Raw genomic sequence first — 55,372 nt, forward strand, 5'->3', positions numbered from 1 at the left:
CCGCGCCACCACCCCCACCCCGGCTTCGCTCACGTTCGAATCCAGCGCCACCCCCCGACAACGACGCCCCACCCGCACGACCACCCAGCAAAGAATCATGAAGAACTTCTTGGCGGAGGCCGCCGGCGACCACCCACCAGCGACGACGAGACCACGACGAGGCCATGTCCGTCTCGATGCGATCTTGACACTACGTCACCTCGGTCCCGGTACGGTCCGGCCCCTTGAACGCGCCGTGGGAACCGCCGCGCAGCCCCCGTCCGGGACGACCGGGTGCCGGGGGACCGGGTAACCGCGTCCATGGCCAAGGGCGCGAAGGACTACGAGCAGGACTACACGGACCCCGAGCTGAGGGAACGGCTCAAGGAGGAGATCAAACAGTCCGACAAGGGCGGCGCGTCGGGCAAGTGGTCGGCGCGCAAGAGCCAGCTGCTCACGCAGCAGTACGAGAAGCAGGGCGGGGGCTACCGCTACCCCGACCAGCCCACCGAGGGCCAGAAGAGCCTCGAGCAGTGGACCGAGGAGGACTGGCAGACCGCCGACGGGTCCGCGCAGGCCCGCGGCGACGGAGACACCGACCGGTACCTGCCGAAGAAGGCGTGGGAGGAGCTCTCGGACGCCGAGAAGGAGGAGACCCGGAAGCGCAAGCGCGAGGCCTCGAAGAAGGGGGAGGGCGACGTCGCGAACACCGACGCCGCCATGACCGCCCGCAAGGAGGCGCACCTCGACGCGATGAAGGCCGACGACGCGGTCAAGGCGGCCCGCGGCATGGAACCCGACACCGCCCGGCAGGCGCTCCAGCACGAGCGCGAGCACCATGACCGCACGACGGTCGAGCGCCAGCTGCAGAAGGTGGCGGACGAGGACTGAGCTCAGCGCACGTCGGTGCCGTCGTGGACCCGGCTGGCCGGAGGAGTGCCGGCGGGACGCGCGGCGTCGAGCAGGCGGATCGCGACGGCGGGCACCAGCAGCCGCTCGGTCTCGTGCAGGTCGAACCAGCCGGCGTCCGCGCTCTCCTCCGTCGGACCGGGCGTCCCGTCGAGAAGGCGGCAGCGGAAGACCAGCGCGACCACGCCCCGCACGAGGTTCTCGTAGACCCCGGTGAGCCGCTCGACCTCGACGTGGACGCCCGTCTCCTCGTGGACCTCGCTGACGACGCCGACTCGAAGCTCTCGTCCAGCTCCAGGACCCCGCCGGGTTCCTGCCACCGGCCCGGGTGGAGCGCGGGTGCCACCACCTCACTCTTCCTGCTCGAGCAGCCGGGCGCCCTCCGCCATGAGGTCGGGATGGAGGTCCATGAGCAGTCGGGCGTGCGTGGCGGCGGCATCGGTACCCGCGGCGAGCATCGATGCGCGGGAGAAGGCCGTGGAGGCGTCGCCGCAGGCGATGGCGATCTGTGCGAGCCGCAGCTCGGCGAGTCGTCCCCGATCACCCGGGGCGTGGCGGGCCCGCCAGAAGCGGTCTTCCGCCACCTCCAGATCGCCGCGCCGGAACGCGATCTCCCCGCACACGCCGTCCCCCCAGGCCTGGAGGTCGAGCGTGCCCGGGACGAACGGCGGCGGGCGGAAACGGGCCAGCTCCTCCTGGGCGCCGTCGGGGTCCTCGGCGCGGAGGCGGATCTCGGCGAGGCGCAGCATGCCCTCGGGGGTGCCGGACCGGCGGAACAGCGCCGCTGCGGGCTCGTCGTCGCCGTGCTCCTCGATGATTCGCCCGAGGGCGAGCGCCGCCCCCGCGATGCCCGCGGCCGCGGCCTGCTCCAGCAGCGGCAGCGCGTCGTCCACCCGCCGGCCCCGCAGGTCGGCCCGGGCGGCGCGCCACGCGCCGAGGGCCGCGAGCTCCGGGTCGGGACCGGCCGCGGCCTGCACCCACCAGCCGCGCGCAATGCGGCCGTGGCGCAGCCAGGTGTCGATGTCGCCGAGCGCGATCAGGGCGCGCTGGTCGGGCACGGCCGCCGCGAACACGGGGCGGAGCACGTCGCGGACCTCCGCGTCGGCGGACCAGCCGCGCAGCAGCACCGTGCCGATCCGCACCCGGGACTCCGAGGTGCACGGGGACCCGGCCGCGAGGAGTGCGGCCACCGCCAGGGCGTCCCGGCGCGCCAGCTCCTGGTCGAGGTCCCGCGAGGTCACGGGCTCAGGGTCGTCGGCGGCGCGGCCGGCCACCACGGGTTTTCGGTGCCGCCAGCGGGTCGGGGTGCAGGAGCGCCGCTCCGCCGGCATGGCCCGCGAGCAGCTTGACGTAGTAGACGGTGCCGAACCAGGGCGCCGCGTCCGTAGTACCCCACCAGCGGTCGAGCGCCAGCCCGCCCGCCGTCGTCAGCAGCGCCAGCACGCGTTGCGCCGGGCGTCCGACCTGACCCAGCACGGCCGTCGCGGCCAGCAGGTAGGCGTACTGGGCGAGCGCCCGGTCCCACCGGGGCTGCGCGTCCAACCGCGCGACGACGAACGGGTGCACGTGCGCGGCGGCGAAGGCGAGGTGGTGCCGTGCCCGCGGCTCCTGCCCGTACCAGCGGGCGGCGGCGGGGGTGTTGTTGCACCAGGCCCCGCCCCACAGGTCCGCGGCGAGCACACGCAGGACCAGGCGGGCGCCGGGACCGGGCCGGGACGGGCCGCGCGCCAGCCGCGGGGCCAGCACCGTGCCCGCGACCCCGAGCGTCACCGTGCCCGCGTTCTCCACCGGCCCGGCGCCCGGGCCGACGATCGCGTCCCACCAGCCGACGCGGGGCCGCGGCGAGCGGCGGGTCACCACGGTCGCTCCCGGACGCCGCGGGGGACGACACCGACCGCCACGCCGACGAGCGTGAGGACCAGCGTGGCGACGAGCGCGAGGTCGTCCTGGTCGAGGGGCGGCGCCGTGGGTGCGCCGTGGCGGTCGATCCAGATGCGCCGGGTCTCGCCCACGTCCGGGCGCTCGGGCAGGTAAAGGTCCCCGACGTGCGACCGGCCCTCGCCGTCGGTCCACTGCGCGCGCACCACGCCGTTGTACGGCACGAGCGCGTTCTCGTCCGGATACGTGACCGGCCCGTGGGCCAGCACGGTCGCGACGGCCCGGTGGGCGCGCGGGTCGTCCGACCGGGCGGCGAGCGCACCGAGCGCGTTCCCGACGACCGGCGCGAGCACCACCACCAGGGCCGCCAGGGCGGGGACGAGCCGGCGCGCCGGCACGCTCACCGCCCGCTCCCCCGGCGTTCCAGGAACCGTGCGAGTCCCTCGCGCACACCGTCGGTCCCGACGGTGCCGGCGAACCACGCGGCCTCGACCGCGAGCCCCTCGTCGATGGGCAGGTTGATCCCGCGGGTCACCGCGCGCAGGCAGGCGGTGACCGCGGTGGGCGCGTGACGGGTGATGCGGTGGGCGAGCGCGTGGGCGGCGTCGAGCAGCTCGGCGGCCGGCACGACCGTGTTCACCAGCCCGAGCTCGGCGGCGCGGTGGGCGTCGACCGGGTCGCCGGTCAGGATCATCTCCAGGCCGCGCTTGCGTCCCACGTGCCGGGGCAGGCGTTGGGAGCCGCCGAACGGGGGCGGGAACCCGAGGCTGATCTCGGGCTTGGCGAAGGTGGCGTGCTCGGCCGCGATGGCCAGCGGAGCGGCCTCGGTGATCTCGCAGCCGCCGCCGAACGCGAGGCCGTTGACCGCGACGATGAGCGGCTTCGGGTACTCCTCGATCCGCCGCGTCAGCCCCTGCCCGCGGCGCACGATCTCGCGCAGGGCCTGCTCGCGCCCGCCGGCGATGCTTCCCGCGAGCGACGGGACGTCGGCGCCGGCGCTGAAGGCGCGGTCGCCGGCGCCCGTCAGCACCACGGCGCGCACCGTCTCGTCGTCCTCGGCCTCGTCGAGCACGGCCACCAGACGGCCGATCGTCGCGTGGTCGAGGGCGTTGAGCTTCGCCTCGCGACGGATGGTGACGGTGGCGACGTCCCAGTGGTGTTCGACGTCCACGGTCATGCGGGCTCCTCGGTGCCGAAGGGGTGCGACGGCGGTCCGCCGCCGATGGTCGGGTGCGGCGTGGCGACCAGGGCCCGGTACTCGACGGTGCCGTGGTCCAGGCGCCGGACCACGGGGCGTCCGGCCACCTCGGTCAGCACGGCACGGGCGGCGCGGAGCGCGCGGGTGTTGCCCACCGCGACGTGGACGACGACGTCCTGCCCGTGCCACCGCGGATCGGCGAGCGCCTGCCGCAGCAGCTGCCGCCCCAGGCCGCAGCCCTGCCACGGGTCCGCGACGAGGACCGCCGCCTCGGCATGCCGTGGCCCGGCCGGCACGAGCCCGCCGCAGCCGACGAGCTCGCCGGCGACGACGACGCCGAGCTGGGTCCCCGGGGCCAGATGGGCGGCCAGGGCCGCGACCACACGGTCGGGGTCCGGGCGGACGCCGGTGAGGAAGCGCGCCGCGAGGGTGCCGGGCGAGCACCGCGCCACCAGGTGGGCCAGGAGACCGACGTCCCCGGGCCCCAGGGGCCGGAGCGCCGGTGCGCCCGCTGTCGTCGTGGTCGTCGCGGATCGACGCCTCCGGGTCGCGTGGCGCCGGAGGCGGTCGCGGAGCTCGGTGTACGGGGGCAGCTCGACCGGGTCGTCCTCCATGCTCACCGCCTCGTCCACCGGGCTCGGTCGCCGGTGATGAGACGCGGGCCGGCGAGACCGCGGCAACGACCGCGCCGCGCCGCGTCAGCGGGCCGTCAGCGACCGCCCGGTGGGCTGACGCAGCGCTGACGCCGGGCCACGGGCGGGTTGTGGAGCGACCGGCCACGGCTCTAGAAGGATCACCGTGGAGGCGCGATGACGGTGCGGCCCCGGTTCCTGGTCCTCGGGCCGATGGCGCTGCGTCGGGACGACGGGAGCACCGTCGTGCTGTCCGGGCGGCGGGACCGCCTCCTGCTCGCCGTGCTGCTGGCCGCCGGGGACCGCAGCGTCCCCGTCGAGACGATCACCGAGGCCGTGTGGGGCCGGCCGCCCGGGCACAACGCGCTCCAGGCCCGGGTCTCGCACCTGCGCCGCCTCGTCGGCCCGTGGCGCCTGCGCCACGACCACGGCTCCTATCGCCTCGTCGCCGCGCCGTGCGACCGCGACGACGGCGTGCTCGAGCAGGCCGTCGAGGACGCCCAGCGCCTGCTCGTCCGCGGCGAGGCCGGGGCGGCCCTGGCGACCGTCCGCGGTGCGCTGGGCCTCGTGCGCGGTGAGCCCTACGGGTCCGCGAGCGGCGTTCCGTCCGTCGACGCCGCCGCGACCCGGGCGCGCGACCTCGTCGCCCGCGCCCGGGACGTGGAGATCCGTGCGCTGCTCGAGAGCGGGGACGTCGAGGGGGCCCTCTCGGCGAGCCGCGCCCGCACGATCGAGCACCCCACGCGGGAGGCCGGGTGGATCCTCCTCGTCGCGTCGCTGGAGCGCTGTGGGCGCCGCGCGGAGGCGCTGGCCGCGTACGACCGCGCCGTCCGGATCCTCGCCGAGCGCACCGGTGCCGGGCCCGGCGACGAGCTGCGGTCGCTGCGCCTGCGCATCCTCGCCGCCGAGGACGGTGAGCGACGGCCGACGACCGCGGGGCCGGGCGTCCTCGAACCGACCGAGATGATCCGCTGGCTCGACACGCACGGGCACCGCGCCGCCGCCCTCGACCTCGCGGTGCGGTGCGCCTGGGGCTGGTGGCTCGCCGGCGACCGGGCGCGGGGCCGGCTCGTCCTCCTCGACCTGTACGGCGAGGCGCCGCGGTCGCTCGCCGGTCGGCTCTGGGCCTGCGCGCTCGCGGCACACGACCGCGACGAGCCGATCGCGCTGGCCGAGGCGCAGCGGCTCGTCGCGGCCCGGACCCGCGCGGACAAGCCGTTCACCGGGTCGCACGAAGGGCTCGCCCTGCTCCTGCTGGCCGACCGGCGTGCGGAGCGCGGCGAGCCCGAGAAGGCGCGCGCGTTCCTCGAGGCGGCGGCCCCGGCGGTCGAGACCACCGGTCACCGGTGGGGCCACGCCCTGGCCGACCTGGTGCGGGGCCGGCTGCTCCTCGCGACGGGCGAGCCGCGGCGGGCGCGCGAGGAGGCGCAGCGGGCCGAGCAGGTGTTCCGGGACCAGGCCGACGCCGCCGGCCGGATGCGAGCCCTGGAGCTGCTCGCGGCGCTCGACGAGGCCGGCGCCGACCTGCCGAACGCGGTGGCCCGGTACACCGAGGCGCTGCGGATCGCGACGGAGTGCGGCTGGGTGTACGGGCGCTGCCAGCTCTCGGTCCACCTCGGCAGCGCGGTGCACCTCACCGGGGACCACGCGACCGGCACCGCCAGGCTCGCCGAGGCGGTCGCGCTCGCCGAGCACCTCGGGTCGCCGTCGATGTTCGCCTGGTCGCGCAACAACCTGGCGCTGGCCCAGGCGCGGGCCGGGGACACCGTCGGTGCCGAGCGCGGCCACCGGCTGGCGCTCGACTGGTACCGCTACGCCGGGTCGACAGCCGGCATCGCGCTCACCGCCGCAGCGCTCGCCCGGGTCACGTCCGCCGCCGACGCACCGGCGCTGCTCGACCTGGCCGACCGGGCGGCCGCGGCCACCGGCGACCCGCGGGCGCTGGCGTACGCGGCCGAGACCCAGGCGGTCCTGGCCGGCGACGACGACCTCGCGCGCCGGCACCTCACCCGGGCCCGTCAGCTCCGCGTCGACCGGTGCGGGCAGCCGCGGCCGGCCGGTGAGCAGCCCGACGTGGACGCCCTCGAGGCGCGCCTGGCCGGCTCCCGGTCCGCGGGATGACACCGGGAGCCGCACGGCCGAGCGGTGGGACCCGCGCGCCACCCTGCTCCTGCTCGGCGCGGGCTACGTCGTCGTCAGCGGGGGCGCGGCCCTGGTGCTCCTGCGCGCCCCGTGGCGCCGTCCGGTGAGACACGGGGCCGAGCAGGCCGACCACGTCGCCGAGATCGTCGGGAGCCGGGCGTTCCGCCGCAGCCGCCTCGCGCTCGCCGTCGCCGCCCTCGGCCTCTACGCGGTGACGCTGAACCTGGTGCCGCTGCTGACCGAGCTCGGCTTCGGCTATCAGGACGCCGCGCTCGCGTTCGGGCTGGTGGGCGCGGGCCAGGTGCTCGGTCGCCTGGTGTTCGTGCCCCTGAGCGGCCTCGGGACCCCGCGCTCGCGCACGGTGACGCAGGTGTCGCTGAGCGCCGGGTCGATCGGGCTCCTCGCCGCCGTACCGGGCCCTCCGCAGCTCGTGACGGCCAGCGCGGTGCTGTGCGGCGCGGTTCGGGGCGCGCACACGCTGTCGGTGGCCAAGGTCGTCTCCGACCGGTGGGGGACGGAGTCCTACGGCACGCTGCTGGGCCGCTTCCACGGCGTCGTGGCGGTGGCGATGGCGATCGGCCCGGTCGTCGGCACGGCCGCCGCGCTCGCCCTCGACTCCTACCGTCTCGCGGCGCTGGCGCTGGCCGCGCTCGGCGTGTCCGCGATCGCCGTCGCGTCCCGGAGCTGAGGCGCCGGTCAGGGCGCGTCGAGCACCACCCGCGTCGTCCCGAAGCGCAACCCGTGCTGGCGGCGCAGCCACGCCCGCCGGGCCCACCCGTAGCGGCCGAGGGCCCGGGCGCCCTGCTTGGCCAGGGTGAACCGCCACGTCCCCGCCCGGGCGTCGCCCTGTCCCCTCGCCTCGCGGCGCTGCAGGCGCTGCGCGCGGAGGATCTCGGGCTCGCGCTCGGCCTGGATCGCCGCGCACGCCCCGTCGACCGCACCGGGCTCCGGGCGGCCCGCCGCCAGCACCCGGAGGTGGTTGGCGGCCACGACGGCGTCGCGCAGCGCGAGGTTGATGCCCTGGGCCCGCACCGGCGACATCGGGTGGGCGGCGTCGCCCAGCAGCAGCACGCCCGGCGCGCTCCACGACGGGGCGCGCCCGACCATCACGTTGAGCCGGACCGGGCCGGACACCCCGTCCCGGTGGTCCAGCACGTGCTGCGCGTACGCGACCGGTGCCGCCCGGAGCGCCGGGGGCAGCCAGTCGCCCGTGCGGAACTCCGCCAGCCCGCCCTTCGGCATGATCACCCCGCACTGCCACCGGTCGTCCCACGAGGTGTAGGCGACCAGCGGGTGCTGCCCCGCGCGGACCATGATGTGGAAGTCGCAGACGTCGGGCTCCTCCACCGGGGGCGGGGCCTTGAACCACAGCACGTCGTAGGCCTCGCGGGCCGGTGTGAGGGCCAGCCCGGCGTGGGTGCGGACCGGGGAACCACGCCCGTCGCACCCGACGAGCAGGTCGCACGGCAGCTCCCGGTGCCGGCCGTCGCGGACCACCCGGACGCCGACGACCCGGCCCGTCGGGTCGCGCGCCACCCCGGTGAACCGCGTGCCGCGGTCCTGGACGAGATCGGGGTTGCGTGACGCCTCGCGGAGGATTCCCTCGAGCAGCGCCGTCGGCGAGACCACCCGGAAGGACCGCTCAGCGAGTTCCCCGACCTCCTCCGGGACCCGCAGGACCTCCTCGCCGTCGATCCAGATCCGCCAGCTGCGCACGACCCGGTGGGGCGCCGACGAGACCACCTCACCCAGCCCCATCTGGCGGAGGGCGTCGAGCCCGAGCGGCATGAGGCCCTCGCCGCGGAACACCCCGCCCGGCGACGTCTCGCGTTCGATCACCCGCACCTGCGCGCCGGCGCGGGCCAGCAGCAGCGCCAGCGCCGCTCCCGCCGGGCCCGCACCCACGATCGCCACCCGCACGCCGCCGCCCCCGTCGTCCGGGTCATCGGGTACGGGAGGCGACGCTACGAACGGTCGCCCTCCGCGTCGAGTCCCGCCCGATCGTGGGCACGGACCGGTCACGGGCCGGAGCGATCTCGTGACGAAGCGTCCGCGATCTGCCAGCATGTCCCGTCGGACGACGACAGGGGGTCACCGTGGACAACCTCGGCGTACTCAGCCTGCTCGCCCTGGCCCCCATCCTGGTGGTCGGGGTGCTGCTGGTCGGGCTGCGGTGGCCGGCGAAGTGGGCGATGCCGGTCGGCTTCGTCACCGCCGCACTGGTCGGCGCGTTCGCGTGGGGCATGCCCGGGGTGACGATCCTCGCCGCCTCGATCGAGGGCCTGATCATCGCCCTCGGCCTGCTCTTCATCATCTTCGGCGCGCTGCTGCTGTTGCAGACCCTCACACAGAGCGGCGCGCTGGCCACCATCCGCGCGGGGTTCACGAGCATCAGCCCCGACCGCCGCGTGCAGGCGATCATCATCGGGTGGCTGTTCGGGTCGTTCATCGAGGGCGCCTCGGGCTTCGGGACGCCGGCCGCGGTGGTCGCACCCCTGCTGCTCGCGCTGGGCTTCCCGGCGCTGGGCGCGGTCCTGGTCGGCATGGTCATCCAGTCGACCCCGGTGAGCTTCGGTGCGGCCGGGACGCCGGTGCTCACCGGCGTGGGCGAGGGCCTGGCCGGGGCGCCGCAGACCGCGGCGCGCACCGCGGAGCTCGGGCTGACCAGCGAGGGCTACCTCGCCCAGATCGGGCTGGAGATCGCCGCGCTGCACGCGGTGGCCGGGACCTTGATCCCGCTCTTCATGGTCTGCCTGCTCACCCGGTTCTTCGGCGAGAACCGCAGCTTCGCCGACGGTCTCGCGGTGGCGCCGTTCGCCCTGTACTCGGCCTTCGCGATGACGATCCCCTACGTCGCCGTGGCCGCCCTGCTCGGCCCGGAGTTCCCCGCGCTGCTCGGCGGCCTGATCGGCCTGGCGCTGGTGATGTTCACGTCCAGCCGCGGCTTCCTCATGCCGAAGCAGGTCTGGGACTTCCCGCCGCGTGAGCGCTGGCTCGACCGATGGATCGGCAACATCGAGCCGGACACGACGGTCGCGAGCGCGCGGATGACGTACGTGCGGGCCTGGGCGCCCTACGTGCTCGTCGCGGTGCTCCTGGTGCTCTCCCGCGTCATCGAGCCGGTCAAGGACGGCCTGCAGAGCGTCGCGGTGGGCCCGTCGGACATCCTCGGCACCGGCATCGACGAGCAGCTCGAGGTCCTGTACTCGCCGGGCGCGGTGTTCCTCGTCGTCTGCCTCGTGACGTACGCACTGCACCGCATGAGCGGCCGGCAGATCGCCACGTCCTGGTCGGTGTCGGGCCGGCAGCTCGCCGGTGCGGCGATCGCGCTGCTGTTCGCGCTGCCGCTGGTGCGCATCCTGATCAACTCGGGGCCCGAGTACAACACCTCGGGCCTCGAGAGCATGCCGCTGACCCTCGCGGCGGGCGCGGCGGCCGTCGCGGGCGGGACGTGGCCGCTGTTCGCGCCCTGGATCGGCGCGCTCGGCGCGTTCATCGCCGGCAGCAACACGGTGTCCAACCTGACCTTCTCGCTCTTCCAGTTCGCCACCGCGCAGAACATCGGGGTCGACCCCGAGACGGTCGTGGCGGCCCAGGCGGTCGGCGGCGCCGCCGGCAACATGATCACGGTCCACAACGTCGTCGCCGCGTCCGCGACCGTCGGCCTGCTCGGTCGCGAGGGCGACGTCATCCGCATGACGATCATCCCGATGACGTACTACTGCCTGGTCGCGGGCGGGTTGGCCTTCGTCGTGATCTACGGCGTCGGGTTCAACCTCGGCACCCTGGTGCTGCTTCTCGTGATCGCCTCGCTCGCCGTGGCGGTCGTGAGGGGCCGACGACGGCGCCCGTCCGAGCAGGAGACCTTCGTCCGCTGATCGACCGTGCCCGGCGCCTTCAGCCCTTCGCCCCCGGGACGTCGGCGAGCGCCGACGCGTCCCCCAGCGAGGAGGCCGTCACCACGCTGAGGGTGCCGTCGCTCTCGAGCACCACGGCGCCCACCTGCGAGAGGTCGCCGCTGCCGCTCGCCCGCACCGCCTGACGCAGCTCGCCCCGGGACACACGATGCGCACGCAGCGCGTCGTCGAGCACCTCGCCGCGGTGCAGCAGGAGCGTCGGTGCGGCGGTCACCGCCGAGCGGCTGCTCGGCCACCGGGTCGTCGCCCACGCCACCACGAACTGGAGCCCCACGAGCAGCGCGAGCGCGACCGCCCCCTCCGCCCACGCGACGTCCGTGCTGAGCAGGATGGTCGCGAGCGTCGACCCGAGCGCGACGGTGACGACGAGGTCGAAAGCGTTCAGCTTGGCCAGGGTCCGCTTGCCCGACACGCGCAGCAGGACGACGAGGAACGCGTACGCCGCCGTCCCCACCAGCAGGACTCGCACCAGGTCACTCCACGCGTCGAACCACATGGGCGCGGGGCTACCCCCCGATCCCGGTTCGCTCCACCGGACAGGTGCTCACGCCCGCCTCTCCAGGGAGGAACGCACCCTCCGCGGTCACTCGTCACCGAAGTTGGGCCGGCCGGACGAGGGTGACACCCTGACGGGGCTTCTACCATCCAGGGATGTCACGGCGTGTGCACCTCGTGGGGAGCTGGCCGGCCGCCACGGCCGACGACGCCATGCGGGAGATGGCGCGTCGTTGTGGCGCCTTCCTGAACTCGATGCCCGATGGAGAGACCGGCGAGCGAGGGCGATGGCTCGCGAACATCGCCGAGAGCCTCCGTTCGCACCCCGACCTCGACGTCCGGCACGACGGCCACTGGACGTCCTACGACGACGTGCTCGACTTCCGGGTACGCCGAGGGCACCGCCTCCACGACCTCGACCTCGGACACGTCGAGCCCCAACGGGCCGGCCGGCTCGTCCTCGACGAGCTCCGTCGGGAGGCGGCCGTCCCCGCGGACGTCGCGTTCCAGGTGGGGCTGCCCGGCGACCTGGACCTCGCGACGTTCCTCATCGGCCGGAGAGGAGCACTCCGGCATCGCCGGGCGTTCACGGACGCCCTGCTCGACGAGATCCGGGAGATCCACGCCGCCGACGGCTCCGAGGTCGTCTTCCAGCTCGAGATCCCCCTCGAGCTGGTGCTCGTCGCCACGACTCCCGGCCCTCTGCGACCCGCCGTCGCACGGTGGCTCGCCGCCGGCGTCGCCTCCCTCGCCCGCCGGGCCCCGACCGGCGCCCGCTTCGGCCTGCACCTCTGCCTCGGGGACCTGCAGCACCGCGCTCTCGCCCACCCCGCCGACGCCGGACCGGCGACGATCCTGGCCAACGCGATCGCCGCCCGCTGGCCGCGCGGACGTCCTCTGGACTACATCCACGTCCCGCTCGCGGCCGGCGAGGAACCCCCGTCGCTCGACCCCCGGGCCTACGAGCCGCTCGGCCGACTGCGGTTGCCCGTCGGGACCCACCTGGTGGCGGGCTTCCTCCACGAGCGGCGGTCGTCCGAGGAGCACCGGTCGATCCTGGCCGCGGTCGAGTCGGCCGTGGGCCACGACGTGGACGTCGCGGCCTCGTGCGGCCTGGGACGCCGCGGCCACGACGCGGCCACCGCCACGGTGGACCGCGGGGTGGAGCTCTGCGTTGTCTCCGCCGTCACCGTTCCGCGCGCTCGTGCCGCCGACGCCGGCTCCGTGGCCTCGTCGTGACCTCCTCGACGCCCGGGACCGACAGCGTCGGGCCGCGACGGCTCCGCCGTCGGCAGCTCCCGTCTCACGCGATCAGGTCGTCGAACTCCCCGGACTTGATCGCGTCGACCAACTCGGCGATCTCCGCCGCCGCGTACGTCAGCACCGGACCGCTCGGGTCCTTCGAGTCACGGACGGCGATCCGCCCGTCGGGCCGGCGGGCCATCTCGACGCACGCGCCGTTGGGGTTGCTGCGGCGGCTCTTGCGCCAGATCAGCGACGGCTGGCCGGCCTCCGAGGCCCCGCCCACCTCTCGTTCTTCGTGCGCCATCTCGCTCCCTCGGAGCTGCCCCGGCTCGTCGACCGTGCAGCTGTAATTTCGTCTGCGATTGCATCCGCACGGTAGATGCCGGGCGCTCCCGCCGGTCAACCCGCCTGCGACGGGCTGTCCCGTGACGGCGCCGGATGGTCGCTGGACGCCCGCCGCCCGGGCGCCGAGCAGCTGACGGATGCGGGCGGGCGGCGGCGTCCCACTGCTGAGGCCCGTGTCGGCCCGGCGGGGGGCTCGATAGGGTCACTGTCGGTACTGATGAGCAGGAGGGCGGAGCCGATGACCAACCCCAGCCAGGCTGTGACCGGAGGAGCTGGCCCCGCCGGCGGGGGGATCGACACCTCCGTCCCGTCCATCGCCCGGGTGTACGACTACCTGTTGGGCGGCAAGCACTACTACGAGGTCGACCGGGTGGCCAGCGAGGCCATGATCGACGCGGTGCCCGAGACGACGTTGCTGGCCGCCGCCAACCGCAGCTTCATCCGCCGGGCCGTGCGGTTCATCGTGGGCGAGTCCGGCATCGACCAGATCCTGGACATCGGTTCCGGCCTGCCGACCGCCGGCAACGTCCACGAGATCGCCCAGGAGATCAACCCGAGGACCCGGGTCGTGTACGTGGACAAGGACCCGATCGTCCTCGCGAACGGCCGGGCTCTGCTCAGCGCCAACGAGAACACCATCGTGATCACCGCCGATCTGCGGGACCCGGAAGCCATCTTCGACGATCCGGAGACCCAGCGGCTCCTGGACTTCGATCGACCGCTCGCGGTGATGCTGGGCGGCATCCTGATGCACATCGAGGACGAGGAGGACCCGCAAGGGATCGTGGCGACGATCCGCGACCGCCTGCCGTCCGGGAGCTACCTGGTGCACTCCGGGTGCGCCGACCCGGGCGAGCCCCGCGCCCGCGAGCTCAACCAGATCTTCTACGAGTACAACATGGGCTCCCGGTGCTTCCGCCCCACCGCGGAGCAGGCCGAGTTCTTCGCCGGGCTCGAGCTGGTCGAGCCCGGTCTGGTGCCCTGCAGCCAGTGGCGCCCCAGCTTCGACTTCCCCGACCCCGACAACCCGGCGCACGCGATGGTCATCGGGGGCATCGCCCGCAAGCCCTAGCGACCGATCCGCGAAGGCGCGGCGCACTGCTGCCTCGGGGCACCCCGATCTGGCACACTCGCACGACTCCTTGCACTCAGGCGGTGGTCCTCATCGGTGCTCCTGGCTGGTCCGGCCATCAGCCGAACCCGCGTGCGAGCGGCGGCGGGCCGACGGTGCTGCGCATCCTCGTCGGGACGCAGCTCAGGCGGCTGAGGGAACAGTGCGGCATGAGCCGCGAAGCCGCGGCGGACATCATCCGGGGCTCCGAAGCCAAGATGAGCCGGCTGGAACTGGGACGGACGGGCTTCAAGCAACGCGACGTCGTGGACCTGCTGGCCGCCTACGGGGTGACCGACGACGCCGAGCGGGAGGCCGTGCTGGGGCTCGCCCGGCGGGCCAACGAGCCGGGTTGGTGGCAGCCCTACAACGACGTGATGCCGGGCTGGCTGGAGCTCTACGTCGGCCTGGAGCAGGCCGCGTCGGTGATCCGCAGCTACGAGGCGCAGTTCATCCCCGGCCTGCTGCAGACCGAGGCCTACGCCCAGTCGGTCATCGAGCTGGGCCAGGTCGCACGGCCGGCCGACGTCAAGGAGCGGGTCGCCCTGCGCATGAGGCGGCAACAGCTGCTCGAGGATCCGGCTTCACCGGACCTCTGGGTCGTGGTGGACGAGGCGGCGCTGCGGCGGACCATGGGCAACATCGAGGTGATGCGCGGTCAGCTCGAGCACCTGCAGGCCATGATGAAGCGGCCGCGCGTGACCGTCCAGATCGTCCCCTTCACCCGCAGCGGCCAGGTCGCGACCGGAGGGCCGTTCACACTGCTGCGATTCGCCGAGCCGGACCTCCCCGACATCGTGTACCTCGAGCAGCTCACCAGCGCCTTCTACGTCGACAAGCGCGAAGACGTCGAGACGTACCTCGAGGTGATCGACCGGCTGAGCGCGACCGCCCTCACCCCGGCGGAGAGCGCAGACGTCGTGGCCGCCGCCCGCGCCACCCTCTGAACCGTCCCGCGACCCGACCGACTCGGAGGACGCACCGACCGCGGTCCGAGCTTGCAGCTGCACACCACGCTGTCTACGATTCTTCAATTGCACTTGCACCAGCCGTGCACGATCGGGGAGCGGTGGGATGCGTCGACACTCCTCCGGACCGGGCTCCGTTGCCCCGTGGCACCAGGGGTGCGGCGTGTCGGCGCCGCTCGACCCCACGGCGCGGTGACGACGTGCGTGACGTGCGTGCCGGCGATCGGCGCCGAACTCGCCAGCAGGCTGATGTCCTCGAGCTGACGTGCACGGTCGACGGCTACTCGCACCTGGTCTCTCTCGACGAGTTCGCCGCCGCGGCACGATCGAGCCGCGGGCTGTTCCCGGCGGTGTGCGGCCACGAGGTCACCGCAGGCTCGATGTCGGCCCCACCAGGACCACCATGCCGGTCCTGCAGCACGAGCTGAGTGCCGAGCCGACGTCCCTCCCCGCGAGCTTGCGCCCGTCGGCATCCATCCCGACGGCCCCGGCCCCGCGAGGACGCGACGCTGCCGGTCGTCGACCTAGGCCGACCCGGCCTGTCGCTGGATCCGGTGTCCGACGATCAGCTTGATCTCCAGGACCAGCGGTTCGTTGGGGTCGACGGCGAACGATTCGGTGTCCCTGCATCCCGCTCGCCCGCGAGGCTGGGGTGGACCCGGACGTTGAAGCGCCACCGGGCCGTGCGCCGTGACCGTCCAGACGGCGTCGTCGGCCTCGACGTGGAACGAGAAGACGTGCCCCTGGGCGATCTTGAGCCGTGGTGGTGCGAGGAACAGCAAGCGCGATCCCTCCAGCTGGAAGCGGGTGGGCTGGATCGCGGGAAGCGCACGGTCGGTGTAGAGGAAGCGTCCGTGGGCACAGGACCGCAGGAGGTCCTCACAGTCGTCCGGGGCGATCTCGGTCCACGTCGTCGGCGAGAGCATCGCTCATCTCCTCAACAGAGGTGCGGGTCATCGGCTCGCACGCAGCTGGTCAACGTGGAGTACAGCCGGTGATCGTGGTTCGTCATCGAGCAGCACACCAGGGACCAATGGGCACGTCGGAGGCGCATTCGGGCCGGGTCGCCGGGACCGTTCGGGGGCGTCGGATGCGCCGCATCGGACGGCGCGTCACGCCTCCGGATCCTCCCGGCGGTCGAGCAGCTGCCGCACGCTCTCCGCGAGGCGCACGCCGTCCTGTGCCACCGCCGTGTCGAAGGGAGCCTGGGACACGTCGTCGGGCCAGTTCTCGACCACGCGGGTGGCCCAGTCGACCCAGCGGGCGACGGTGACGTAGTAGTCGGTGAGGAAGCGCCCTGGCAGCTGGTTCAGGGCGGCCCGCTCCGGGAAGGTCCCGCGGTGCTCGAGGTAGGCCCGGGCGGTCGCGAGGTTCTCGGCGTTCTGGTCGAGCACCCAGGTCCTCATCGCCTCGAGGTTGGCGAGGACGTCGGCCTTGGTCCCGCTGTCGGCCAGGTGGATCTTGACGAGCTGCTCGCACTCGAGCACGGGCCCGTCGCCCGGTTGTGACAGCCACTCGGCGAGGGCACGCCGGCCCTGGGCGGTGATGGTGTAGCGGGTGCGGGGGCGACGGCCGACCGAGTCGTCGGTGGCGCGGGCGTAGCCGTGGGCGACGAGCTTCTTCGGCTCCTCGTAGAGCTTGCTCCTCGCCCGCGGCCAGATGCGCCGCAGACTGCGGTCCACCTGCTGGACGAGCTCATGTGTGGTCCAGGGCTTGACCGCCAGCAGTCCGAGGATGGCGTAGGAGGTCGTGGTCAACGTCGGGACACTTGACATGATACTCCCTTCGGGACAGTCTTTTCCTCCCCAAGGGAGATTAGCGGGGGGAGGAGGTCGCCCCACCATGACCACCACCGACACCGTCCAGGTCCACCCGGGAAACGCGGCACAGCTGCGCGCCTGGGACGGCGACGAGGGCGCCTACTGGGCCGCACACGCCGACCACTTCGAGCGGGCCCTCGCCGCGTACCACCCGCGCCTGTTCGAGGCCGCCGCGATCACGGCCGACGATCGCGTCCTGGACGTCGGGTGCGGGACCGGACGGACGACCCGCGACGCGGCCCGGACCGCGTGGGCGGGTTCGGCGCTCGGCGTCGACCTCTCCTCGTCCATGCTCGATGTCGCCCGGGAGCGGGCGGCGGCCGAGGGCCTGGGCAACATCAGCTTCCAGCAGGTCGACGCCCAGATCCACGCTTTCGCTCCCGCGGCCTTCGACGTGGCGGTCAGCGCCACCGGCGCCATGTTCTTCGGCGACCGGGTGGCTGCGCTGGCCAACATCGGCCACGCCCTGCGCCCCGGCGGGCGGGTGGCGCTGCTGACCTGGCAACCGCCGACCGACAACGAGTGGTTCCGTTCCTTCACCACGACGCTGGCGGCCGGTCGTGAGCTCCCGACCCCGCCGCCGGACGCGCCGGGCCCGTTCACCCTCGCCGACCCCGATGTCATCCGTGCCGTGCTGGCCGACGCCGGCTACGGCCGGATCTCGGTGGAGGGTATGTCTGCACCGATGTGGTTCGGGCACGCCACCGAGGACGCCCACCGCCTGGTGGCCGGCCTCCTCGGGTGGATGCTCGACGGTCTCGACCAGCCCACTCGGGATCGGGCGCTCGACGACCTGCGGGCCGACATCGCCGCCCACGCGACCCCCGCGGGAGTGCTCTACGAGTCCGCGGCCTGGATCGCCTGCGCGACACGGCCATGACGCCACCCGGTCAGCGGGCGAGCTCGGTCAGGAGCTCGCGGGGATGGGTGATGTAGGGCAGGTGCGGCGTCGCGAGTTCGTCGTGGTCCCACGTCGGCTCGAGCGTGCTCGGCGTACCGGTCGAATCCGGGATGCGGCCGGGGGTGCGGCGCACAGAGTGGGCCCGTCGGCCCGACGAATCCGGCTCACCGGCCAGCTCTTCCGCCTCTAGACTCCCGTCGTGGCGATGGTGTTCGACGCCGTGGCCGGCGACGTCCCGCTCGTGCAACGGGTGTGGACGGCCCGCTGTGACGCCGCGACCGCGTTCACCTCGGCGGCCAAGGGCTCCTCCATGATCGCGTTCGCGCGGACCGCCGACGGCACGACCGTGCACCTGCGCGGACCGGAGACCCGGGCCACGCAGATGACGTGTCCGGAAGGCTGCGAGTTCTTCGGTGTCGACCTGCAGTGCGGTGCCTACGTGCCCCTGTTCCCGCCGTCCGGTCTGGCCGACCTGAACGACGTCCTGTTGCCGACCGTGTCGGGCGGCCGGCTCCTGCTGGACAACCGCGACTGGGAGATGCCGACCGCGCAGAACGTCGACGTCTTCGTCAGCAGGCTGGTGCGGGCAGGTCTGTTGTTCTTCGATCCGCTCGTCGACGAGATCCGTCACGGCGAACGGCCACGCAACGTGTCGGAACGGACGGCGCAGCTCCGGTTCCGCAGGGCCGTCGGGGTCTCACGCCGCAAGCTCATCAGCATCGAGCAGGCACGGCACGCTGCGCAGCTCCTCGCGGCGAGGGGATCGATCGCCGACGCGGTGGCAGTCGGCGGCTACTACGACCAGCCGCAGCTCGGCCGGGCGATGCGGTGGGCGACCGGCCACACGCCCGGGGAGCTGAGGTCCGGCATCCCGTTCCTCGCGCTCTGAACGCGGAGTTTCGGTTCGATACAAGACGGTCCGACATCGGGATGGTCGACTTCGGGGCATGCGCACTCTGATCGAATACGACCACCTCTCGATCGACGGACGGTTCACCGGAGATGGCTTCTGGGCCGCCCAGATGGCTCTCGTCCCCAGGGACCGCCAGGTCGAGTACCAGCTCCGGCTGCTGGACCAGGCCGCCGGTCTGGTGCTCGGGCGGTTGACCTACGAAGGCTTCGCCGCGACGTGGCCGAGCATGACCGGCGTCCTCGCCGACAAGATGAACTCTCTCCCGAAGTACGTCGCCTCCACCACGCTGCGCGAGACCACCTGGAAGGCCCAGGTACTCGGCGGCGACGCCGTCGAGGCCGTCGCCCGACTCAAGGAGTCCGGCGACGGCACACTGGTGAAGTACGGCAACGGTCCGTTCAGCCGGGCGCTCGTCGAGGCGGGCCTGCTGGACGCGCTGCACGTGAGCATCTCCCCGTTCGTCGCGGGGTCCGGCGATTCGCTGCTGTCGGGCATCGGCCCGACCTCCATGGACCTGACGGGGGTGACCGACATCGGCAACGGCGCCGTCGTGCTGGCGTACACACCGGCCCGGTAGCCGGGCCACGTGCGATATGGGGATCGCGACGGCGGGTCGATGCCGCGTCCGCAACGGACAGATCGCGGAGAAGCTCTCGTACGTCAAGGGCTGAGCACTGGTCCGCCTCGGCATCCCGAGCGGCGACCCGCCGGTTCGCTCTCGGGCGAGCGCCACGAGCCAGCCACGTTCCGAACGGCCCTCGCGAGGCCAGAGGTTGCCGACCCGGGCGGATGTGTCGGCGGCACGGGCTCAGGCATCGGTTGGCTCGCGCCGAAGAAAGCCGACCCAGAACGCCGCTCCGAGCGATCGAAACGGCCTCTGGCCTACGGAGCCGCCTGTCGGAATCGAACCGACGACCTACGCATTACGAGTGCGTTGCTCTGGCCGACTGAGCTAAGGCGGCAGTGTCCCCGAGTGTAGGGCAGGGCCGGGCCGGAGCGACCAGGCGGGGGTCAGGCCAGCAGGAGCACACCCAGCACCAGCAGTGCCGCGACCTTGAGGAGCTCGAGGGCGATGTAGGCCAGGTGCAGGCGCGAGCGGGGCAGGTCCTCACCGGCCAGGACGCGATCGGCGCGGCGGTTGAGCCGCGGGCGCACGAGGAGGAGCTGGACGAGCAGGAGCACGACGAGCACGACGAGTGCTACGCCCACGTCGCTCGGCACGTCCGCGACGAGCACGGCCGCGGCCACGATCATCGCCAGCACGACCTCGACGACGTTCAACGCTCGGAACACCAGGCGCCCGATGCCGAGGCCGATCACCGTCGTCACGCCCGGGGCGCGGAACTTCACCGGCGCCTCGAGGAACGAGATCGCCAGCACCATCCCCAGCCAGGTGAACGTCGCCGCCGTCGCCACTGCCACCTGCCCGGTATACCGCGGACGGGCCGTCGATCCGACCTCGGTGACGGACCGCGCGGTGCGCGGCTCCTGCCACCGAAGTCGGGCGCCCGGAGGAGCGCCGGGGTCAGCTCGGGTGCGCCACGGTCGGCACCGCGTCCAGCTCGACGCCGAAGACGTCGCGATAGGTCGCGAGCTGCTCGTCCACGGTGAGCGTGCGCTCGGCGCGGGAGCCGTCGTCGCCGGTCTCGATCAAACGGTCGTCCGAGATCGTCACCCGCCCGGTCGGGGTCAGCCGCGAGCAGGTCACCGACAGCGCGAACGGCGACTCCGGCGACGTCGCGTGCCACCAGGCCGGCGGGGCGAAGTCCGGGAGGATCCGCGGGCGCGGGTCGAGGCGGTAGACGATCGTCCCGTCGGCGAGCACGTCGAGATCACCGTCCGGGGCGTCGTGCACGGCGTACGTCCCCGCGTGGTCGGGCTGGTCGTCGCGACGATCGACGTCGAGCGGCCCGACGGCGAAGCGCCCGAAGCCGACGTCGACGAGCAGCCGCCGACCCTCCCGGCCGACGAGCAGCGCCATGTGGTCGCCGGGTGGGCCGAAACCGTCGTCGCCGCCGTTGCGGGCGACGCGCGCCGAGCAGAGGGCGACGTCGTACCCGAGGGCACCGAGCAGGCCGCCGAACGCGCCGTTGAGCTCGTAGCAGAAGCCGCCGCGATGCCGGTCGACGATCTTCACGACGAGCTCGTCGACGTCCAGGTGGATCGGCTCGGGCAGGTGCACCGAGAGGTTCTCGAACGGGACCGCCTCGAGGTGGCGCCGCATCAGGTCCTCGAGCGGATCGTCGGCGGCCGCACCGATCCGCGTCAGGTAGGCCGTGACGTCCATCGGACCGGTATACACGGGTCATGCGCCTCGCCCTGGCCCAGATCCTCGCGACCGACGACCCGGCCGCGAACCTGGAGATCGTCGCCGACCACACGGCGCTCGCCGCCCAGCAGGGCGCGAGCGTGGTGGTGTTCCCCGAGGCGACGATGTGCCGCTTCGGCGTGTCGCTGAAGCCGATCGCCGAGCCGCTGGACGGGCCGTGGCCCACGGAGGTCCGGCGCATCGCGGAGCGGAACGACGTACTCGTCGTCGCCGGCATGTTCACCCCGACCGACGACGGCCGCGTCACCAACACGCTGCTCGTCACCGGTCGGGGCGTCGACACGGCCTACGACAAGATCCACCTCTACGACGCGTTCGGCTTCGCCGAGTCCGAGACCGTCGCTCCGGGCGCGAAGCCGACGACGGTGACGGTGGGCGGGACGACGCTCGGGCTCGCGACCTGCTACGACATCCGCTTCCCGGAGCTCTTCCGCGCCCTCGCCGACCAGGGCGCGACGGTCACGCTGCTGCCGGCGAGCTGGGGTGCGGGTCCCGGCAAGGTCGAGCAGTGGCAGTTGCTCGTGCGGGCGCGCGCCCTCGACGCGACGACGTTCGTGCTCGCCGCCGATCAGGCGGATCCGACGACGCAGGGCATCGACCCGGGGAAGGCGCCCCGCGGTGTCGGGCACAGCCTGGCCGCCTCGCCGTTCGGGGTGACGATCGACGAGCTCGGCGCGGAGCCGGGGCTGCTCGTGGTCGACGTGGACCCCGAGCAGGTCCCCGACGTGCGTGCGGCCTTGCCCGTGCTGGCGAACCGCCGGCTCTAGCCCGTCCTACGCCGCCCGGTCCGGGCGGGTCATCCAGCGGACCCGGCTCTGGTGCGGCGCGAGGCGGCTGATCAGGTCGCGGCGCGCCGCCGAGTCGGCCGGCGCGGTGAAGGCGCTGTCACGGGTGAGCTTGGCGCGGATCGGGCTCGGGTCGAGCACGATCACCGTGGAGGCGCCTCGGAGCCGGGCGTCGAGGTCGACGGTGCGGGAGTGGGCGGCGGCGCCACCGAGCCGGTCCGCCAGGACCTCCGCGGCGGCGAGGCCGCGGGCGTCGGGGCGGGCGGCGACGACGAGGACGGGGGTCTCGCCGGAGCTCGATCGGTGGGCGGTCTGGGTGGTGACGTCGGAGGGCGCGGGGCGGGTGGGCGAGCTCATCGGGCAGTGCTCCAGATCGGTCGTCGCGGGTCGGCGACGACGCGTGGGTGTTACGTCTTGTATGACGCTTGTGATCTTCGTTGGTTTCCTGCCGGCCAGAGTGATCCGTACCTCCCCGTACCTCACGGCAGCACCTCCGCGAGGACGTCGAGGAACGCCTCCGGGGCGTCCTCGGTGAGGAAGTGCCCGGCGGCCGGGACGACGTGGAGGCGCGCGCCGGGGATCGCGTCACGCAGGGCGTCCGCCGCGGACGGCGGGATCCAGGCGTCCTCGGCGCCCCAGACGACGTCGACCGGGACGGTGATCTCGGCGAGGCGGGCGACGACGTCGCGGGTGTCGTCCTCGGTGAAGCCCGCGACCTGGTCGAGGTAGCGCTGCTGGCCACCCGGACCGGCGAAGCGGTCGAGGTAGGCGCGCTCGACGTCGTCGGTCAGCGTGCCGGCGACGGTGGTGCGGAAGTGCGCGGTGACCATGGCCTGGAACAGGTACGGCGGCATCCGCCGGTAGGTGGCCAGGTGGTCCTGGACGTGCTGCGTCCCGTCGGTGACCCACGGCGGGAGCACCGCCGCGTCGGCGACGACGAGCCCGCTCGTCGGGGTGCCGTGGACGAGGTGCGCGCGCAGGACGGTGGCGGCGCCGATGTCGTGGCCGACGAGGACCGGCGCCTCGAGCTCCCAGTGCGCGACGAGGGCGTCGAGGGTGCGCGCGTGGTTCGCGACCGAGGGGTGCGCGCCGGTCGAGTCGCCGTAGGTGGGCAGGTCCCAGACGTGGACGGGCCGGTCCGTGGCGAGGGTGGGCGCGACCCGGCGCCAGAGGTACGACCACGACGGCGTGCCGTGGGTGAGGACGACGGGGGTGCCGGGGCGGTCGGCGCCGAGCACGTCGACGGCGATGGTCCCGGTCGGCAGGTCCACGCGGTCGCGCAGGCGCCAGGTGGCGGTGTCGGTGGGCACGACTCCTCCGAAGGGGTAAAGTTGAGCTTTGAGCCTTACTGTAGAAGAGGTGTGTAAGGGTTGCAAGTACTTTTTGACGATTACGGGCGCGCGGCCGGCTTCGCGACCGAGATGGTCAACACCGCGCCCGGGGTCTGGCACGGGGAGGACCAGCTGCCCGACGTCGCCGCGCTGACCTCGTTCCTCTCCGAGCACGGGGTGGACGCCGCGCCGGAGCCGCCGGACCTGGACGCGGTGCACGGCGTGCGCAGCGAGCTGCGCGCGGTGCTCGATCTCCGCGACGCGGAGGCCATCGGCAGCCGGGCCTCGGATCTGGCCGCGAGGGGCCTGGGCACCGTGGACCTGGCTCCCGACGACCGCGGGCACCTGCAGTGGCGTGCCCGCTCGCGGGCCGACGCCGGCCTCGCCGATCGGTTGGCGTTGCTCGGCGGTGTCGGGGTCCTCGGAGCGTTGCGAGCGCTGGGGCCCGAGCGGTTCCGGGACTGCGCGTCGGACACGTGCTCGGGGGTGTTCATCGACACGACCCGCCCGGGGCGGCGGCGCTACTGCATGCCCGATCTCTGCGGCAACCGCGCCAACGTCGCGGCCTACAGGGCGCGGCGGCGCGCGCGCCAAGGCTGACACGGCCTGTCAGCTCGCGGCGTGTCGCGCGAGCGAGGATGTGGCGATCCTGGCGTCGAGTGCCAGGAAAGCCGCATTGCTGGCACACCCCGTGCGCCAGGAACGCCGGAGCCGGCGGGGGGTCGAGAGGGGTCAGCCGCGAGGGAGGGCGCCGCCGAGGTCGGCGGCGGCCACGAGGGCCACGAGGATCGGGACGACGCCGGTGGCGGGGACGCGGTAGCGCCGGCCGTCCTGCTCGACGAGGCGGGCGGCAGTCAGCGTGCGCAGGTGGTGGTAGAGCTGGCCGGTCGAGGAGAGCTCCGCCGCCTCGACCAGCTCGCCCGTGCCCGCCGGCCCGGTCAGCAGGCGCCGGACGAGGGCCAGGCGGACGGGATGGCCGAGGGCGGCGAGGACCTCGGTCACCGGGCCCGCCGGGAGCGCGAGCGAGGCCGCCGCGTCGTAGCCGATCGACCATGTCACCGGGCCCGCACCCTCGGCCAGACGCACCTGCCCGCGGTAGGCGATCTCGCCGGCCTCGCCGGTCCGCTCGTCCGGCTCCGCCCGGCGGCCGGCGGCCTCCTCCAGCGCAGCGACCCGCGCCTCGAGCGCCGCGAGGCGGTCGTCGGCGTCGTCCGGCACCGCAGGATCGTCTCAGGCGACGCAGAGGACCCGAGCACGGTCCGGTGGGTCCTCGAGGGACGCCGCGAGCAGGCGCGTCTGGGCCACCGCGACGGCCGCGGGATCGGTGGTCGGGGCGAACCCGCGACCGAGCACCACACCGATCCCGAGGGTGCTGTCGGGCCGGCGGATGCTCAGGGCCATCGTCCCGCTCCCGACGAACGACCCGCCCTTGATCGCCCGGACCTGGCCGTCCGGCCGCGGTCCGGCGTACTCGAGCTGGGCCCGCGCCACGTCGGCGCCGGGCCCGAACGAACCGCTGATGACCGCCCGCCACAGTCCGGCGACCTGGGCCGCCGTGCCCGTGGACGTCGACCTCGCCCACCGCTCGTTCTCGAGCAGGAACGCCTCGGTGTCCTGGGCCAGCGCGACGAGACGTCGCTGCGAGTCCTCCCGGAATGCAGGGTCGGCGGCGTAGCGGCGGGCCAGTGCGAGCTCCGCGGGCGCGCGCTCCGCCCGCGGGGCGGAGAGCGGGGGCGCCTCCCGTGGGTGCACGAGGGCGAGCTGGGCACCGAGCTCGGAGGGCAGGTCGAGGTCATGCCACCCAGCCGCCTCGGCGGCGTCGACCAGCGCCTGATCGCCCAGGCGGTCGCGCAGGTGGTCGGCCGCGGCGTTGTCGCTCCGCTGGACCATGGCCGCGACCAGCGAGGACAGGGCCACCGTCCGCTCCGGGTCGGCGACGACGCCCCGCTCGCTGCGGGGGATGCCGAGCAGGTCGAGCGAGGCGACGTGGGCACCGCCGTCGGCCGGCAGGTACCAGCGCTCCCAGTCCCCGACCCGGACCGGCTCGTCGGGGTCCACCCGGCCCTCGGCGACCGCCCGCCCGTAGGCCGCCACGTGCACGACCTTCACCGCGGACGCCAGCGGCATCGGCCGATCGGGCGCGTGCGAGACCACCGAGTCCCGCGCGCCGCGCCCGTCGTCGACCACCAGGGCGACGTCCTCCGGCGCCGACGCGACGAGGCCGAGCCAGCCCTCGTCGGTCGTGGGGTCGGGGGCGGGTGCCGGGGGGCACGACGTCGGGCGGGGCGGGTTGGCCGGGACCGAGGCGGCCGGCACCTCCGCTGGTCCGGCCGCGCCGGTGGGCGCCCCGGACGAGCAGGCCACGGGCACGAGCAGCACCGTGGCCAGTGCGATCCCCACGAGTACGCTTTTCCGTGATTCCGGCATGGCAACACGTTAGCAGTGCACCGCTGGCGCGGGTGTTCCTCGAGGAGGAGGGGCGGGGGCTCCCGAGGGGATGTACGCACAAGATCGCGTCGAGTCCGCCGGCGGCAGCCCGGCGGCGCCGACGCGATCTCGTGCACAGGTCTCGCAGAGGAGCCCCCCCCCCGAGCCCGGCCCTCAGCCCGACCGCAGAGCCGTGACCAGCGCGTCGATGGCGATCTCGGGCTTCACGTTCGCGCCGAGGGCGTCGCGGCAGGCCAGCACGGCCTCCAGGCGGCGCAGCGATGCCTCGGGCGTGCTCTCGCGTGCCGCGGCGCCGACCTCGGTGGCACGGTCGGGGTGGGTCGAGGTGACCGACGCGCCGAGACCACGGGCGAGGACGTCGCGGTAGTAGCCGGCGAGGTCGACCAGCGCGCGGTCGAGGGCGTCGCGCTTGGTGCGGGTCAGCCGGGATCTCTGCCGCTTCTCGAGATCCTTCTCCGCGGCCCGGGCCGAACGCTGGGCCTGCGCCGTGCCCTTGCCGGTGCCGCCGGCACCGAGGGAGACCGCGAGCTCCTCGCGCTCGGCCTCGTCCCGGCTCGCGGCGAGGGCGGCGGCCTCGGTCTCGGCGGCGCCGACCATCGCGTCCGAGGCGGCGAAGGCGTCCGCCGCTGATCGCAGCGCCCGGGGCAGGGCGAGCACGGCGTCGCGCTCCTCGCGGGCCTCCGGCACGCGCGCCAGCCGACGCGCGCGCCCGATGTGCCCGCCGCACACCGACGCCGCCCACGTCGCGTCGGCCTCAGGAACGCCGTCGCGCTCGACGAGCACCGCGGCGATCGCCTCGGGCGCCGGTGTGCGCAGCCGGACCCCGCGGCAGCGCGAGCGGATGGTCACCGAGATGTCGTCGGGGTGCTCCGACGGGCAGCAGAGCAGGAACACCGTCCGCTCCGCGGGCTCCTCGACCGACTTGAGCAGCGCGTTCGAGGCCTGCTCGGTGAGCCGGTCGGCGTCCTCGACGATGACGATCTGCCAGCGCGCCGTGGTGGGCCGGCGGGCGGCGACGTCGATGGTCGTGCGCACCTCCTTGACGCTGATCGACAGGCCCTCGGGAACGATCTCGCGCACGTCGGCGTGGGTGCCGGCCATGACCGTGCGGCACGCGGTGCAGGTGCCGCAGCCCTGGTCCGGGCACTGCAGCGCCGCCGCGAACGCCCGCGCGGCCACGGAGCGACCCGAGCCGGGCGGGCCGGTGAACAGCCAGGAGTGGGTCATGGCCCCGCTCGCGGCGGGCGTGCCGTCGTCCGGCTCGTCGGAGAAGCGCACCCGCGCGGCGTGCGCGGCCGCCGCCTGCAGGGCCTCCACGGCCGCGGGCTGACCGACGACCTGGGACCAGACACTCACGACGTCGATGATGCCGCACCCGTCCGACGGCCCGGGTGGACGGACCTCAGTGCTGCGCGGGCGCCGGCTGCACCGGCAGCGGCCCGGTGTGGGCGCGCTCGACGACGGGCGTGAGCACCTCGCGCAGGCGCGCGGCGACCTCGTCGGGCGAGCCGTCGGCGTCGACCCGGACGTAGCGGCCCGGGTCGGCGGCGGCCATCTCGGTGAGCGTGCGCTGCACCTGCCACGCGTTCACGATCCCTCCGGTGACGGGGGTGGCGTCGTGGACGCGGGGATCGCGGTCGAGCAGGACGGTGACGTCCGGGCGCAGGGAGCCGGTGGCCCAGGCGCCGAGACGCTGGAGGTCGGCGGCGTCGAGCTCGTCGCCGACGCGGGCGAGCGGGGAGTCCAGGTAGCCCTCGATGACGACGACCTTGCCCGCGCGCAGCGCCGGCAGCACCTCGTGGGCGAGGACGTCGGCGCGCACGGCGGCGGCGACGAGCGCCCGCGCGCGCTGCCCCTCGACCCCACTGGCCCCGACCGCGGCCGAGATCCGCGCGGTGTCGGTGGCGCTGCGCCCGGCGAGGACGACGTCGACGCCCTGGTCGGCCAGCCAGCGCACGAGGCGGTCGCTCTGGTCGGCGGTGTCGGCGCGCGAGGCGCCCTCGACGGCCACGAGCAGGCCCGGCTCGCCGTGGCGCTTGCGGCGCAGCGCGCGCTTGACGTCGGCGAGGATCGTGCGGTCACGCCGGTCGTCCATCTGCCGGTAGGCCAGGACCCCGACCGCGGCCGCGACCACCCCGGCGCCGAACAGCACGAACCGCGTGCCGTCGACCTGGGCGGGCTGCCCGAACAGCGTCAGCGTCCGCGACTGCACGAGGCCGACGAGCAGCGGCACCACCGACATCGACGCCAGCAGGTCGACCCGCACGATCGACTGCACGAACGCCACGACGCGCCCGCGCACCGCGTCCTCCACCTGCGCGCCGATGATCGTCAAGCCGGTGAGCAGGGCCGTCCCGGCGAAGAGCCCGACCAGGACGACGGTGGCCAGCGCGAGGTAGAGGTGCCACGCCACGGCCACCGTGAGCAGCGAGAGCCCCGCGCCGACGATCGCGACACCGAACAGGCGGTTGTGCGGCATCCGCTGGGCGACCCGCGGCACGGTGGCCATGCCCAGCGCCAGCCCGGTGAACAGCGCGATGAACAGCAGCGAGTACGCGGCGTCACCGCCGCCCAGGCTGGCGGCGTAGAGCCGGGCACTGGCGATCACCGCACCGCCGGCGGCGAACGCGCCGACGATGCCGATGACCAGGCCCCGCACCAGCGGTGTGGTGGAGACGAACTGGGCGCCGTCGCGCAGCATCGCCAGCAGACCCGGCGCCGCCTCGCGGCGCTCGGCGCTGCGCCCGGAGATCTCCGGGATGCGGAAGGCGACGGTGGCCGCGATGAGCAGCGCGGCGAGGCCGTTGACCACGAGCGCGAGGTGGGCCGTGGTGGTCGGGCTCGGGTCCCACCCGGGGATGTTGCCCGACTTCGAGATCAGCGCGAACACCCCGGCGGCGCTGATCACCGACACGCCGTAGGTCATCACCAGCGAGAGCTGGTTGGCCGTCTCGACCTGATCCTTGCGTCGCAGCAGGTTGGGCACCGACGAGTCCTTCGCCGGGATCCAGCACAGCGCGCACAGCTCGATGAGGAACGTGGCCACGAACAGCCACCACAGGGAGCCGACCAGCGGGATCGAGAGGAACAGCGACGCCCGCAGGACGTCACAGGTGACCATCACCGTGCGCCGGTCGAACTTGTCGGCGAGCACGCCGCCCAGCGGGGCCATGAACAGCGCGGGCAGCAGCTTGGTGGCGACCACGCCGCCGAGGGCGAAGCTCTGCGCCTGGTAGCCGTCGGTCAGCTGCGTCGCGAGGGCCGTCAGGGCGAGCAGCGAGAGCCAGTCCCCGAAGCTCGCGACCGCCGTGACGGTCCAGAGGCGACGGAACGGCCGGATGGCGAGCACGCTGCGGATCCGGTGCGTCGCGGACGCGCCGGACCCCGCGTCGGCGGCCGCGCCGCCGTGCTGCTCGTCGATCCGGATCACCCCCCCATGTCGGGTCCCAGCCGCCCGAGGGTATCGGGGGCGAGCGACACGACCGCGCTCAGCAGGCCCCGCCGGCCTGGATCTCCTCGGCCACCTGGCAGGGCGCCGGTCCGTCCGATCCCACCGCGAGCCGTTGCAGCAGCGCGCGCAGCTGGTCGCGCTCGCCCGCGTCGAGGGGGCTGAGCAGCTCGTCCTCGGCGTCCCGCAGCCGCCGCTCGAGGGCGCAGAGCCGCTCGCGACCCGTGTCGGTCAGCAGGACGTGGCGCGCCCGCCGGTCCGCGGGGTCGGGGCGCCGCGCGACGAGCCCGGCGCGCTCGAGCTCGTCGAGCAGGTAGGTCATGACCGTCCGGTCGACGCCGAGCGCGCGGGCCAGCGCGAGCTGCGTGGCGGGCGGGCCCTCCTCGAGGCTCGCGAGCACGTGGTAGCCGCGCGGGCCGCCGGGCAGGTCGGACACCACCTCCTGCACCGTCCGCAGGTGGGCGCGCGTGACGCGGCCCAGGGCCCAGCCCAGGTCGGCGGCGACGCGCGGGGTGGTCACGCCCACAGACTAGCGGCCGGCGAACACGTCTGTTGACACGATGGTCTGTAGGACAGAACATCTTGTCGACCGCGCGTTTCGTTCCCGGAGGACACCGTGACCCTGTTCCGCCTCGACAGCAGCATCCGCACCGAGGGCTCGGTGAGCCGCGAGGTCGCCGACACCCTCGAGCGCGCGTACCGCGAGCAGCACCCGGCCGACGAGGTCGTGCGTCGCGACCTGCTGGCCGACCCCGTCCCGGTCGACGCCTGGCCGCTCGCGGCGTTCGCGAGCGCCCTGCCCGCCGACCGGCGGACCGACGAGCAGCAGGCCGCCGTCGCTCTCGCCACCCGGCTCGCCGACGAGCTCGCCGCGGCCGACGCGGTCGTCATCGCGACGCCGCTCTACAACTTCGGCGTCTCCCAGCACCTCAAGGCCTGGATCGACCTGCTCATCACCGATCCCCGGTTCGCGCCCGGCACCTCGCCGCTCGCGGGCGCGCCGGTCACGGTCGTGGTCGCACGCGGCGGCGGCTACGGCGAGGGCACGCCCCGCGCCGGCTGGGACCACGCCACCGGCTGGATCGTCCGCATCCTCGCCGACGTGTTCGGCGGCGACGTCACGCTCGTGGAGGCCGAGCTGACGCTGGCCGACACGGTGCCCGCGATGGCCGAGCTGCGCCCGCTCGCGACCCAGGTGCGCGCGCAGGCCCACGAGCGGGCCGAGGGCGTCGGCCGCGCGATGGCGCGGGTCGTCGCCGAGACCCTCACGCGGGTGGCGTGACCGCAGGGGCCGGGACCGTGGCCGGTCCCGGCCTCACGTGGTGGGCGTGCCCCGCTGCGACCCGGACTTCCCGGTGGACTTGGCCGTGGAGTTGGCCGTGGTCTTCTTCGCGGGGGCCTTCTTGGCCGTGGTCTTCTTCGCGGGGGCCTTCTTGGCCGGGGCCTTCGTGGTGCCGGCCTTCGTCGGCTTGGTGCCGTCCTTGGCGCGCTTCTCGGCCAGCAGCTCGGCGGCGCGTTCGTCGGTCAGCGACTCGACCGCGTCGCCCTTGCGCAGCGAGGCGTTCACCCCGGCCCCGTCGGTGACGTAGGGGCCGAAGCGGCCGTCCTTGACCACCATCGGGTTCCCCGACGCCGGGTCGGTGCCGAGCTCCTTGAGCGGCGGCTTGGCCGCGGCCCGCCCCCGCTGCTTGGGCTGGGCGTAGAGCTGCTGGGCCTCCTCCAGCGTCACCGTGAACAGCTTCTCCTCGCTGTCCAGCGACCGGGAGTCCTTGCCCTTCTTGAGGTACGGCCCGTAGCGCCCGTTCTGCGCGGTGATCTCCTCGCCCGACTCGGGGTCGGTGCCGACGACCCGCGGCAGGCTCAGCAGCTTCAGCGCGTCGTCGAGGGTGATCTCCGAGAGCGTCATCGACTTGAACAGCGAGCCGGTGCGCGGCTTGGCCTTGTCGCCCTCGGGCAGGACCTCGGTGACGTAGGGCCCGTAACGGCCCTCCTTGGCGAGGATCTCGTGCCCGGTCGCCGGGTCGGTGCCCAGCGAGCGCCCCTCCTGCGGGGTCGCGAAGAGCTGCTCGGCCAGCGCCAGGTCGAGCTCGTCGGGCGGGAGGTCGTCGGGCAGGTTCGCCCGCTGCGAGCGCTCCTCGCCGTCCTCCGTGACGATCCGCTCGAGGTACGGCCCGTAGCGCCCGACCCGCACGACGACGTCGCGGCCCTGGTCGTCGGCGAACATCCGCAGCGAGTTGACCTCGCGCGCGTCGATGCCCTCGAGCTTGTCACCCACGAGCTTCTTCAGGCCGCCGGCCTGTGACATCGCGGCTTCCACGCCCTCGGCGCCGGTGTCGGCCCCGTGCCCGTTGGCGCCGTTGCCGTTGGCGCCGAAGTAGAAGTGCGACAGCCACGTCTCGCGCTGGGTGTTGCCCGCGGCGATGGCGTCGAGCTCGTCCTCGAGCGCGGCGGTGAAGTCGTAGTCGACGAGCCGGCCGAAGTGCTGCTCCATCAGCCCGACGACCGCGAACGCGATCCAGCTGGGGACGAGGGCCTGGCCCTTCTTCCAGACGTAACCGCGTTCCTGGATGGTGTTGATGATCGACGCGTAGGTCGAGGGACGGCCGATGCCGCGCTCCTCGAGCGTCTTGACCAGGCTCGCCTCGCTGTAGCGGGCGGGCGGGTTGGTGCTGTGCCCCTCCGGGGTCAGCTCCTCGGCGTGGACGCCGTCGCCCTCGGCCAGGCGCGGCAGGCGGCTCTCGGCGTCGTCGGCCTCGCCGCCGGCCTCCTCGTCGACGGTCTCGACGTAGGCGCGCAGGAAGCCGGGGAACGTGATCGTGCGCCCGGAGGCGGAGAACGTGCACTCCTCGCCGGTGGCCGCGGTGCCCGTGATGCGCACGCTCATCGTGGTGCCGCGCGCGTCGCGCATCTGGCTCGCGATGGTGCGCTGCCAGATCAGCTCGTAGACGCGGAACTCGTCGCCGGAGAGCTCTCCTCCCACCTGGCCGGGGGTCCGGAACGTCTCCCCCGCCGGGCGGATCGCCTCGTGCGCCTCCTGCGCGTTCTTGACCTTGCGCGTGTACTGGCGCGGCTTCTCGGCGACGTTCTCCTCGCCGTAGAGGTCGCGGGCCTGGGTGCGCGCAGCGTTGATCGCGGTCTCCGACAGCGTCGTGGAGTCCGTGCGCATGTAGGTGATGTAGCCGTTCTCGTAGAGCCGCTGCGCGGTGCGCATCGTGCGCTCGGCCGAGAACCGCAGCTTGCGGCCACCCTCCTGCTGCAGCGTGGAGGTCATGAACGGCGCGTAGGGCTTGCGGGTGTAGGGCTTCTCCTCCACCGAGGAGACCGTGTAGTCGCGGTCGGCGAGGGCCTCGGCCAGGCGGCGGGCGTCGCCCTCGTCGAGACGTCGGACCTCGGTGGAGCCGGAGCCGCTCTTGAGCTGCCCGCGGGCGTCGAAGTCGCGGCCGGTGGCGACCCGGGCGCCGTCGATCGCCGTCAGCGAGGCCTTGAAGGTCGGCGTGTTGCCGGTGTCCTGGGCCTTGTCGGTGCGCAGCTGCGCCTCGATGCCCCAGTAGCCGGCGGAGACGAACGCCATCCGCTCGCGCTCGCGCTCGACGATGACGCGGGTGGCCACCGACTGCACCCGGCCCGCCGAGAGCTTCGGCATGACCTTCTTCCACAGCACGGGGCTGACCTCGTAGCCGTAGAGCCGGTCGAGGATGCGGCGGGTCTCCTGCGCGTCGACGAGGTCCTGGTCGAGGTCGCGCGGGTTCGCGGCGGCGGCCTGGATCGCCGACTCGGTGATCTCGTGGAACACCATGCGCCGGACCGGGACCTTCGGCTTGAGGGTCTCCAGCAGGTGCCAGGCGATGGCCTCGCCCTCGCGGTCGCCGTCCGTCGCGAGGTAGAGCTCGTCGACCTCCTTGAGGGCGTCCTTGAGCTCGGTGACCGTCGACTTCTTGTCCGGCGAGACGACGTACAGCGGCTCGAACGAGTTGTCGACGTCGACACCGAGGCGCGCCCAGGACTGGCCCTTGTACTTGGCCGGCACGTCGGCGGCGCCGCGCGGCAGGTCGCGGATGTGGCCGCGGCTGGACTCGACGATGTAGCGCGAGCCCAGGTAGTCGGCGATCTTGCGGGCCTTGGCCGGGGACTCGACGATCACCAGTCGGCGGCCGCCGTCGCCGGCGGGCGTCGCGCCGCCCCGACCGGTCTTCCTGCCGCCGCCGGAGCCCTTGGCCCGGGACGTGGCGCCCGACGCCGCGCGCGTGCCGGACCGCCCCGTCGACCCCTGCTCGGTGGGGGTCGCGGTGTCGGTGGTCGCGCTGCGTGCTGTCGTCGAGCCCTTCGTCGGAGCCACGGGCATGCCTCGTCTCGTCGTACCGGTGGCGGATGGCCACTCGCCGCCAGTGTGCCTCACGGTCTCCCCGGCGCCAGGCTCCACCGGTGGCGTCACGCCGTCCACGGGTGGAGGAACGCGGGGCGACGGCGGCCGTTCGGCCCTCGTCCTGGACCGATCGTCGCTGGACACGGGGCCGCTTCCGGAGCATCCGGCGTGGTGTCAGCGGCCTCACACCGGCCAGATGCCCTCGACGAGATCGCGGGGGGGACGCCCCACCAGCTCGCCGAGCCGACCCTGCCGTCGGGCGCCGACGATACGCAGGGCCGGCGAGCGGCCGTCACCGGCCAGGGTCGCACCGAGTCCCGCGCGGCGACTCGCCGTGAGCAGGAGCTCGTCGAGGCACCGGGCGACGGGGTCCAGGCCGAGGCTGTAGGCACGGCCGTCGCGCCCGCCGGCCGCGAGCACCCACAGCCGCAGCCGCGGTCCGTCGAGCTCGAACCCCGGCGGGAGGACCTTTGTTCCCCGGTCCGTGGTCCAGCCGCGGGCGAGGTCGGCGAGATCGGTCCGGAACGCCGTGCGCACCTCCGGACGCCCGTCCCCGGCGTGCCCCACCTCCGCCGGCACTCCCCGCGCTTCCAGCGCGCAGCACACCGCCCGCGCCCGCCACCTCGCCACCGGGTCCTCCGCCTGCGGGGGCCGATCGCACACGGGTGTGCGAGCAATGCGGCTTTGCTGGCGTTCAAAGCCAGGATCGCCACATCCTCGCGGCAGCGACACGCCGGTCGGGCGCGGGCCCGGGCCGGCGCGCACCCCGAAGCGGGCGGCAAGCTCGTCGGGATCGAGGTCGAGGAACGCCAGGTCCTCGAGGTCGACGTCGAGGTCCGGTACGGGGTCCTCGAAGGCCGGCTCGGCGGGCGCATCGGGTACCTCCGCGTCGTCCTCCGCGTCGTCCTCCGCGTCGTCCTCCGCGTCGTCCCGCGCGTCTGCGTCCTCCCCGGCGTCGTCCTCCGGCTGCGGCGGCGGACCCAGGACGATCACCAACCGCGCCGCCGACCCGCGGCCGAACAGCTCCGCCTGCCCGGGACCGCAGAGCAGACCCTCGAGGTCGCCCAGACCGCGCGGACGGGCGTCCGCCGACCAGAACGACAGCTGCCCCACGACCGCGGAGCCTAGAACACGCGTTCGAACGGACGACGCCTCCGACACGGGCCTCACACCGTCCGCAGGCCCACCACGCGCAGGAGGTCGAGCAGCACGGCGTCGTGGCTGCCGGGCACGGCGGAGCAGGCGACCCGCCGCTGGTCGTCCTCGGGCACCTCGCCGCACTGACGTGACCTCCCCCTGGACGAACGAACGGCGCGTTCGCTGCTTCGCGAGCAGCGAACGCGCCGTTCGTGTCGTGCGGAGCGGGCCCCGTCAGGCCTGCGCGGTCGCCGGGGCGTCCTGGTTGGAGTCGGCGATCGCGGTCGAGCGGCGCTTCGACACGTAGATCGCGACGGCGATGCCGAGGACGGCGACCACCGCGATGGTGATGCGCACCGCGGGGTTGGCGTCCACGCCGACCGACAGGGCGACGACGGCCGGGGCGATCAGCACCGAGACCAGGTTCATGACCTTGATCAGCGGGTTGATCGACGGGCCGGCGGTGTCCTTGAACGGGTCACCGACGGTGTCGCCGATGATCGTCGCCTCGTGGGCGTCGGAGCCCTTGCCGCCGTGGTTGCCGTCCTCGACCAGCTTCTTGGCGTTGTCCCAGGCACCACCGGAGTTGGCCAGGAACACCGCCATGAGGGTGCCGGCCGCGATCGCGCCGCCGAGGTAACCCGCGAGCGGGCCGACGCCGAGACCGAAGCCGACGGCGATCGGGGCGAGGATCGCGAGCAGACCCGGGGTGGCCAGCTCGCGAAGGGCGTCGCGGGTGCACAGGTCGACGACCCGGCCGTACTCGGGACGCGCCGAGCGGTCCATGATCCCGGGGATGTCGCGGAACTGGCGACGCACCTCGAACACGACCGCGCCGGCCGCGCGGGACACGGCGTTGACGGCCAGGCCCGAGAACATGAACACGACGGCGGCGCCGATGATCACGCCGACCAGCAGGTTCGGGGCGGTGATGTTGTAGATGTCGCCGAGCGCCTGGCCCGCCTCGCGGTAGGCCGTGGTGATCGCGTCGTTGTACGACCCGAACAGCGCGGTCGCGGCGAGCACCGCCGTCGCGATCGCGATGCCCTTGGTGATCGCCTTGGTGGTGTTCCCGACCGCGTCGAGCTCGGTGAGAATGTCCGCACCGGCGCCCTCGACGTCGCCCGACATCTCGGCGATGCCCTGCGCGTTGTCCGACACCGGACCGAAGGTGTCCATGGCGACGATGACGCCGACCGTGGTCAGCAGGCCGGTGCCCGCGAGGGCGACGGCGAACAGCGCGACGAACACCGAACCCGAGAGCAGGAACGCGCCGTAGACCGAGGCACCGATGACGAGCGCGGTGTAGACGGCGGACTCGAAGCCGACCGAGATGCCGGCGAGGATCACCGTCGCCGCACCGGTGAGCGAGCTCGTGCCGACGTCCTTGACCGGCTGGGTCTCGGTGCCGGTGTAGTAGCCCGTCAGCGACAGGATGACGATCGCGAGCACGATGCCGATGGCGACCGCGGCGAACGCGATGATCTGCGGGTTCCCGGCCGCGGCCAGGTCGCCGATGCGGGCGGCGTCGACGCCGGGCAGCTCGGCGAAGCTCGACGGCAGGTAGGTGAACGCGGCGATCGTGCACAGCACGATGGAGATAACCGCGGACACGTAGAAGCTGCGGTTGATCGCGCGTAGCGCGTTCTCGCCCTCGCGGGTGCGGGTGATGAACACGCCGATGATGGCGGTGACGACACCGATCGCCGGGATGATCAACGGGTAGGTCAGGCCGAGGGTGCCGAACGCGACCGAGCCCAGGATCAGCGCCGCGACCAGGGTCACGGCGTAGGACTCGAACAGGTCGGCAGCCATGCCGGCGCAGTCACCGACGTTGTCGCCCACGTTGTCGGCGATCGTCGCGGCGTTGCGGGGGTCGTCCTCGGGGATGTTCTGCTCGACCTTGCCTACGAGGTCGGCGCCGACGTCGGCGGCCTTGGTGAAGATGCCGCCGCCGACACGCATGAACATGGCGAGCAGGGCCGCGCCCAGACCGAAGCCCTCGAGGACGCGGGGGGCCTCCTCGTGGAAGATCAGCACCACGATCGCTGCGCCGAACAGGCCCAGCCCGACGGTCGCCATGCCGACGACACCGCCGGTCCGGAACGCGATCTTCGCGCCCTTGTCGCGGCCACCCGGCTCGCGGGCGGCGGCGGCGACGCGGATGTTGGCCTGCGTCGCGAGGTTCATGCCCAGCGCACCGATCGCCATCGAGAAGAGGGCGCCGACGACGAAGGCGACCGAACGGCCGATCAGCTCGCCCGTGCTGTTCGCGGGCAGGGCGAAGAGCACCAGGAAGACGACCACGATGAACGGCGCCAGGGTCCTGAACTGGCGCTTGAGGAACGCGCTGGCGCCCTCCTGCACCGCCCGGCCGATGTCACGCATGCCCTGCGTGCCCTCGTCGGCGGCGAGGACCTGCTGGCGCAGGACGACGCCGATGATCAGCGCGATGGCGGCCACGGCTGCCACCACGATGACCACGATGTTGTCGCTCGCGGAGAACGAGATCCCCGCGGCGAGGACGGACGCTTGCATCCAGCCTCCCGGTTGGCTTCAACGCACGACGCGCCCGGCCAGGCCTCGCGGCGACCTCGGCGCGTGATTCAGCCACCGGCCCGACACGCCGGGTGGTGGACAGGTGCCGCAGTGTAGGAGGTGCGTGTCACCAGGGCGCACAGCAGTTCCCCCGGTGGCTGTGAGGTGCCTTTCTTTCACGAGGGGCGGCGAGACCGACGAGGCTGTGTCAGTGTCGGCGTGCGTGGGCGGCAACCACAGCGACGACGTTCTCGAGGGCCCGAGCCGGGGCTCGGTGCTGCTGCGCCGCGTCCTCGCCGGCACGCCCGCGGGCGAGAGCCCGCTGACCCACGCCGAGTTCGTCGCCGCCCGCGAGGGCAAGACCGAGGGCTGGCCCGCCTGGGTGCCCGAGGCCGTCCGCGCCCCGCTGACCGCCCACGGCGTGACGCAGCCGTGGAGCCACCAGGTCGCCGCCGCGGAGCGGGCGTGGGCGGGCGAGCACGTCGTCGTCGCCACCGGCACGGCGTCGGGGAAGTCGCTGGCCTACCAGCTGCCGGTGCTCACGCGCCTGCACACCGACCCCCGCGCCACCGCGCTCTACCTCTCGCCGACCAAGGCGCTCGGCGCCGACCAGCTGCGCACCGTGCTCGACCTGGACGTCGAGGGCGTGCGCGCCGCGTCGTACGACGGGGACACCCCGATCCCCGAGCGCGACTGGGTGCGCCAGCACGCGACGTGGGTGTTCACCAACCCCGACATGCTCCACCGCGGGGTCCTGCCGCGGCACGGGCGCTGGACGACCTTCCTGCGCCGTCTGCGCTACGTCGTCGTCGACGAGTGCCACACCTACCGAGGGCTCTTCGGGTCACACGTCGCGCTGCTGCTGCGCCGGCTGCGGCGGGTGTGCGCGCGCTACGGCGCGCACCCGACCTTCGTGCTGGCGTCGGCGACGGTGTCCGAGCCGGCGCGCTCGGCGTCGGTGCTGACCGGCCTGGACGTGGCCGACGTCACCGAGGACTCCTCGCCGCGCGGGGCGCGGGCCGTCGCGCTGTGGGAGCCGCCGCTGCTCGAGGAGGTCACCGGGGAGAACGGGGCGCCGGTGCGGCGTTCGGCGGGCGCGGAGACCTCGCGGATGCTGGCCGACCTCGTGCTCGAGGGCGCCCGGTCGCTGGCGTTCGTGCGCTCGCGGCGCGGGGCGGAGCTGACCGCGCTCGGGGCGCGGCGGGTGCTGGCGGAGGTCGATCCCGATCTGGCGGAACAGGTCGCCGCGTACCGCGCCGGCTACCTGCCCGAGGAGCGCCGGGCCCTCGAGCAGGCGTTGCTGTCGGGGTCGCTGCGCGGGGTGGCGACGACGAACGCCCTGGAGCTGGGCGTGGACATCGCCGGGCTCGACGCCGTGGTGGTGGCCGGTTTCCCCGGGACCCGGGCGTCGTTCTGGCAGCAGGCGGGGCGCGCTGGGCGGTCGGGGGACGATGCCCTCGTTGTCCTCGTGGCCCGCGACGACCCGCTCGACACCTACCTCGTCCACCACCCCGAGGCGATGCTCGGCGCGCCGCTCGAGCGCTGCGTGCTCGACCCGACCAACCCCTACGTGTTGGCCCCGCACCTGGCCTGCGCGGCGTCGGAGATCCCCCTGACGCGCGAGGACGTGGAGGCGCTGGGAGGCGCGTCGGCCCTGTCGGTCGTCGACGACCTCGTGGCCGAGGGGTTGCTGCGCCGGCGTCGCGGCGGGTGGTTCTGGTGGCACCCCAGCGACCGCCCGCACGCCGGCGTCGACATCCGGGGCAGCGGCGGCGAGCAGGTCGTCCTCGTGGAGTCCGACACCGGGCGGATGCTCGGCACCGTCGACCCGGGGACCGCGCCGGCGACGATCCACCCGGGCGCGGTGCACCTGCACCAGGGCGAGAGCTACGTCGTCGATTCCCTCGACCTCGACGAGGGAATCGCGCACCTGCACGCCGAGGACCCGGAGTGGACGACCCAGGCGCGGTCGGTGATCGATATCACGGTCGAGGAGACCGAGCAGTGCGCGTCGTACGGGGATCTCCAGGTGTGTCTGGGAAGCGTCGAGGTGACCGAGCAGGTCGTGGGTTTCCTGCGCAAGCTCCCCTCGGGCCGGGTGATCGACTCGGTGCCGCTGGACATGCCCGCGCGCTGCCTGCGCACCCGTGCGGTCTGGTACACGCTCCCCGAGTCAGCGCTGGTCGTGGCGGGGTTGCCGCCGGCGCGGTGGCCGGGAGCGCTGCACGCCGCCGAGCACGCGGCGATCGGGATGCTTCCGCTCGTCGCGACCTGCGACCGCTGGGACATCGGCGGGGTCTCCACCGCTCTGCACCCCGACACCGGCCGGCCGACGGTGTTCGTCCACGACGGTCACCCCGGCGGCGCGGGCTTCGCCGACCGCGCGCACGAGGCGATCCGCGAGTGGCTCGCGGCCACCCGCGACGCGATCTCGGCCTGCGAGTGTCCGTCGGGGTGCCCGTCGTGCGTCCAGTCGCCGAAGTGCGGCAACGGCAACGACCCGCTCGACAAGACCGGCGCGATCCTGGTGCTCGACGCGGTGCTGGGGCGGTTGGCGGAGGGGCCGGGGTAGCAGCGAACGCGCTGTTCGTGCGCGTAGAAGCAGCGAACAGCACGTTCGCTGCATCGGGGGCGAGGGTTGGGCTCCGCCGCGGGTCGGGGGTTCTCCGGTCCGTCCCGACCCGCGGCGAGGTCTTCACGCCGCAGGCCGGGGAGATCGTCGACCCGGCCTGCGGCGCCGTGTGGGGCGGCGGTGGGCGACGCGCATCGCGTGCGCCCACCGCCGCGGGGTCCTCCCCTGCGCCGGACCGGCGGCCGGTCGCGACGGGTGCACCGGCGCGTCGGCGTGGGGTGTCCGGGTGGGGCGACGGGCGCGGCTGTCGGCGGCCTGCGCAGCTCCGCTGCGCGTCGTGCCGCGTGGACGGCCTCGCTGGTCGGCGTCGGCCCCGAGGGGACCCGTGAGTGGAGTTGTGGGGGTGTCGCGGTCGCGGTCTAGGAACGGACCCCGGTCGCGACGGTGGCCAGGCGGTAGGTCGAGCCGCCGCCGGCGATGGTCGGGCGCTGCGCGACGGCCTCGGCCAGCGCGTCCTGCACCCGGAACGGGTCGGGCAGGTTCCAGCCGCAGGCCGACGGGCGCACCCGCCAGTGGACCGAGCCCTGCGGGTAGGTCGACGGCGGTGCGGCGAACCAGCTGCCGCGGCCGTGCAGCACGATGCCCGCCCGCTCGGCGAGGTCGGGGCGCAGCGGCTCGCCGGCGCCCACCGGGAACAGCCACTCGCCGGTCGGCGTGGCGGCGATCGGGACCGGGACCCCGACCGCACGGAGCACCGCAGCGGCCCGGCGACCGACGGTGGCCGGCACCTCGAGCACGTCGAAGGTCAGGCCGGTCGGCAGGATGATCGAGTAGGGCAGACCCGACCACCACTCGGCGATCTGGTCGCAGTCGGTGGAGGCGCGGCGCGCCCACTCGTCGAGCACGGGGCACGGCCCGACCTGGGGGGCGTCGGGGCAGCCGCTCCAGACCTCACCCTGGGGGAACGTGCCGGGGACGACGGCCCACCCGTGGTCGGCGAGCACCATCGCCTCGGCGCGGAGCTCCGTGCCGTAGACGGCGCGGTAGCTGTCCCACCACTGCATCGGTTCCTCCTCGGCCCGGTCCCGAACCCTCCAGCCCGGTGACCTGTTCCCAGTAACGGCTCGCGCACGTCGCTTCGCCACCCGTCATCGCCCATCGGCCGTGATCACACGCCGAGCGTGGCCCTCGGCCCCGCTCAGCGGGCGAGCGCGCGACGAGCCGGAGGGACCTGCCCGTTTGCCCGACCGGGTCGCCGCTCGGCCGGGACCGCCCTCCGCTCGTCCCGGGCCCGCTCGTCACCGGTCGCCCCCGGTCACCGGCGGACGCCCGCTCGGGGGGCCCTCGGCCGCCACCGGTCCCGCGCGGGCGTGTCCAGCGGCGTCGCCGGACACGCTGGGCATGCACCCGCAGGCGCTGGCCGTGATCACGATCACGGTCCATCCCTCGACGGCGCAGTGGACGAGCCGGGCGCCGTTCGTGGCGACGACGTCGGCGGCCCGGGCGCAGGCCACGTCGCGACCCCGAACGACCTCCCGCGCGCCGGCGAGAGCGGCCAGGTCGGCGGCGGTCTCGGCCCGGTGCCGCGCGAGCGTCGCCGCGCCCACCTGCAGCCCCAGCCCCAGCAGCAGCACGAGGACGCCCACGGCCGCCGCGGCGAGGACGGTGACCGCGCCGGTGTCCTCGGCGCGGCGCCACCGACCGCCCGCCGTGCCGCTCATCGGGGGGCTCCGGGCCGGCCGGGGAGCGGCTCGGTGAGCGGCGGCCCACCGGTGGGCGGCACGTCCGCCGCCGCGGTCGTGGCGGCGGGTGGCGTCCCCGACGCCGGCGGCTCCCCGGTCGTCCCGGCACCGCCGTCGTCCGCGGCGCCGGCGAGCGGATCGGGTCCCTCGACCGCGGCGACCGACGCCGGCTCGCGGGACGCCGTCGCCTCGGCGGCCACGCGCACGGCCGGCAACGCCGAGCCGAGCGGGGGCGCGCGCACGCGGGCGACGACGTCGTCCCCGCGGACCTCGACGCTCACCTCCGCCCCGCCGGGCAGCAGCCGTGCCGCCGCCCGGCGGGCGCCCTCGGGGTCGCCGCGGGCCGCCAGCCGGGCCGCCTCGGTGGCCGCATCGACGCACCGCAGTTGGAGCACCATCGCGCCCATCGCCGCCAGCACCGCGGCGAGCACCACCACCAGCGTCCCGACGGCGAACGCCGCCTCGACCGTGGCCGAGCCCGCGTCGGCGGTCAGAACGTGCTCGTCAGCGCCCGCTGCACGATCGCGGTGAGTGCCCCGACGATCGAGTCGCCGGTGATCACGGTGTAGAGCAGCGCACCGAAAGCGGCCGCCGCGATCGTGCCGATGGCGTACTCCGCGGTCGACATGCCGGCGTCGTCGTCCCGCAAGTGGGCCAGGCGGGCGCGCACGCCCGACGGACTGGTCGATGTGGACACGGGTCTCTCCTCTCCTCCCACGCCCCGGCGGGGCGTGCGGCCTCATCGCTGCTCCAGCAGCGGACCGGCGAGCCCCACGACGACCGGGACGATGCCCAGGGCGAGGAACGCCGGCAGGAAGCACAGGCCGAGCGGCCCTGTGACGAGCACGCCCGCCCGCTCGGCGCGCGCCTCGACCTCGTCCGCCGCCTCGCACCGGACGTCATCGGCGACAGCCTCGACCACCTCGGCCACGGCGGCGCCGCTGCGCGCCGAGCGGCGGGCGGCGCGGGCGAGCCGGGCGGTGTCCGGTTCGTCGAGGGCCGGTGCCCACGCCGTGGCGGGGTCGGCGCCCAGGGTGACGAGGTCGGCGACCCGGGCGAGCGCGGCGCCCGCCGCGGTGGGGAGCACCGGGATGACGGCCCGCGCCGCGTGGTCGAGTGCGAGCCCGGCGCGCAGGCAGGCGGCGAGCTGGTCCCAGGCGCCGGCGAGGCCGAGCGGGTCGGGGCGCGAACGGGCGTGGTGGGTCCGCCACCGCGGTAGGAACCCCGCGACCGCGAGCCCCGCGCCGACGGCGAGCGCCGCCGGGGCCGCGCCGAGACCTGCCACGCCCGCCGCCAACCCGACGACGACCAGCGCCGCGCCCGGCACGAGCCCTTCCCGCGCGCCGGCCGCCGGCCGCAGAGGCCGCGGAGGCCGCGGGACGGCGCGGTGGTGGGCGGTCACCGGGCCCGGCGCCACGAGCAACGCGGCGGCCAGGGCGAGCAGGGCCGCGCCGACCGCGTCCGCGGCCGTCACCGCGCCACCCCGTCGACGATGCGCTCGGTCCACGCGAGACCGGCGCAGGCCAGGCCCACGCCCACCACCAGGAGCCCCTGGCCGACCAGCCCGCCGGTGAGCACCGCGATCGGTCGCGCGCCGATCCCCTCCCCGAGCAGGACCCCGAGCACCGGCAGCCCGGCGAGCACCGCCGCGGTCGCCCGCGGCCCGGCCAGGCGCGCCCGCAGACCGCCGGCGACGCGCGCCCGGGCCCGCAGGTCTTCGGCGACCGCCCCGGCCGGGCCGGCCAGCGCGATGCCATGGCGCTCGGCCAGGGCCCACGCACCGGCGAGGCGGTCGAGGTGCTCGGCCACGGCCGGCTCCCGGGTCCGCGCGGCGCGCAGGACCTGGGGCACGTCGCCACCGAGGTGGGCGGTCGCGCCGACCAGCGCCATCACCCGCGCGGCGGCCGGGTGGGCGTCGGCGCCCGCGGCGGCCGCCGCCCCGGCCGGAGGAGCGCCGGCCCGCACCTCGGCGGCGAAGGAGGCCAGGGCCTCGGCCAGCCCGGCCGTCGCCGAAGCCCGCTCACGTTCCGCCCGCGCCGTCGTGCGGTGCCGGTGCAGCGTCGCGGCGAGCACGACGGCAGCCACCGCGCCCCCGGGGCCGGCGAGCAGCCCCCCGAGGACCGCGGCGGCGGGCAGGAGGACCGCGCGGCGCCCGACCAGCTCCCGCGCACGGCCCGGGACCGCGAGCCGCGCACCACGCGGCGGTGAGAGCCGCAGCGCCACCCGCGGCGGCGGCCAGCTCGCCAGCGCCGCGGCGAGGAGGAGCAGCGCCGGCGCACTCACGCCGGCTCCCGGTGCAGCAGCGACACGCCGGCAGCGACGGGCACCGCGTGCGACGTCGGGGCGGGCGGACCGTCGGGCGGCGGGTCCTCCCACGGCGGCGCCACGCCGCGCTCGCGCAGCACGGCCGCCAGATCGGCCCGCCCGACCGCCCAGCCCTCGCCCCGTGACCAGGCCGGCACGACCGCCACCTCGCCCGCACCATCGCGCCGCCGCAGCACACCGACCGCGTCGAGGACGCGGCGCCCGTCGCCGCCGCGGCGCACCTGCAGGACGACCTGCACCGCCGCCGCGAGCTGGCTGTGCAGCGCCGCCGGGGCCAGCCCGCCCAGCGCGGCGAGCGCCTCCAGCCGCGCCGGTACCTCCCGCGGCGCGTTCGCGTGCACCGTGCCCGCGCCGCCGTCGTGGCCGGTGTTGAGTGCGGCGAGCAGCTCGACGACCTCCGCGCCCCGGACCTCGCCGACGACGAGCCGGTCGGGGCGCATCCGCAGCGCCTGGCGCACGAGGTCGCGGAGCAGGACCTGCCCGGCCCCCTCGACGTTGGCCGGCCGGGCGACCATCCGCACCACGTGCGGGTGCGCCGGCCGCAGCTCCTCGGCGTCCTCGACGCACACGATCCGCTCGCTCGCCGCGACCTCGCCCAGCAGCGCCGAAAGGAGCGTCGTCTTGCCCGAGCCCGTGCCCCCGACGACGAGGAAGGCCAGGCGGGCGGCGACCACGGCCCGCAGCAGCGCGGCACCGCCCGCGTCGACGGTGCCGCCGGCCTCGAGCGCGGCGAGGTCGTGACGGGCGGGCCGCAGCACGCGCAGGGACACGCACGTGCCGTCGGCGGCGACGGGCGCGAGCACCGCGTGCAGCCGCACACCCGAGCCCGGCAGGCGGGCGTCGACGTAGGGGCTCGCGTCGTCGAGGCGGCGCCCCGCCGCGCCCGCGAGCCGCTGCGCCAGGCGGCGGACCGCGTCCTCGTCCGGGAACGACACCTCCGTGCGCTCCAGGCCCGCCCCGCGGTCCACCCAGACCGCGTCCGGGGCCGTGACCAGCACGTCGGAGGTGGCAGGGTCGCGCAGCAGGGGCTCGAGCGGACCGGCGCCCACCAGCTCGCGCTGCAGGCCGCGCACCGCCGCCAGCACGTCGGCGTCGCCGACCACCCCCCGCGCCTCCGCCCGCACGGCCGCCGCGAGCTCGGTGACCCCGGCCTGCCCGCCGGAGGTCACCAGCCGCGCCCGCACCCGCTCGACGAGCTCCGGGGCGGTGCTCATGCGGCCCGTCCCCGCTCGGTCACGGCCTCGAGCGCGTCGAGCACGGCCACGGCCGCGTCCTGCAGCGGACCGCGGCGCAGCCCGGGCACGCGACCGCGATCGAGCGCCGCCGCGAGCCCCGGCTCGGGCGCCACCGACACGAGCAGGTCGATGCCGAGGGCGTGCGCCACGTCCTCGCCGTCGAGGCCGCCGGGCGCGGGCCCGCGCACCACGAGCCGCAGCGGCACGCCGCGGTGCGCGAGCGGCTCGGCGACCCGGGTGGCCGCGGCGACCGCGCGCACCTCGGCGGGCACGAGGAGCACCACGAGGTCGGCGGCGTCGGCGACGGCCAGCGCCGTGTCCGTGGGGTGGCGGGGCAGGTCGCACACGACGATCTCGCCCGCCCGGCGCCCGGCCTCGATCACCGCCACCGCCGCGCCGGGCTCGGGCCCGGCGCCGCCGCGGTCGCACGAGAGCACGGTGAGCAGGCCGTCCGGGGAGGGCAGGGCCTCGTGCAGCGACGCCGCCGCCACCCGGCCGCCGCCCCCGTGGCCGAGCGCCAGCCCGCCCCACCGCAACCCCTCGAGCTCCTCGGCCCCGGCGACCAGGTCGAGCCCCCCACCGAGCGGGTCGCAATCGACGAGCAGCACCCGCGTCCCCCGGCTGCCCGCACGGGCGGCGACGGCCACCGCGAGCACCGAGGCCCCGGCCCCGCCGCGCCCCCCGACCACGGCGACGACGCGGCCCGGGCCGGACTCGGGCGCCGGACCAGTGTCGGCGAGCGCCCCCACCAGCCAGTCCTCGCCCTCGGGCAGCGACACCACGTGCTCGGCGCCCACCCCGACCGCGCGCTCCCAGATCGTCCCCGGGGGTTCGTCGCGGCACAGCAGCACGACCCCGTCGCGCCGGCCGAGCCGCAGCGGTCCGACGGCCCGCGCGGCGGCCTCGTCGAGCAGCACCAGCCCGGCGGAGTGCCATCGGCGCCGCACGCCGGCGGCGTCGGGCACCCGTTCGAGCTCGACCCCCGCCGCGGCCGCGAGACGCACCACCTCGTCGAGGAGATCCTCGTCGTCGGTCATCACCACCACGCGTCGCGCGCCCGTCCCGGTCATCCGCCCGCCCTCCTCGTCCGCGGCGCGCTACCGCGCCGGCGAGGAGCACGCTGCCCCGACGCCGACCGTCGGCGGGAGCACGGGCGGGGCGCCTGTGGACGGACGCCGGGGATGGGGACGGAGCCGCGTCGCGCTGACGCGGGGACAGGGCCGGACGCCGCAGCGGCGGCGTCCCGTCAGCCGCCCGCGGCGTCTGCGATGCCCAGGCCCTCGCGGGCCCCGACCTGCCACGCCTGGGCGCAGTGCGCGAACCACCGAGCGAGGCCCTCGGGGTCGCCGGTGGCGAAGGCGGCGGCCGCCTCGCCGTACTCGCCGGCCGCGCGGTAGTGCCCGACCTCGGGCACGGCGAGCCCCTTGGGGTCGAGACCGGTGCCCACGGCGGTGAGGCGTGCCGCGGCCCGCGCCACCACTCCCGTGGCCGCCGGGAACGGCGCGAGGGCCAGCAGCTCGCCGTGGACGACGGCGACGAGCACGGGCGCGGGGACGCCGGTGCCGCCCGTGACCAGCCCGGCGAGGGCGTCGAGGCGCTCGCCGACACCGGGGTCGCGGCGGGGGCGGCCGAGGTCGTCGTCGGTGATCCCGGGCAGGTCGGCGGCGGCGAGCACGTGCAGCCGCGCCAGCGCCTGCCGCGGCGCCGAGCGCCACGCGGCGAGCAGCCCGCCCAGCGCCTCGGCCACCCGCAGCGACCCGGCGAGCACGGGGTCGGTGACGGGTCCCTCGGCGGGCAGCTCCGCCGACCCGCCGTCGAGGCTGGCGGACGCCCTCGCGGCGCGCACGGAGGCCTCGGCGGCGGTGCTGGGCCAGCCTCGACGGTTCGCGCGGTGGTTGTGCACGCGCGTCAGCGCCTCGCGCACGGCGTCCGCGTCGGCGGCGACGCCGGGCAGGCGGGTCAGGGGCTCCAGCGGGTCGGCCACGGAGGCCAATCGTTCCAGTTGCCCGGTCGCGGCCGGCGTCACGCCTCCCACCACCTCGTCCGGGGCGACAGCACGGACCTTGACCGGTCACGACGAGATGAGGTGCATGTGAGGAAGCGACCACCGGGCAGACCCGCGTGACCGGAGCCACACGACCGCGGCACGCCCGGAGAGGAGCGACCATGTCGAGCACGACGGACATTCGCGAGGAACGCACGACCCAGACGGCACCCACGCCCGCCCCCGACCCCACCAGCAGCATCGCGGACCCCGGTCCGCTCGGGCTGGCCGCGTTCGCGCTGACGACGTTCGTGCTCAGCCTCTTCAACGCCGGCATCGCCCCCGAGGCCCTGGAACCGATCGTCCTGCCGCTGGCCCTGTTCTACGGCGGCATCGTGCAGCTGCTCGCGGGCATGTGGGAGTTCCGCAAGGCCAACACCTTCGGTGCCACCGCGTTCGGGTCCTACGGGGCGTTCTGGATCGCCTTCGCCGCCTACGTGCAGATCATCGAGCCGGAGCTGGCGGCCAGCGGCGTGCCGGAGTCGTCGATCACCACGGCGACCGGAATCTTCCTCGTCGGCTGGACCCTGTTCACGCTCTACATGCTCGTGGCCTCGCTGCGCACGACCGGCGCCCTGGTCGCCGTGTTCGCCACGCTGTTCCTGACCTTCGCGCTGCTCACCATCGGTGACCTCACCGGCGTCGACGCCATCGCCACGATCGGCGGGATCGTCGGCCTCGTGACCGCCTTCGTCGCCTGGTACGCCTCCGCCGCCGTGGTCACCAACGCCACGTGGGGCCGCACCGTGCTCCCGGTGGGCCCGCGCAGCTGACGGGGCACCCTGCGGGCGTGCAGCCCGCCGGTGACGACGTCGCGGGTGACCTCGTGGTCACCCGCGACGTCGTGCTGTCGGCGGCGGACCTGCGCTGGCGCTTCTCCCGCGCCGGCGGCCCGGGCGGGCAGGGCGTGAACACCACCGACTCGCGCGTCGAGCTCTCGGTCGACCTGCGCCACGCGCCCCTGCGCGAGCAGGACCGCGACCGGCTGCTGGCCCGGCTGTCCGGTCGCCTGCACGACGGTGTCCTCACCGTCGTCGCGGCCGACGACCGGTCCCAGCGCCGCAACCGTCGCTCCGCCCGGCAGCGGCTGGCGGCGGTGCTGCGCGACGCGCTGGCTCCCGACCCTCCCGCGCGGCGCGCCACGGCGCCGTCCCGCGCCGCGCGGCGACGTCGTCTCGAGGCGAAGCGCCGGCAGGGCGCGGTCAAGGCCCTGCGCCGGGCGCCGCGTGAGGAGTAGACCCCGTCGGGGGAACCGGCGGAGTACCGCACGCGGGCACGGGGAAGACCTCGACGGCCGTGATCACACGACGGGCGCCGCAGCCGCGGCCCACCGCCGGTGACGTGGCACGATGACCGACCTCAGCACCCGCTCGCACCACCGCCCCGAGCGAACCGACCCCCGCCAGGAGGGCCCGTGACCCGCCCCGAGCAGCCCGCCAGCGGCTCGTCCGCCCCGCCGGTCGTGCCGTCGATCCCCCTCAACGCCGAGCCGGTGCGCCAGAACGGCGACGCCTCCGTCGGGTCGCTGGTCAAGGAGGTCACGACCCACGTATCGACGCTGGTCCGGGCCGAGGTCGAGCTGGCCAAGACCGAGATCACCGCCGAGGTGAAGAAGGGCCTGCAGGGCAGCGTCTTCTTCGTCGTCGCGGGCGCGATCGCCGTGTTCAGCCTGTTCTTCCTCTTCATCGCCGTGGCCGAGGCGTTCAACCTCATCTGGCCGAGCCAGCAGTGGGCGGGCTACTTGGTCACCTTCGGGCTGATGCTCGGCGCCGCGGGCCTCGCCGGGTTCCTCGGCTACCTCAAGGTCCGCAAAATCCGGGCGCCCGAGCGCACGATCGAGTCGGCGAAGGAGTCGGTCGAGGTCCTGCGCCGCGGGGGCTCCGACTCGCGCGGCAACGCCGCCTGAGCACCGGCGCCCCGGGCCCGGGGCTCGCGCTCCCCGGCCCCTGGACCCACCGCACGGTCTCCGCCAACGGGGTGCAGGTGCACGTCGCGACGGCCGGACCGGACGACGCGCCGCTCGTGCTGCTGCTGCACGGTTTCCCCGGCTTCTGGTGGGCCTGGCGCCATCAACTGCCGGGCCTGGCCGCCGCCGGGTACCGGGTCGCCGCCGCCGACCTGCGGGGCTACGGCGACTCGGATCGCCCGCCCCGCGGCTACGACCTGTGGACCCTCGCCGGCGACGCCGCCGGTCTCGTGCGCTCGCTCGGGGCACGCGAGGCGACGGTCGTGGGCGCGGGCTGGGGCGGCGCCGTGGCGTGGACGCTGGCGGCGCTGCGTCCCGGGGTCGTCGCCCGCCTGGCCGTGCTCGCCGCGCCGCACCCGCTGGCCCTGCGGGCGGCGGTCCGCCGGCGGCCCTGGTCGCGCGCGTCACGCATCCTCGCCGCGGCCCAGCTCCCCCGCCTGCCCGAGCGACGGGTGCGCCGCGACGACGCCGCCTGGGTCGTGGAGTTCCTGCGCCGCGGAGCGGGCACGGGCTGGGCGGCGGCGCCGGAGTTCGCCGAGGTCGCCGACCGGCACCGCGCCGCGATGCTCGCGCCGCGTGTGTCCCACACCGCGATCGAGGGCTTCCGCTGGAGCGTGCGCTCGCAGTTCCGCCCCGACGGGGCGCGCTACGCCGCGGCCGTCGACAAGCCGGTGACCGTGCCCGTGCTGCAGGTCCACGGCGCCGACGACCCCTGGATCCCCGAGCGCGTTGCTCGGGCCTCGGCGCGGTGGTGCGGCGCGGGCCACGTGCACCGGACGCTCCCCGGCGTCGGGCACTTCCCGCACCAGGAGGCGCCGCAGCACGTCACCGACGCACTGCTGGACTTCCTCGACGCGTGATGCGCGCCCGGCGTGTCGCGCCGACGAGTATGTGGCGATCCTGGCGTTGAGCGCCAGCAAAGCCGCATTGCTGGCACACCCCGTGTGCCACCCACCCACCCGCCGACCCACCCACGCCCACCCACACACACAACGCCGCACCGCGGGGCGAACCCCGTGCGCGGGTCAGGCGGCGCAGGAGCCGGTGCTGACGCGGCCGGTGGCGTTGGGCGAGGCCTCGAGGGCCGGGCGGACCTGGTCGGCCGTGAGGACGAAGCCCGTGTCGCCCTGGTCGACGGCCGCGCCGAAGACCACGCCGATGACGCGGCCCTCGGGGTCGACCAGCGGGCCGCCGGAGTTCCCCGACCGCACCTGCCCGCGGATCGTGTAGACGTCGCGGGTGACGGTCGCGCTCTCGTAGATGTTCGGGCCGCGCAGCTGGATGCGCTGGCGCACCTTCGCCGGGGAGGACGCGAACGGCCCGTCCAGCGGGTAGCCGAGCGCCACCGCGTTGTCGCCGGTCTCCGCGCCCGCGAAGTCGAACTCGAGCGGTTCCGCGTCGAGGCCGGGCACCGCGAGCACGGCGACGTCGACCTCGTCGTCGTAGTAGACGACGCGCGCCGCGCGGGTGCGGCTGTCGCCGTCGGAGGTCGGCACCTCCACCGAGACCTCGTCGGTGCCCGCGACGACGTGCGCGTTGGTCATGACGCGGTCGTCGCCGACGACGAAGCCGGTGCCCTCCAGCGCCCGCTGGCACGACGGCGCCCGCCCGCGGACCTTGAGCACGCTCGCGCGGGCCTCCTGCACCACCGGGTCCTCGACCAGCGCCTGCTCCGGCGGGGGCACCTCGGCGATCGGCGTCGAGGAGAAGGGGCTGAGCACGTCCGGGAAGCCCGAGGCGTCGAACAGCGCCCGCAGCTCCGAGGGCAGCGCGCGCAGCGGGTCGGGCATCACCGCGTCGACCCCGGCGAGCACCCGGGACTCGCGCAGCGACGAGGCCAGCGCCGTCTGCGACGACCCGGCCAGCGGCAGGGCGATCAGCCAGGCGACGATCAGCGCGGTCAGCGCCTGCAGCACCGACCCGAACGCCGAGTCGACCGTGCGCACGGCGGGCAGGCGCATCCGGTCGCGCAGCGCGCGGCCCAGGTAGACCCCGAGCGTCTCGCCCAGCGCCACGAGGGCGACGACGATGAGGACGCTGACGACGATCCGCGAGGTGGTGCCCTCGAACCCCTCCACCAGCGCCGGCGCGATCTTCAGGCCGAGCAGCGCCCCGCCGAGCACCCCGAGGAAGCTCAGCGCGGCCACCGCGAGCCCGTGGCGCCAGCCCGAGATGCCCGCGGCGACCGCGAGCAACACGACGACGACGTCGACCCAGCTCACCGGACCGGACCTCCTTCGGCGGCCGCGTCGGGCCGTCCCGGCGCGTGCGCCGTGCTGGCAGAACTCAGGTCGTGCCGCTGCGCCCACACCTCGTCGAGGTCACGCACGTCGGAACCGTCCCAGGGTCTCGCCCACCCGCCCAGGGTGAGCATCCAGTCCACCAGACCCGCCGTGAAGCCCCAGACGAGCAGTCCTCCTGCGGCGAACGCGGGACCCGTGTAGCCGGAGGGCCCCGTGACACGGAACCGGGCCGCGGGGTCGGCCAGCGTCGCGACGGGCACACGCACGACCGCCGCGACCTCGCCCGGGTCGACGACGGCCACGGGGGCGGGCCGCGCCCAGTGGGCGAGCACCGGCGTCACGGCGAAGCCGGTCACGGGGATGGTCAGCGGCGGCAGCGTCCACAGGGGCACGACGCCGTCGGGGTCGAGCCCGGTCTCCTCGCGCGCCTCGCGCAGCGCGGCGGCCACCGGGCCGGCGTCCTCGGGGTCGACGGATCCGCCGGGGAACGCCGCCTGGCCGGCGTGGGAGCGCATCTCCGCGGCGCGTTCGGTGAGCAGCAGCTCCGGGCCGTCCCCCTCGTCGGCGAAGAGCATCAGCACGGCGGCCCGCCGGCCGTTGCCCGCCGGGTCCGCCAGGCGCCGGCGGAACGGGACGTCGTCGGGTCCGAGGCGCCGGCACGCGGCGACCAGCGGCGCGAGCCAGTCGGGGGCGGCGTCCGGGCGACAGGAGAGGCGCTCGGGCTGATCGGGCGGGCTCATCCGGCCGCGCCCCGGGCCGCGTCCACCGCCGCGCGCACCTGCTCGGGCGTGCGCAGCACCTGCGGGGGGATGTCGACGACCGTGCCGTCGGCGCGCACGAGCACGCTCGCCGGCAGGATCGGCGGCGCGCCCACCCGCGGCCCGACGACCTGGGCCGGGTCGCTGACCGACGGGTAGCGCGCGCCGAGGCTCTCCATCAGCGCGAGCGCGGAGGTCGCGCGGTCGGCGGCGTCGACACCCAGCACCGCGACCGACCCCGGCTGGGCGGAGTAGGCCTCCAGCGCCGGGATCTCCTCGCGGCACGGCGCGCACCACGACGCCCAGAGGTTGACCAGCGTGTCCCGCCCGGCGAGCGCGGCGCCGAGGTCGACCGTGCCCGGCGCGCCCAGGCACTCCAGCGTCAGCCCCGCGAGCGCGGGCACCGGCGCGGCGCCGGGGAGGGGCGCCGGGCAGGGGGCGAGGTCCGCGGACTCCCGCGCGTCGGCCAGCGCCGCGGGGTCGTCGGGACCGGACACCGGCGCCGGCTGGAACACCGAGGACGGGTCGGCGGCGGCCGGGGCGGGTGCGGGGTCGCGCGGCCACAGGGCGATCACCCCGACCACGGCCAGCACCACCACCACGAGCGTGGCCTTGACCTCCGCACGCGTCACGGCTCGAGACCGACGAGGGCGAGCAGGTGCGCGGCGTCGGGGCCCTTGACGAGCTTGGCCGCCTTGACCGGGTCGGTCTCGCCGACCCCCGCCGACGGGCAGTCGCGGCGCAGCGAGCAGGCCCCGCACGCCGGCTTCTTGGCGTGGCACACCCGGCGGCCATGGAAGATCATCCGGTGGGACAGCATCGTCCAGTCCTTGCGCGGGATGAGCTCGCCCACCTCCTTCTCCACCTGCACCGCGTCCTCGGACGCGGTCCACGCGAAACGGCGGGCCAGGCGCCCGAAGTGGGTGTCGACGGTGATGCCCGGGACGTCGAAGGCGTTGCCGAGCACCACGTTGGCGGTCTTGCGCCCGACGCCGGGCAGCGTGACGAGGTCGTCGAGGCGACCGGGCACGACGCCGTCGAACCGCTCCACGAGCGCGGCCCCGAGCTTGGTCACCGACTCGGCCTTCGCCCGGAAGAAGCCCGTGGGCTTGAGGATCTCCTCGAGCTCGGTGCGGTCGGCGCCGGCGAACGCGGCCGCGTCCGGGTAGCGCGCGAACAGCGCCGGCGTGACGCGGTTGACGGTGACGTCGGTGGTCTGCGCGGAGAGCACGGTGGCCACGAGCAGCTCGAACGGCGAGGTGAAGTCCAGCTCGCAGTGCGCGTCGGGGTGGGCGATGGCGAGGTCGCGATGCATCCGCCGCGCCCGCCGCACGAGGGCCAGGCGGCTCTCCTCACCGACGACGCGTGCTGCCCTGCTCACCCACCCAGGGTAGGACGCGCGCCGACACGGCCCGGGCGGGCCCGGCACGACGGATCCTCCGGGCGACACGCCGGGGCGACCCCGATGGCGGAGGCCACGGGCCGGTGCGCGACGATGCCCGCACCATGACCGCCTGGCTCGCCGTCCTCATCCCTCTGCTGGTGATGGTGTTCGCGCTCGGGATGGAACGGTTGGAGACCCGCCTGCGCTCGGGCACCGTGCGTGAGGACGAGGTCGAGGACTTCCTCGAGCGCGCCCGACCCGACGAGGTCAAGGCGCTGTTCCGGCAGGGAATCGGCGGCGCGCTGCAGATGTTCCGCCTCCGCAACCTGGGCAAGCGCGGCGGTCTCGGGACGCGCCGCACCCGGGAACGGACCTGACGCTCACGCACGGCAGCGACGTCGCCGGATCTCGCGCGCTATCATGGTCCGAACGGGCGAACTGCGGCCACGAGAACGGTGGATCGGCCCCGATGCGGTGAGTCGGTGGGTTCGCCGTGGCGTGATCACGGGAATGGACGTGACTATGCTGCGGCGCACGTGACTGGTGACACACAGGTGCGGACGCGGGGCGACGGCCCGTGACCGCGCGCGGTCGAGCGAGAGTCGGCGAGGAGCGGACTGTGGACGAGGTACTGGCGCGGGCCGGAATCTTCCAGGGGGTGGACCCGGCCGCGATCGAGGTGCTCACGGAGTCCCTCGAGCGTGTGGAGTTCCCGCGCGGCACGGTCATCTTCAACGAGGGCGAGCCCGGCGACCGGCTCTACATCGTCTCGACGGGCAAGGTGAAGATCGGTCGGCGATCTCCGGACGGTCGCGAGAACCTCCTGTCGATCTTCGGTCCGTCCGACATGTTCGGCGAGCTCTCGATCTTCGATCCGGGCCCCCGCACGTCGACGGCCACCACGGTCACCGACGTGCGCGCCTACACGATGGACCGCAACGCGCTCCGTGAGTGGATCGCGCAGCGGCCCGAGATCGCCGAGCAGCTGCTGCGCGTCGTGGCCCGCCGGCTGCGCCGCACCAACAACCTGCTCGCCGACCTCATCTTCACCGACGTGCCCGGTCGCGTCGCCAAGGCGCTGCTGCAGCTCGCGCAGCGCTTCGGGTCCCAGGAGGCGGGCCTCCTGCGCGTCACCCACGACCTGACGCAGGAGGAGATCGCCCAGCTCGTCGGCGCCTCGCGCGAGACGGTCAACAAGGCCCTGGCCGACTTCGCCGCCCGCGGCTGGCTGCGCCTCGAGGGCAAGAGCGTGCTCATCCTCGAGCCCGACCGCCTGGCCCGCCGGGCCCGCTAGTTCTGCTCAGGCCCGCTCGGTCCCCGTCCGCCGCAGGTGGGCGAGCTGGGCGGCGACCGACTGGTCGGCCGCCGGCCACAGCGTCTCGTCCACGTCCGCGTAGACGATCTCGACGACCTGGCGCGGCGTCGGCGCCGGGCCGAGGTCGCGCAGCGCCGCCCGCACCTGGTCGAGCCGCTGCTCACGGTGGCGCAGGTAGTCCCGTGCCGTCTCCCCGGCGTCGGGGAGGTCGGGCCCGTGCCCGGGCAGCAGCGTCGTCCCGGGCGGGAGCTCCGCGAGACGGCGCAACGAGTCCAGGTAGTCGGTCAGGGCGCCCTCATAGTCGCCGAGCACGGTGGTACCGCGCCCCAGGACCGTGTCGCCGGTGAGCACGCTCCCGTCCCCGTCGACGACCAGTGACAGCGAGTCGTCGGTGTGGCCCGGTGTCACCAGCACCCGCAGGTCGAGGCCCGCGACGGCCAGCCGCTCGCCCGGACCGAGGCCCTCGGCGCCGAGCACGAGCGTCGGGTCCAACGCACGGACCGGCGCGGCGACCCGCTCGGCGAACGTCCGGGCGGCCTCGGTGTGGTCGAGGTGGCGGTGGGTCAACAGCACGAGCTCGACGGGGCCCAGGGCGGCCAGCCGGTCGAGGTGCGCCGGGTCCTCGGGTCCGGGGTCGACGACGACGCAGCCCGCCTGGCCCGGCGCCCGCAGGATCCAGGTGTTGGTGCCGTCGAGGGTCATCGGCGACGGGTTCTCGGCGAGGACCACCGACGCGGACTCCGTGACCGCTCGCAGCTCGCCGTAGGCGGGATGCTCCGGCGCCTCCCCGCCCGGCACGGCGCGCCCGCTCACCGTCCCGCTCCGAGCGCCTGCGGGGGCACGACGAACCCGACCCGCTCGCCGGCGGGACGGAAGCGCGGCGTGACGGGCTCCGGGCGGCGGGCGGCGGCGGCGTCGAGCAGCTCCGCGACGGAGCCGCCGGAGAGCCGGGCGAG

Annotated in this window: 59 protein-coding genes and 1 tRNA gene (1 of these 60 cut by a window edge); 20 read left to right on the top strand and 40 right to left on the bottom strand. The window is 74.9% G+C overall.

The annotated features are described in order from the left end of the window. Positions 1 to 300: 300 nt before the first annotated feature. Positions 301 to 870: a hypothetical protein gene (locus C8D89_RS12950; RefSeq protein WP_116708559.1), complete on the top strand. Its 570-nt coding sequence runs from the start codon at positions 301 to 303 to the stop codon at positions 868 to 870. 2 nt (positions 871 to 872) lie between these two features. Here C8D89_RS12950 and C8D89_RS29745 read toward each other — a convergent pair whose 3' ends face one another. The 6 genes from C8D89_RS29745 to C8D89_RS12980 are packed head-to-tail and all read right to left on the bottom strand — an operon-like array spanning position 873 to position 4,578. Continuing rightward, on the bottom strand, positions 873 to 1,208 hold the full coding sequence (locus C8D89_RS29745) for an NUDIX hydrolase (protein ID WP_207787204.1): 336 nt from the start codon (positions 1,206 to 1,208) through the stop codon (positions 873 to 875). A 30-nt stretch (positions 1,209 to 1,238) separates the two neighbouring features. Further along, positions 1,239 to 2,129 (bottom strand): hypothetical protein, encoded by an 891-nt coding sequence (locus C8D89_RS12960; protein ID WP_133251898.1) that lies wholly within the window; start codon positions 2,127 to 2,129, stop codon positions 1,239 to 1,241. A gap of 4 nt (positions 2,130 to 2,133) precedes the next feature. Continuing rightward, positions 2,134 to 2,748: a hypothetical protein gene (locus tag C8D89_RS12965; RefSeq protein ID WP_116708561.1), complete on the bottom strand. Its 615-nt coding sequence runs from the start codon at positions 2,746 to 2,748 to the stop codon at positions 2,134 to 2,136. After that, the gene (locus tag C8D89_RS12970) at positions 2,742 to 3,170 is read right to left on the bottom strand and encodes a hypothetical protein (RefSeq protein WP_133251899.1); all 429 of its coding nucleotides are present in this window, start codon (positions 3,168 to 3,170) and stop codon (positions 2,742 to 2,744) included. Before C8D89_RS12970 ends, C8D89_RS12965 begins: the two co-directional genes overlap by 7 nt. Further along, positions 3,167 to 3,943, bottom strand: coding sequence for an enoyl-CoA hydratase-related protein (locus tag C8D89_RS12975; protein WP_116708563.1), 777 nt, complete (start codon positions 3,941 to 3,943; stop codon positions 3,167 to 3,169). The genes C8D89_RS12970 and C8D89_RS12975 overlap by 4 nt, the downstream gene beginning before the upstream one ends. Then, complete coding sequence (locus C8D89_RS12980; RefSeq protein ID WP_116708564.1) at positions 3,940 to 4,578, bottom strand: GNAT family N-acetyltransferase; 639 nt, start codon at positions 4,576 to 4,578, stop codon at positions 3,940 to 3,942. The genes C8D89_RS12975 and C8D89_RS12980 overlap by 4 nt, the downstream gene beginning before the upstream one ends. A 195-nt stretch (positions 4,579 to 4,773) precedes the next feature. Here C8D89_RS12980 and C8D89_RS12985 point away from each other — a divergent pair, with 195 nt between their 5' ends. Further along, positions 4,774 to 6,717, top strand: coding sequence for an AfsR/SARP family transcriptional regulator (locus C8D89_RS12985; protein ID WP_116708565.1), 1,944 nt, complete (start codon positions 4,774 to 4,776; stop codon positions 6,715 to 6,717). Then, positions 6,656 to 7,426, top strand: coding sequence for an MFS transporter (locus C8D89_RS12990; RefSeq protein WP_116708566.1), 771 nt, complete (start codon positions 6,656 to 6,658; stop codon positions 7,424 to 7,426). Before C8D89_RS12985 ends, C8D89_RS12990 begins: the two co-directional genes overlap by 62 nt. Before the next feature lie 8 nt (positions 7,427 to 7,434). On the opposite strand, the gene C8D89_RS12995 is transcribed toward C8D89_RS12990, so the two are convergent. Further along, positions 7,435 to 8,805: an FAD-dependent monooxygenase gene (locus C8D89_RS12995; RefSeq protein ID WP_116708567.1), complete on the bottom strand. Its 1,371-nt coding sequence runs from the start codon at positions 8,803 to 8,805 to the stop codon at positions 7,435 to 7,437. 29 nt (positions 8,806 to 8,834) lie between these two features. Between C8D89_RS12995 and C8D89_RS13000 the strand changes: the two genes are divergently transcribed. Continuing rightward, positions 8,835 to 10,616 carry an L-lactate permease gene (locus C8D89_RS13000; RefSeq protein WP_116708568.1) on the top strand — a complete coding sequence of 594 codons (1,782 nt, stop codon included), beginning with the start codon at positions 8,835 to 8,837 and terminating at the stop codon, positions 10,614 to 10,616. Between the two features lie 19 nt (positions 10,617 to 10,635). Here the strand turns inward: C8D89_RS13000 and C8D89_RS13005 are convergent, their stop codons facing one another. Beyond that, on the bottom strand, positions 10,636 to 11,124 hold the full coding sequence (locus tag C8D89_RS13005) for a DUF421 domain-containing protein (protein ID WP_243418067.1): 489 nt from the start codon (positions 11,122 to 11,124) through the stop codon (positions 10,636 to 10,638). Between the two features lie 182 nt (positions 11,125 to 11,306). Between C8D89_RS13005 and C8D89_RS13010 the strand changes: the two genes are divergently transcribed. Continuing rightward, complete coding sequence (locus C8D89_RS13010) at positions 11,307 to 12,389, top strand: hypothetical protein (RefSeq protein ID WP_133251901.1); 1,083 nt, start codon at positions 11,307 to 11,309, stop codon at positions 12,387 to 12,389. 64 nt (positions 12,390 to 12,453) lie between these two features. On the opposite strand, the gene C8D89_RS13015 is transcribed toward C8D89_RS13010, so the two are convergent. Then, a complete protein-coding gene (locus C8D89_RS13015) occupies positions 12,454 to 12,699 on the bottom strand; it encodes a DUF397 domain-containing protein (RefSeq protein ID WP_116708571.1) in 246 nt (81 codons plus the stop codon). A 258-nt stretch (positions 12,700 to 12,957) separates the two neighbouring features. On the opposite strand from C8D89_RS13015, the gene C8D89_RS13020 reads away from it, so the two are divergent. Together C8D89_RS13020 and C8D89_RS13025 are read left to right on the top strand one after the other, a co-directional pair. After that, entirely contained in the window at positions 12,958 to 13,812 is an 855-nt protein-coding gene (locus tag C8D89_RS13020) for an SAM-dependent methyltransferase (protein WP_243418068.1), read from the top strand. Positions 13,813 to 13,967: 155 nt separating this feature from the next. Further along, on the top strand, positions 13,968 to 14,798 hold the full coding sequence (locus C8D89_RS13025) for a helix-turn-helix domain-containing protein (RefSeq protein WP_243418069.1): 831 nt from the start codon (positions 13,968 to 13,970) through the stop codon (positions 14,796 to 14,798). Between the two features lie 545 nt (positions 14,799 to 15,343). On the opposite strand, the gene C8D89_RS13030 is transcribed toward C8D89_RS13025, so the two are convergent. Together C8D89_RS13030 and C8D89_RS13035 are read right to left on the bottom strand one after the other, a co-directional pair. Next, positions 15,344 to 15,745, bottom strand: coding sequence for a PNPOx family protein (locus tag C8D89_RS13030; protein ID WP_116708573.1), 402 nt, complete (start codon positions 15,743 to 15,745; stop codon positions 15,344 to 15,346). Between the two features lie 186 nt (positions 15,746 to 15,931). After that, positions 15,932 to 16,594, bottom strand: a complete 663-nt coding sequence (locus C8D89_RS13035; protein WP_116708574.1) for a PadR family transcriptional regulator — start codon at positions 16,592 to 16,594, stop codon at positions 15,932 to 15,934. 67 nt (positions 16,595 to 16,661) lie between these two features. Here C8D89_RS13035 and C8D89_RS13040 point away from each other — a divergent pair, with 67 nt between their 5' ends. Then, positions 16,662 to 17,519: a class I SAM-dependent methyltransferase gene (locus C8D89_RS13040; RefSeq protein WP_116708575.1), complete on the top strand. Its 858-nt coding sequence runs from the start codon at positions 16,662 to 16,664 to the stop codon at positions 17,517 to 17,519. 10 nt (positions 17,520 to 17,529) lie between these two features. Here the strand turns inward: C8D89_RS13040 and C8D89_RS29220 are convergent, their stop codons facing one another. Continuing rightward, positions 17,530 to 17,673 carry a hypothetical protein gene (locus C8D89_RS29220; protein ID WP_165825685.1) on the bottom strand — a complete coding sequence of 48 codons (144 nt, stop codon included), beginning with the start codon at positions 17,671 to 17,673 and terminating at the stop codon, positions 17,530 to 17,532. 72 nt (positions 17,674 to 17,745) lie between these two features. On the opposite strand from C8D89_RS29220, the gene C8D89_RS13045 reads away from it, so the two are divergent. Together C8D89_RS13045 and C8D89_RS13050 are read left to right on the top strand one after the other, a co-directional pair. Next, positions 17,746 to 18,429, top strand: a complete 684-nt coding sequence (locus C8D89_RS13045) for a helix-turn-helix domain-containing protein (RefSeq protein WP_116708576.1) — start codon at positions 17,746 to 17,748, stop codon at positions 18,427 to 18,429. Between the two features lie 58 nt (positions 18,430 to 18,487). Beyond that, positions 18,488 to 19,030, top strand: a complete 543-nt coding sequence (locus C8D89_RS13050; RefSeq protein ID WP_116708577.1) for a dihydrofolate reductase family protein — start codon at positions 18,488 to 18,490, stop codon at positions 19,028 to 19,030. A 311-nt stretch (positions 19,031 to 19,341) separates the two neighbouring features. Here the strand turns inward: C8D89_RS13050 and C8D89_RS13055 are convergent. From C8D89_RS13055 to C8D89_RS13065, 3 genes are all read right to left on the bottom strand, one after another. Continuing rightward, positions 19,342 to 19,415: transfer RNA gene (locus C8D89_RS13055), tRNA-Thr, on the bottom strand. 49 nt (positions 19,416 to 19,464) lie between these two features. Next, positions 19,465 to 19,836: a hypothetical protein gene (locus C8D89_RS13060; RefSeq protein WP_116708814.1), complete on the bottom strand. Its 372-nt coding sequence runs from the start codon at positions 19,834 to 19,836 to the stop codon at positions 19,465 to 19,467. Between the two features lie 142 nt (positions 19,837 to 19,978). Beyond that, positions 19,979 to 20,740: an arylamine N-acetyltransferase family protein gene (locus tag C8D89_RS13065; protein ID WP_116708578.1), complete on the bottom strand. Its 762-nt coding sequence runs from the start codon at positions 20,738 to 20,740 to the stop codon at positions 19,979 to 19,981. Positions 20,741 to 20,760: 20 nt separating this feature from the next. On the opposite strand from C8D89_RS13065, the gene C8D89_RS13070 reads away from it, so the two are divergent. Next, complete coding sequence (locus C8D89_RS13070; RefSeq protein WP_116708579.1) at positions 20,761 to 21,549, top strand: carbon-nitrogen hydrolase family protein; 789 nt, start codon at positions 20,761 to 20,763, stop codon at positions 21,547 to 21,549. A 6-nt stretch (positions 21,550 to 21,555) separates the two neighbouring features. On the opposite strand, the gene C8D89_RS13075 is transcribed toward C8D89_RS13070, so the two are convergent. Both C8D89_RS13075 and C8D89_RS13080 read right to left on the bottom strand, forming a co-directional pair. After that, positions 21,556 to 21,924 (bottom strand): hypothetical protein, encoded by a 369-nt coding sequence (locus C8D89_RS13075; protein WP_116708580.1) that lies wholly within the window; start codon positions 21,922 to 21,924, stop codon positions 21,556 to 21,558. 122 nt (positions 21,925 to 22,046) lie between these two features. Then, complete coding sequence (locus C8D89_RS13080) at positions 22,047 to 22,877, bottom strand: alpha/beta fold hydrolase (RefSeq protein ID WP_116708581.1); 831 nt, start codon at positions 22,875 to 22,877, stop codon at positions 22,047 to 22,049. A 60-nt stretch (positions 22,878 to 22,937) separates the two neighbouring features. On the opposite strand from C8D89_RS13080, the gene C8D89_RS13085 reads away from it, so the two are divergent. Further along, positions 22,938 to 23,498, top strand: coding sequence for a CGNR zinc finger domain-containing protein (locus tag C8D89_RS13085; protein WP_243418070.1), 561 nt, complete (start codon positions 22,938 to 22,940; stop codon positions 23,496 to 23,498). Between the two features lie 132 nt (positions 23,499 to 23,630). On the opposite strand, the gene C8D89_RS13090 is transcribed toward C8D89_RS13085, so the two are convergent. The 5 genes from C8D89_RS13090 to C8D89_RS13110 form a co-directional block, all read right to left on the bottom strand. Further along, positions 23,631 to 24,116 carry an ArsR/SmtB family transcription factor gene (locus C8D89_RS13090; protein ID WP_116708583.1) on the bottom strand — a complete coding sequence of 162 codons (486 nt, stop codon included), beginning with the start codon at positions 24,114 to 24,116 and terminating at the stop codon, positions 23,631 to 23,633. Between the two features lie 12 nt (positions 24,117 to 24,128). Then, on the bottom strand, positions 24,129 to 25,298 hold the full coding sequence (locus tag C8D89_RS13095; RefSeq protein ID WP_165825686.1) for a serine hydrolase: 1,170 nt from the start codon (positions 25,296 to 25,298) through the stop codon (positions 24,129 to 24,131). Positions 25,299 to 25,499: 201 nt separating this feature from the next. Beyond that, positions 25,500 to 26,702, bottom strand: a complete 1,203-nt coding sequence (locus C8D89_RS13100; protein ID WP_116708585.1) for a DNA polymerase III subunit delta' — start codon at positions 26,700 to 26,702, stop codon at positions 25,500 to 25,502. A 46-nt stretch (positions 26,703 to 26,748) separates the two neighbouring features. Next, positions 26,749 to 28,776, bottom strand: coding sequence for a bifunctional MFS transporter/dTMP kinase (locus C8D89_RS13105; RefSeq protein WP_116708586.1), 2,028 nt, complete (start codon positions 28,774 to 28,776; stop codon positions 26,749 to 26,751). A 58-nt stretch (positions 28,777 to 28,834) separates the two neighbouring features. After that, positions 28,835 to 29,314: a MarR family winged helix-turn-helix transcriptional regulator gene (locus tag C8D89_RS13110; protein WP_243418071.1), complete on the bottom strand. Its 480-nt coding sequence runs from the start codon at positions 29,312 to 29,314 to the stop codon at positions 28,835 to 28,837. A gap of 96 nt (positions 29,315 to 29,410) precedes the next feature. Here C8D89_RS13110 and C8D89_RS13115 point away from each other — a divergent pair, with 96 nt between their 5' ends. Beyond that, positions 29,411 to 30,076 carry an FMN-dependent NADH-azoreductase gene (locus C8D89_RS13115; RefSeq protein ID WP_116708588.1) on the top strand — a complete coding sequence of 222 codons (666 nt, stop codon included), beginning with the start codon at positions 29,411 to 29,413 and terminating at the stop codon, positions 30,074 to 30,076. A 33-nt stretch (positions 30,077 to 30,109) separates the two neighbouring features. Here C8D89_RS13115 and topA read toward each other — a convergent pair whose 3' ends face one another. From topA to C8D89_RS13130, 3 genes are all read right to left on the bottom strand, one after another. After that, complete coding sequence (topA, locus tag C8D89_RS13120) at positions 30,110 to 33,136, bottom strand: type I DNA topoisomerase (RefSeq protein ID WP_207787205.1); 3,027 nt, start codon at positions 33,134 to 33,136, stop codon at positions 30,110 to 30,112. 204 nt (positions 33,137 to 33,340) lie between these two features. Next, positions 33,341 to 34,270, bottom strand: a complete 930-nt coding sequence (locus C8D89_RS13125; RefSeq protein ID WP_116708589.1) for a hypothetical protein — start codon at positions 34,268 to 34,270, stop codon at positions 33,341 to 33,343. 258 nt (positions 34,271 to 34,528) lie between these two features. Then, the gene (locus C8D89_RS13130) at positions 34,529 to 36,832 is read right to left on the bottom strand and encodes a sodium-translocating pyrophosphatase (RefSeq protein WP_116708590.1); all 2,304 of its coding nucleotides are present in this window, start codon (positions 36,830 to 36,832) and stop codon (positions 34,529 to 34,531) included. A gap of 223 nt (positions 36,833 to 37,055) precedes the next feature. On the opposite strand from C8D89_RS13130, the gene C8D89_RS13135 reads away from it, so the two are divergent. Beyond that, the gene (locus C8D89_RS13135) at positions 37,056 to 39,404 is read left to right on the top strand and encodes a DEAD/DEAH box helicase (RefSeq protein WP_116708816.1); all 2,349 of its coding nucleotides are present in this window, start codon (positions 37,056 to 37,058) and stop codon (positions 39,402 to 39,404) included. A gap of 419 nt (positions 39,405 to 39,823) precedes the next feature. On the opposite strand, the gene C8D89_RS13140 is transcribed toward C8D89_RS13135, so the two are convergent. The 9 genes from C8D89_RS13140 to C8D89_RS13180 form a co-directional block, all read right to left on the bottom strand. Next, positions 39,824 to 40,468 (bottom strand): bifunctional DNA primase/polymerase, encoded by a 645-nt coding sequence (locus tag C8D89_RS13140; RefSeq protein WP_116708591.1) that lies wholly within the window; start codon positions 40,466 to 40,468, stop codon positions 39,824 to 39,826. Positions 40,469 to 40,702: 234 nt separating this feature from the next. Beyond that, positions 40,703 to 41,125 (bottom strand): Rv3654c family TadE-like protein, encoded by a 423-nt coding sequence (locus C8D89_RS13145; RefSeq protein ID WP_116708592.1) that lies wholly within the window; start codon positions 41,123 to 41,125, stop codon positions 40,703 to 40,705. Next, positions 41,122 to 41,640 carry a TadE family type IV pilus minor pilin gene (locus tag C8D89_RS29750; protein WP_279323383.1) on the bottom strand — a complete coding sequence of 173 codons (519 nt, stop codon included), beginning with the start codon at positions 41,638 to 41,640 and terminating at the stop codon, positions 41,122 to 41,124. Before C8D89_RS29750 ends, C8D89_RS13145 begins: the two co-directional genes overlap by 4 nt. Further along, the gene (locus C8D89_RS13155; protein WP_243418072.1) at positions 41,637 to 41,843 is read right to left on the bottom strand and encodes a DUF4244 domain-containing protein; all 207 of its coding nucleotides are present in this window, start codon (positions 41,841 to 41,843) and stop codon (positions 41,637 to 41,639) included. The genes C8D89_RS29750 and C8D89_RS13155 overlap by 4 nt, the downstream gene beginning before the upstream one ends. Before the next feature lie 42 nt (positions 41,844 to 41,885). Next, positions 41,886 to 42,620, bottom strand: coding sequence for a type II secretion system F family protein (locus C8D89_RS13160; RefSeq protein ID WP_243418073.1), 735 nt, complete (start codon positions 42,618 to 42,620; stop codon positions 41,886 to 41,888). Then, a complete protein-coding gene (locus C8D89_RS13165) occupies positions 42,617 to 43,429 on the bottom strand; it encodes a type II secretion system F family protein (protein WP_243418074.1) in 813 nt (270 codons plus the stop codon). Before C8D89_RS13165 ends, C8D89_RS13160 begins: the two co-directional genes overlap by 4 nt. Next, entirely contained in the window at positions 43,426 to 44,685 is a 1,260-nt protein-coding gene (locus C8D89_RS13170) for a TadA family conjugal transfer-associated ATPase (protein ID WP_116708593.1), read from the bottom strand. Before C8D89_RS13170 ends, C8D89_RS13165 begins: the two co-directional genes overlap by 4 nt. Then, positions 44,682 to 45,776, bottom strand: coding sequence for a septum site-determining protein Ssd (gene ssd, locus C8D89_RS13175; protein ID WP_165825687.1), 1,095 nt, complete (start codon positions 45,774 to 45,776; stop codon positions 44,682 to 44,684). Before ssd ends, C8D89_RS13170 begins: the two co-directional genes overlap by 4 nt. 176 nt (positions 45,777 to 45,952) lie before the next feature. Further along, positions 45,953 to 46,690 (bottom strand): oxidoreductase, encoded by a 738-nt coding sequence (locus tag C8D89_RS13180; RefSeq protein WP_116708594.1) that lies wholly within the window; start codon positions 46,688 to 46,690, stop codon positions 45,953 to 45,955. 182 nt (positions 46,691 to 46,872) lie between these two features. Between C8D89_RS13180 and C8D89_RS13185 the strand changes: the two genes are divergently transcribed. From C8D89_RS13185 to C8D89_RS13200, 4 genes are all read left to right on the top strand, one after another. Continuing rightward, the gene (locus C8D89_RS13185) at positions 46,873 to 47,523 is read left to right on the top strand and encodes an acetate uptake transporter (protein WP_116708595.1); all 651 of its coding nucleotides are present in this window, start codon (positions 46,873 to 46,875) and stop codon (positions 47,521 to 47,523) included. A gap of 17 nt (positions 47,524 to 47,540) precedes the next feature. Beyond that, a complete protein-coding gene (gene arfB / locus C8D89_RS13190; protein ID WP_116708596.1) occupies positions 47,541 to 47,987 on the top strand; it encodes an alternative ribosome rescue aminoacyl-tRNA hydrolase ArfB in 447 nt (148 codons plus the stop codon). A 177-nt stretch (positions 47,988 to 48,164) separates the two neighbouring features. Then, positions 48,165 to 48,656, top strand: coding sequence for a phage holin family protein (locus tag C8D89_RS13195; RefSeq protein WP_116708597.1), 492 nt, complete (start codon positions 48,165 to 48,167; stop codon positions 48,654 to 48,656). 71 nt (positions 48,657 to 48,727) lie between these two features. Next, complete coding sequence (locus C8D89_RS13200) at positions 48,728 to 49,576, top strand: alpha/beta fold hydrolase (RefSeq protein WP_243418075.1); 849 nt, start codon at positions 48,728 to 48,730, stop codon at positions 49,574 to 49,576. 165 nt (positions 49,577 to 49,741) lie between these two features. Here the strand turns inward: C8D89_RS13200 and C8D89_RS13205 are convergent, their stop codons facing one another. From C8D89_RS13205 to nth, 4 genes are read right to left on the bottom strand one after another with little or no spacing between them, the layout of a single operon-like run. Next, on the bottom strand, positions 49,742 to 50,938 hold the full coding sequence (locus C8D89_RS13205; protein WP_116708598.1) for a MarP family serine protease: 1,197 nt from the start codon (positions 50,936 to 50,938) through the stop codon (positions 49,742 to 49,744). Next, complete coding sequence (locus tag C8D89_RS13210) at positions 50,935 to 51,699, bottom strand: NUDIX hydrolase (protein ID WP_116708599.1); 765 nt, start codon at positions 51,697 to 51,699, stop codon at positions 50,935 to 50,937. Before C8D89_RS13210 ends, C8D89_RS13205 begins: the two co-directional genes overlap by 4 nt. After that, a complete protein-coding gene (locus C8D89_RS13215; RefSeq protein ID WP_116708600.1) occupies positions 51,696 to 52,349 on the bottom strand; it encodes a TlpA family protein disulfide reductase in 654 nt (217 codons plus the stop codon). The genes C8D89_RS13210 and C8D89_RS13215 overlap by 4 nt, the downstream gene beginning before the upstream one ends. Further along, positions 52,346 to 53,032, bottom strand: coding sequence for an endonuclease III (gene nth / locus C8D89_RS13220; RefSeq protein ID WP_207787222.1), 687 nt, complete (start codon positions 53,030 to 53,032; stop codon positions 52,346 to 52,348). Before nth ends, C8D89_RS13215 begins: the two co-directional genes overlap by 4 nt. A gap of 191 nt (positions 53,033 to 53,223) precedes the next feature. Between nth and C8D89_RS13225 the strand changes: the two genes are divergently transcribed. Both C8D89_RS13225 and C8D89_RS13230 read left to right on the top strand, forming a co-directional pair. Further along, positions 53,224 to 53,478, top strand: coding sequence for a hypothetical protein (locus C8D89_RS13225; protein ID WP_116708602.1), 255 nt, complete (start codon positions 53,224 to 53,226; stop codon positions 53,476 to 53,478). 242 nt (positions 53,479 to 53,720) lie between these two features. Beyond that, complete coding sequence (locus C8D89_RS13230) at positions 53,721 to 54,395, top strand: Crp/Fnr family transcriptional regulator (RefSeq protein WP_116708603.1); 675 nt, start codon at positions 53,721 to 53,723, stop codon at positions 54,393 to 54,395. 6 nt (positions 54,396 to 54,401) lie between these two features. Here C8D89_RS13230 and C8D89_RS13235 read toward each other — a convergent pair whose 3' ends face one another. Together C8D89_RS13235 and C8D89_RS13240 are read right to left on the bottom strand one after the other, a co-directional pair. Continuing rightward, positions 54,402 to 55,229, bottom strand: coding sequence for an MBL fold metallo-hydrolase (locus tag C8D89_RS13235; RefSeq protein WP_243418076.1), 828 nt, complete (start codon positions 55,227 to 55,229; stop codon positions 54,402 to 54,404). Then, positions 55,226 to 55,372: the final stretch of an NUDIX hydrolase gene (locus tag C8D89_RS13240; protein ID WP_243418077.1), read on the bottom strand. Its footprint extends 675 nt past the window's final position; the window shows 147 of its 822 coding nt (coding positions 676–822); its start codon lies off the right edge, out of view — the gene reads right to left on this strand; it ends in the stop codon at positions 55,226 to 55,228. Before C8D89_RS13240 ends, C8D89_RS13235 begins: the two co-directional genes overlap by 4 nt.

This window comes from Actinomycetospora cinnamomea, from assembly GCF_003096675.1.
Taxonomy (GTDB): domain Bacteria; phylum Actinomycetota; class Actinomycetes; order Mycobacteriales; family Pseudonocardiaceae; genus Actinomycetospora; species Actinomycetospora cinnamomea.

Excerpts from the sequence above, each read along its gene's own strand:
- C8D89_RS12950 (WP_116708559.1), top strand. The coding sequence starts at position 301 with ATGGCCAAGGGCGCGAAGGACTACGAGCAGGACTACACGGACCCCGAG.
- C8D89_RS12975 (WP_116708563.1), bottom strand. The coding sequence starts at position 3,943 with ATGACCGTGGACGTCGAACACCACTGGGACGTCGCCACCGTCACCATC.
- C8D89_RS12980 (WP_116708564.1), bottom strand. The coding sequence starts at position 4,578 with ATGGAGGACGACCCGGTCGAGCTGCCCCCGTACACCGAGCTCCGCGAC.
- C8D89_RS12985 (WP_116708565.1), top strand. The coding sequence starts at position 4,774 with ATGACGGTGCGGCCCCGGTTCCTGGTCCTCGGGCCGATGGCGCTGCGT.
- C8D89_RS12995 (WP_116708567.1), bottom strand. The coding sequence starts at position 8,805 with ATGCTGGCAGATCGCGGACGCTTCGTCACGAGATCGCTCCGGCCCGTG.
- C8D89_RS13010 (WP_133251901.1), top strand. The coding sequence starts at position 11,307 with ATGTCACGGCGTGTGCACCTCGTGGGGAGCTGGCCGGCCGCCACGGCC.
- C8D89_RS13015 (WP_116708571.1), bottom strand. The coding sequence starts at position 12,699 with ATGGCGCACGAAGAACGAGAGGTGGGCGGGGCCTCGGAGGCCGGCCAG.
- C8D89_RS13020 (WP_243418068.1), top strand. The coding sequence starts at position 12,958 with ATGAGCAGGAGGGCGGAGCCGATGACCAACCCCAGCCAGGCTGTGACC.
- C8D89_RS13030 (WP_116708573.1), bottom strand. The coding sequence starts at position 15,745 with ATGCTCTCGCCGACGACGTGGACCGAGATCGCCCCGGACGACTGTGAG.
- C8D89_RS13035 (WP_116708574.1), bottom strand. The coding sequence starts at position 16,594 with ATGTCAAGTGTCCCGACGTTGACCACGACCTCCTACGCCATCCTCGGA.
- C8D89_RS13040 (WP_116708575.1), top strand. The coding sequence starts at position 16,662 with ATGACCACCACCGACACCGTCCAGGTCCACCCGGGAAACGCGGCACAG.
- C8D89_RS13045 (WP_116708576.1), top strand. The coding sequence starts at position 17,746 with ATGGTGTTCGACGCCGTGGCCGGCGACGTCCCGCTCGTGCAACGGGTG.
- C8D89_RS13050 (WP_116708577.1), top strand. The coding sequence starts at position 18,488 with ATGCGCACTCTGATCGAATACGACCACCTCTCGATCGACGGACGGTTC.
- C8D89_RS13060 (WP_116708814.1), bottom strand. The coding sequence starts at position 19,836 with ATGGTGCTGGCGATCTCGTTCCTCGAGGCGCCGGTGAAGTTCCGCGCC.
- C8D89_RS13065 (WP_116708578.1), bottom strand. The coding sequence starts at position 20,740 with ATGGACGTCACGGCCTACCTGACGCGGATCGGTGCGGCCGCCGACGAT.
- C8D89_RS13070 (WP_116708579.1), top strand. The coding sequence starts at position 20,761 with ATGCGCCTCGCCCTGGCCCAGATCCTCGCGACCGACGACCCGGCCGCG.
- C8D89_RS13075 (WP_116708580.1), bottom strand. The coding sequence starts at position 21,924 with ATGAGCTCGCCCACCCGCCCCGCGCCCTCCGACGTCACCACCCAGACC.
- topA (WP_207787205.1), bottom strand. The coding sequence starts at position 33,136 with ATGCCCGTGGCTCCGACGAAGGGCTCGACGACAGCACGCAGCGCGACC.
- C8D89_RS13130 (WP_116708590.1), bottom strand. The coding sequence starts at position 36,832 with ATGCAAGCGTCCGTCCTCGCCGCGGGGATCTCGTTCTCCGCGAGCGAC.
- C8D89_RS13140 (WP_116708591.1), bottom strand. The coding sequence starts at position 40,468 with ATGCAGTGGTGGGACAGCTACCGCGCCGTCTACGGCACGGAGCTCCGC.
- C8D89_RS13145 (WP_116708592.1), bottom strand. The coding sequence starts at position 41,125 with ATGAGCGGCACGGCGGGCGGTCGGTGGCGCCGCGCCGAGGACACCGGC.
- C8D89_RS13170 (WP_116708593.1), bottom strand. The coding sequence starts at position 44,685 with ATGAGCACCGCCCCGGAGCTCGTCGAGCGGGTGCGGGCGCGGCTGGTG.
- ssd (WP_165825687.1), bottom strand. The coding sequence starts at position 45,776 with ATGACCGGGACGGGCGCGCGACGCGTGGTGGTGATGACCGACGACGAG.
- C8D89_RS13185 (WP_116708595.1), top strand. The coding sequence starts at position 46,873 with ATGTCGAGCACGACGGACATTCGCGAGGAACGCACGACCCAGACGGCA.
- C8D89_RS13210 (WP_116708599.1), bottom strand. The coding sequence starts at position 51,699 with ATGAGCCCGCCCGATCAGCCCGAGCGCCTCTCCTGTCGCCCGGACGCC.
- nth (WP_207787222.1), bottom strand. The coding sequence starts at position 53,032 with ATGCATCGCGACCTCGCCATCGCCCACCCCGACGCGCACTGCGAGCTG.
- C8D89_RS13225 (WP_116708602.1), top strand. The coding sequence starts at position 53,224 with ATGACCGCCTGGCTCGCCGTCCTCATCCCTCTGCTGGTGATGGTGTTC.